This window comes from Citrobacter sp. Cpo065 (genome assembly GCF_030332805.1).
Classification (GTDB): domain Bacteria; phylum Pseudomonadota; class Gammaproteobacteria; order Enterobacterales; family Enterobacteriaceae; genus Citrobacter; species Citrobacter portucalensis.
Genome location: NZ_JAOWHC010000026.1, coordinates 1 through 54,111 on the forward strand (window position 1 = coordinate 1; position 54,111 = coordinate 54,111).

The following is a 54,111-nucleotide window of genomic DNA, read 5'->3' on the forward strand; positions in this document are numbered from 1 at the left end:
AATAAATATCCTCCGGCATAGCCGGAGGTTTTTCTGATGCGCCTATAAGGCTCTGTTACCAGCCGCGCCCTAACAGGCGCATACGATCTGACATTTGCATCAGACTTCGTTACTTACGGCCCGTAAACGGGCTACCCGGATAAGGGATCGATAACTGCTCGCCCATTTTATCCTCTGCAAGCTGGTGCTTTATGTATTCCTGTATCCTTGCTGTGTTCTTACCCACCGTATCTACGTAATACCCACGACACCAGAACTCCCTGTTCCTGTATTTAAACTTCATATCACCAAACTGCTCATACAACATCAGACTGCTTTTACCTTTCAGATAACCCATAAAACCGGATACGCTCATTTTGGGCGGGATTTCCACAAGCATATGGATATGATCTGCACAGCATTCCGCTTCCAGGATCCGCACGTTTTTCCACTCACACAGCTTTCTTAAGATGCTGCCTATCGCCCTACGTTTCTCCCCGTAGAATGCTTGTCTTCGGTATTTGGGCGCAAAAACTATGTGATATTTACAGTTCCATCGGGTGTGCGCTAAGCTCTTTTCGTCCCCCATTGGGACCCCCTTTTGATTTCTTGTTTAACCCTTGCAGTTGCCAGACCGCAAGGTGTTTTAACAAATCAAAAGGGGTTTTAATAACTGGCCCAAAGCTGAAAGCTTTCCGGAACCCCCAGCCTAGCTGGGGGTTTTCTGTGCACAATAAGCCTCTGAGTAGATATACTCAGAGGATGTATCGATAACCCATCACCCCGACCTTTAGTCGATGCAGAAAGAACGTTTCGCCACCTTCGATGTGGGATGACAGGTGTCCATGCAGTATCTGCCGATACATCCTTCCGGTTTGGGCGTCATACTCATGATTAGTTCGGCATTGGCTTAATCGATCGTGGTGCTCAGGTGTCTATGAGTGGGTGCGGTAGGGTTGAAGGGGATGTGGGGAATGCCATTACCGTTAATCCTGGTGAAGTCCATAATGGTTCCCCTTTGGGAACAGAAAGCAGGCCGGGGCGAATGCTTTATTTCGACCCCACCGTTTTGTCTGGAGCGATGTATGTTTTGACAGAAAGTCGCTCAGGCTGCGTTGAACTATCCAGTCCCGTATTTCGCAATCATGAGCCTGCGACCCATTTATCGACACTCTTTCGAATTCTGATGGATTCCCGCGGCGGAGACAGTGATAGCTGCTCGTTATCAGCAAGCGCTATGCGCTGCATAGTGGGAGGATATTGCTGGAATCTTTAGGCTCTTTCTAATTAGAATAACTCCCAATAGGTTGTAAACATCACAAACCACATCCTTTTTCGAGCAAGTTACGCTTTTTGTGATGAGTTGCTTTACGCAATACTGTATAATCATAAGATACATTTTCTATAATTTTACAACAGAGTATATATGTTTATTTTTAGTTTAATGTGCGCAATATCATCCATATTATTTTCCATCTTCCTGACAAGAGATGTTAAAGCAACGATATTTTCATTTATTGCCTCGACTCTCCTTTTATTTTGGTTTATATGCAATGCTATATCTGGTGATGGTTTTGGCTTCTCTGCCATTTATTTTTTCAAGACCAGTATGAGCGGTGTAAGTCTAGGGCAATTCTCCTCTTATTTTTCCTACATAGTAGTATATCTGGCTACATGGGGAGTTGCATTTTACATTCAACGTAAAATAAAAAGAAATATAAACTCAGCCACAACATATATTCTGTGCTTTCTATGTATTGTCTCCAACCCATTAATGAGTGACTTAAAAAACACATATAAGATATTACATACAAAAAGTGAAAATAACTACCAACATGCTAATAAAGAAATCAACAATAAAAAGAACGTTGTCCTTCTTTACATCGAAAGCTTTGAAAGAGCATATTCCAATGATTCCGCATTTCCAGGTATGACTCCCAATATCAATAAACTTAGAGAACATTCTGTAGACTTTTCTAATATAAAGACTATTACCGGAGGGAATTGGACGGTGGCAGGAATGGTGAGTTCACAATGTGGAACACCACTCATTGTAAACTATTCATTTAACGATAATGGTTTAAAAAGTGATCATGGAAAAGATTTTGCAGGATTGAACTTTATTCCAGGTGCTTATTGCCTTGGTGATTTATTGAAGGACAATGGGTACCAGGTAGTATATATGGGTGGCGCTGATTCAAAATTTGGAGGAAAAAGTGATTTTCTTCTAAGTCATGGCTATGCTGATATATATGACTATTCTTATTTTAATGATAAGTTTACATCTAATGATATGTCAGGCTGGGGAGTGAAAGACGATATATTATTAGACGAATTTTTTAAAAAATATATCAGTCTTTCAGAATCAGGTAAGCATTTTATGCTTTCAGGTTTAACTCTTGATACCCATGGTCCAGATGGTTCTTTATCCAACTCATGTTCTAATTTAGACTTCCCTCTGATGGCGTTAAAACATCCTTATCTTAAATCAGTATATTGTGATGATCATCTCATATCAAAACTGGCAAAAAAGATAATGGAAAGCAAGTACTATAAAGATACGATCTTGGTTATTATGTCTGATCACACAGCATTTATATCCAATGATATCAGTTCTTACTTAGAAAAAGTAAGCAGAGAAAATAATGTTATGTTTTTTAGCCCTGATTTAAACCCAGAGCAAATTGATACCTTAGGTTCAACTGTAGATATTGGTGCCACATTACTTCATTTGCTTGGCGGAGATGACACATTAGGATATGGTGTAAGTCTATTCAATAACAGTGAAAACAGATTAGTTAACTTCAGCAAAGATGAGATGTCCAGCGTCTTATCATCAGTTCAAGACCTCTGGTTTGAAAAAGATAATGATGTTATTTATTTCGATAAGGACTACTACAGCATATATGGGAATAGAATATCTATAAATAGCAACAAGAAAACACTTCTATCTAAAGAAGGAAATGTCAAATATATAGGAGATTTCTCTGCTGACTTTAGTTCAAGCACTACTGAAGGTGACAACATAATCTACATTAGCAAATGTAATTATTTTAGGGATTATCAAAATGATAATAACAACATGTTATGCTTATGGGTTGGTGATAATTCAAACGTTGGACATATTTATAAATTTAAAAGTGGAGAGAGCATTAAACTTAAAGACTTACAAATCAGTCACGGTGTGAAATCGAATCTTGATGAAGATATTGTGGTTAACTTGCTGCCATTAAACTCAATGCAAATGAAGGGCGCAACATTAAAAGCAGGCATGATAAAAATTAAAAAAAGCGAACCCACGGTAATATATGGTCCATACATCAACCTTCCTAAAGGGGAATATTGTATTAGTGCCAATGGTTCAATAAGCAGCAATTTTCACTTAGAAGTAACTTCAAACAATGGAACTAACAGATTCATTTCTAATGATATAAAAAATGCAGGTGATGGTGTCATTTTCCATGACCAGTGCTTTAACTCAAACACCCCGATTAATAACTTTGAAGTTGTATTTAACATTACACCTGGAGTAGATGGTTTCATATCTAATATATCGATAAAAGAAACCACGCCTGTGAATGATGATGAACATCAATCTAGTGGAAACGAAAAAAAAGCGAATAAGAATATTTTTTAATAGAGAAATGGAAAGTGGACATAAAGGATAAACCGTTTCCACTTCTATGAACCAATGAGGCGTAACATATTAGTTACGCCTCATAAACATTTAGTTGAAAACAAACTAAAGATAATACGCTCAGACGTCTATGTACTCAAAGCCCTGTTCTTTTCGAAATCCGTTAAAGCTATAATAGAAAATCTATATAAGTTATATGTTTATACAACCTTAATAAGATTAAAAAACTGTTAATGTTTCTACTCACAAAATATATAAAGCATTGGGAAGCAGATGGCCATTCAGTAGTAACATCTTCTGTAGCAACGTTTTCTCCTTCATATCAATATTCTACCTGGCCAACATACTACAACCCCTAATGGAGTCTTTTCATTCGAGGAGATAAGATACAAGTTACAAACCGCAGTGTACGGGCTTTGAGTTGATTTCGGTAAACTTGTAAAAATTTGAGATGGTGCGTTAATAGGAGTTAAACATAATTAATTTATACATCGAAAATATACATATTTATTATTTCCATCTAGATAAATGCCCCTTTTGTGCCCCCAGATGATTTTAGCTGCACATACTTTCGTGACGGCAATACATCATACCGGACATGAATACCTGCTTCTAACCAGGTCAGCGCTTTTAGTTTGCCATAAACAGTTTGTAATCCGGGTGAACTTTAAGATGTCCATGTTCAGGTTGCTGTGCATGACAGGCAATACAAAGCACGGCAAGATTTGAGCTTCTGTTGTCATTCTTCAGACCATTGCGATGGTGGACTTGCAAAAATCGGATATCATCCTGGCTGAAAGACTCCTCGCATTGTAAGTATCCCGCATAATCGTGCCATTCACATTTAGAGATCCGCCGGCATAATCACTCTGCCAACAAAGGAGATCGCTATGCGTAAAGCCCGTTTTACTGAGCATCAGATCATTGCCGTAATTAAATCGGTTGAAGCCGGACGAACCGTTAAAGATGTCTGCCGGGAGGCCGGTATCTCTGAAGCCACCTACTACAACTGGAAGTCCAGATACGGCGGCATGGAGGCTTCTGATATTAAAAAGATCAAGGATATTGAGGACGAGAATTGGCGTCTCAAACAGATGTTTGCCGACCTGAGCCTTGAGAACCGGGCGCTGAAAGACGTTATCGAAAAAAAGCTTTAAAACCAGCCTTTAAGCGTGAGCTGGTCACTCATCTGATAACGACATTTGGACTCAGTATCCGTCAGGCCTGCCGGAGTCTGAACCTGAGCAGAACAGTTTACCATTACCGTCCGGATATCACGCGGGACGAACCCGTTATTGTCGCGTTGCAGGCAGTGGCAGAGCGATACCCACGGTATGGTTTTCCAAAACTTTTCCAGGTTCTGCGGCGGCAGGGATACCCGTGGAATCACAAAAGGATCCATCGTATTTATTGTCTGCTGAAGCTGAATTTTCGCCGTAAAGGCAAACAACGGTTGCCGGTGCGTAATCCCTCGCCACTGGCCACACCGGAAGCGCTGAACCAGAGCTGGTCTGTCGATTTTATGCATGATGCTCTGGTCTGTGGCCGTCGTTTTCGCACGTTCAATGTCGTTGATGACTTTAACCGTGAGGCATTGTCGATTGAAATCGATCTGAATCTGCCAGCTTTGCGCGTGGTCCGTGTACTCGACAGGATCGCGGCAAATCGCGGCTATCCGGTCATGCTACGCATGGATAATGGTCCGGAATTTATCTCACTTGCACTGGCTGAATGGGCAGAGCAACATGCAGTAAAACTGGAATTTATTCAGCCGGGTAAGCCGACGCAGAACGCTTTTATTGAGCGCTTTAACCGAACATACCGTACAGAAATACTCGATTTTTATCTGTTCAGAACGCTGAATGAAGTGCGGGAAATCACGGAAAGATGGGTGTCAGAATATAACTGTGAATGCCCGCATGAATCACTGAACAATATGACGCCGGAGGAATATCGGCAACACAATCATTTGGCCGGGGTCTCAAAAAATGCCTGGAACTAAAACGGGTCTATTTACAGTTATACGTGCCACGAATCGCATTTTTATCAACGTGAGCCAGCTGGGTTTCAATCCACGCTGTATTGAACCCTTTCTCATGCAAAATCGTACTCATCGTGTGGCGAAAACCATGCCCTGTTACATTCCCCGTATACCCAATCCGCTTGAACACCTGATTTATACTCGCTTCGCTCATCGTTTTGCGGGGATCATTTCGCCCTGGGAATACCAGTGGATATTGCCCAGTCATCACTTTGAGCTGCTGTACGATTTCCAGCGCTTGGGTAGAAAGGGGGACAAGATGGGGCCGTTTCATCTTCATACGCTCGGCAGGTATTTCCCACACCGATTTTTCAAGATCAAACTCACTCCAGGAAGCTCCTCGGAGCTCGCCAGTGCGAACTCCCGTAAGGATCAGCAGACGTGCTGCAAGAACAACTAACGGGCTTCCTGTGTAGCCTGCGAGGGCTTTAAAGAAGTCTGGTAACTCCTCAACAGTCAGGAAGGGATAATGCTTTGATTCATGCCCTGACATCGCGCTGGTTAGATCTGCTGCAGGGTTGTAGTCCGCACGCCCAGTAACGATGGCGTAACGAAAAACTTCGCTGCAGCGCTGGCGAACCTTCTTAGCCTTCTCTGTCGCGCCACGGCTTTCCATTCGACGCAGCACATTAAGCAGAACCAGCGGTTTGATTTCATTCACCGGTTGTTGGCCGATATAGGGAAAAATATCTTTATTAAAGGCTTCGATAATGTCCGAGGCATAACCTTCTGACCATCGGCTCACCTTTGTTCCATGCCATTCAAGTGCCACAGCCTGAAACGTATTATTGAGCTGCACATCTCGAACCAGCTTTTCTTCTTTCTTGGCAAACGATGGATCGATACCCTCGGCCTGCTTTTTCTTGGCTTCATCACGTAGCGCCCTCGCTTGTGCGAGAGACACTGCTGGATAAACACCAAAAGCCATACGCTTCTCTTTTCCATTGAAGCGATATTTCATTCGCCAGTATCGAGAACCAGAGGGCACAACCTCAAGATACAAACCAGCACCATCTGCCAGCTTGTAGGCTTTCTCTCTGGGTTTAGCAGCGTCTACCTGTCGTGCATTTAGCTTCATTGGGGGCATCTCCCTGGACCGAACACAGAATGCCCCCACTTATGCCCCCAACTGCAACTTGATTTCGGTTGAGTTCAGTTGATAACAGGAGATAAGATACGAGCCAGAAACCGCAGTATACGGGCTTTTAGTTGATTTCGGTAGACTTGGGAAGAGTTTGAAATGGTGCCGATAATAGGAGTCGAACCTACGACCTTCGCATTACGAATGCGCTGCTCTACCAACTGAGCTATATCGGCCCTGATAAGGACATGCCCACGAATGTGAACACGGGGTAGAAGGTTAAAACTAACCGGGCGATGCGTCAATGGCCTTGCGAATCAAACGCCTATTTTTGCATCATCCGGATTCAATTACGCACGAATCGTGTCGTCACAGGCTTCCTTGTACGCGGCAAGGGTATTCTATAACCAGCGGCGAACACGCTGCTCATAGCGTATCCATTCCGGCCCGAAATGTTTTCGCAGTTGTTCCTCTTCAAAATCAATATGTAATCTGGCAACCACCAGTATAAACAGCGGTGCAGCCAATATTCCAATCAGGCTACCGACGTAGAGAGAAAAAGCTAACTGGAGTCCACTCATTCCAAGATAGATTGGATTGCGGCTCCAGGCATAACATCCGCCAGTAACAAGTGTGGTCGATTTCTCTGCATGCAGTGGGTTTAGCGTCGTACGTTTCTTCCGCATCTGCCACGCGGTATGCAGTATCATCGCCAGACTGACGCTAGCCAACAATGCACTTATTACGATAGTCACCGCGCCAAATGTGAAACGCGGGATCGCCGTCAACGCATCCGCGATGAGGAATAATACCAGGATGAGTGGTGGTGGAAGCCAGACTCTTAATTTTGTCAGGAAATGACGCATGGCTACGGGCACCTGTTTGATTAACGCTGATATCACTATAAATACCCCGTTTAAGATACATAAACAAACGGTGCACACCTCACTATAGGACTTTTTACTTAACCAGGCAGACAGGCAGCGATGCAAAGACGCCCATACCAGAGGCGTCTGCCCCTGGTGTTCAGGAAAAAATCATGCTACAGGCCATGTCAGCTCAGAGCACATACTCGTTTAAAGGTTTACCCTTCAAATGTAAAAACCGTGTCAAAAATGAATTACGTAGATAAAGGTGAATCCGACGCTGATTCAAACAAATCTACAGACTGCTGGTAATACCGGATAAAATCATTAAATGTCACTGGCGGTAGAAACTGATACCCCTGCAGATAGTCAACATTATTTTTTCCCAGCCATTGTTGCTGATAGTCATTTTCAACGCCCTCGGCCACCGTACGTAACCCCAGAAGTCCTGAAAGGTGAGTAATTGACTCGAGCATAGGGATATATTGATCAACCTCTTTAATTTCCTTAATGAAGCTTTTATCAATTTTGATTACATCCAGGTCTAACTCATTGAGATAGCAGAGATTAGCGTATCCAGTACCAAAATCATCCAAAGCGAACAAAACACCTTTATTTCGTAACGAACGAATAAGTTCTTTGATTGCAGGAGTGATCGTGAACGTCTGGTTCTCTGTTATCTCTATCATCAATTTTATCGGCAGACCTTGCGTTATCTCCATAAAATTAAGACATTCCCAATAGAATACGGGATTATTTAAACCTGACGGACTGACATTAAAAGAAACGAACAGTGTTTTATTAATGCTCGCGCCTCCAGAGACAAGATTGCTCGCAACAGCGGTCATTAAATAGCTAGTTAACTCATTGATTAAGCCACTTTTTTCAGCCAATGGAATAAACTCTCGCTGAGAAATAGCATAGTTATGTCCCTGTGGCCAACGAGCCAAGACCTCAACGCCACAAACATCGCCCCTGATATTCACGATGGGTTGAAAATAAGGAATGATCTCCTCATTCCTTATTGCCATACTCAGTCTACTAGTATCCGAAACATCATATGCGTCAGTGTAAACTGTATCCCCACTCACATTATTATTGATTATAGAACCTTCATTTAATAAATTATTTCGGGTTAAAAAGATAACAGTTTCATTAAAATTGGAAAAGCCGAGGCGAGCAGTAATTTTATCTCGATATCGATACACTGACTTAATTGTTAGTGAATTAGCAATACAGAAATCATGCAGTTTTTCTTTTGTGAATGATGAATACAGCATTTCTTCTTCAAATTCAGTCAAGTTAAAAGTAAACATCGGTGAGTCTTTATTGACTTCCACAACTTTGTTAGGTGCCAATAAACTCTCTTTTAATTGAGCGATCAACTGCTCCGACAATTCCCCCCCATTGATAAAGGAATATTCTTCATATCCCCGATTAACAGACAGGGTTTCGCACATCCGCAGAACAATACAGTGTATGTTGATGAACTGTGTACTGTTTCTCTGAAGCCATTTTTTGACCAATAATAATGGCAACCGGTTATCGATCACCAGCAAGCAGGACGGATATTGCGACATAACTGACTGCGTGCCAGAAATAAATGTCCGTGCATCGATCAATACCAGATTTGGTAACCATGCTTTTATTCCTGAAAAAAGGAATGTATCATAACTGAGCAGAAAAATTTTTTTCGTATTCATAGTTATCACCAACTTAAATTTATGGCATAGCAGGTCCCTCGCTCTATTCACGAGAGAATATACAACACCTTCGACCTCCAATAATCATAAGGCGATTCGTGATATAACTTTATCCATAAGCCATATCACGTAAATTCAGAATTTATAATCACAGTTATCCATATGAGTATTCTCATCACACCGTAAGTTCCATTTAAAAATTGAAAAAGAAAAAGCTCCATTTCTTAATCAGTACAAATCCCTTTACTCACTTTCACTTCATTACAAAACAAAAAACTATAAATACAAAATTTACAAAACATATAACTACAGTGACCAACAGAATAACATATTACCGTAGTTTATGCTGACCGACAAACTCAGAGAGGATGTCGTAGATCTTGTATTCATAAACATTTCCGGCAATATGCACGACATATTGTTTCATCGACTCTAAATTTATTGCTACATTTTCTATAGCGAGTGACAGTATAGGTTCAATATATAATCAGGGCATATTGGTTCAGACCCAACACCTCTAATGATTAATTTTTGAGCAACCCTGACCCACGGGTAGGTATTTCTGCAACGCTACGATAAATTTCCGGTTTTTTGTTTTCAACTCACTACTATGCCAGGTTTCCCCCGGTAACACATAACGCATGGTGGCTTCATCATCAGTTGAGTGACACCCCTGGTGTACGATAATTTTGAAAAAAGTATTCCCTGTGTTTTTCAACGTCCCGTTTATCTCATCAATGGTGTAGGCCAGGTTCATTTTCCTCGGACGAACGACCAATATGGTATCCATAGCGATCACCGGGAGAGCCTGTCCGCCTTTCCCTTGATTACGCTCGGTAAACAGCGTTATCGGCATTTCACGAAACAGTATTCGGTAATAGCGTTCTTTATCATCCTGCGGGCCACGATAGAAAATCTTAAAAAACTCACTTGCCTGCGGTGCCAGTGAAAAACGGAGCGGAGTAAACAAAAGTTCGCCTTCGGCAATAGCACTTCTGTTTTCACCTCCCGGTCCCGGTTTATCTATTTTAACTGCGCTAATACTGTACACGTTCTGTTTCTGGCTATCGTTATAGATTCGTTTACTGATAAATGATTTATCCGATGGCATCTCATAAATAGTCGACTCCAGATAGACTGCCTGTGCGGAGAACACCGCCAGCCCGGAAAGCAAGGCCAATATCCATCTTAGCGCCAAACGGCAGTGGCTCATGGCGTCACTCCCACCCAGTTCGCCGTCACTTTGATCTCTCCGCTGGCACTGACAACACCTTCCCAATCCGCCCCAGAAACGGTCAACATCGAACGCGAATCATTCATTGGGAAAAGCAATTTCAAATCAGTCGCAAAGTAGCTTCCATCATCTGTATTATTTGCGTCCCAGGGCGTCTGTTGCCATTGCGCATCTCTCATGCTGATTGCCGCTTCACTGCAGCTATTTCGTTTTTGCACCACGCCCCCCGACTCACTGTTGTATTGCAGAAAGGCGGGAATTGGGACGGACAACCCGCCTTGCGCAGACGTAAACAGGCAGTAAGGCACATTGTTTATCGTCGTACTTTCCCCAATAACTTGTGCGGTAATGCTATCAGCCTGACGAGGCCCCGAGACCGTCACGGTGTAATCCATTTCAATCGGAGCGGTCTCGCCAATTGTGCCGCTGCCGCTTGCCGAGGTGCTGTTATCCGATGAGATAATACTGATCCCATATTCCTTTGGCACAATATTGAGCTGTAGCGAAGGAGTAAACTGGTAATACCCCGACTCTGGCGTCACGCTATTTGTAAAAGCAAATGTAAATGGTTGGCTGTTGGTGATACTGACGCCACTGTCCACCATATTTTTCAGGAATGTTTTCGACAAAAAAACATAGACATACTCGCCACCATTACTAAAAACATTATAATAAATCGACGTCGAGCTAAAATTAGTCCAGGATTGACCATCACCAGAATATTTAATTGTGGCAGCTGCCGGTGTAAAACCAAGCAAACCGCTATCCGCATACATGCGAATACGTAGTGAAGCCGTCAAGTTGCTGGTTTGATTTAAATTGTATGAAATCATCTTACAGATAACGCCATCTTCACGACTGACCACACCCAGCTCACAATAACCACTGTCTTTAGTGATGCTCGGCGTACCATCACTGGCAACCCATAACTCCTGAAATGCATTGGTAGAAACCAAAGATAAATGACCTATTTTATTTAATGTATAAGGTCTGATATACCAATTACCGCTGCTCTGGTCTTTACAACGTTGCCCAGCCGCATAATCATAGTCAATCGTGGTTCGACAAAAATTAAGGTTATATGTCTCTGCGCTTCCGACCGACATATTGCGAAAGTATTCATACGCCGAGTCTGTCAGCGATGCAAAACCATAATATCCACCGGCTATCCCGGATCCGGTTGCTTTGGTGTGATAAAAACCAAATTGATCGGTTAGCTCGGCAGCAATATAGCCAGATGCAGGGCAATTAGCACCAGTGGTGCAACGAATACCCCGGAATGGTTCACTGATTGGCGAATTATCAATCCACATATCTTTATAATATGAGGTATTGGCTACCCAACCAACGATACCCATATATCCCAGGCTATCCTGGTCGTTTCCATATTTTACCCAGGTGTTCGACCCACTAATGCGAGGATCGAGAGAGGACGGGGTAATAAAGTATTCGTTATCAACATTGTTTTCTATAAACAAATAGTTGTTGTTGACCGCCGCCTGAGTGGAAGCCGAGAGCGCCCAGGCGGATGGAGATAACGCGGCAAAGACACAGCCGAGAATAAGGGAAAGAGATTTATTCATTATTAATACCTTATCGTTGTGCCATCGTGGTTTGCGTTGCACATTTCACATCGCCAACCCACGCAGCGCCGCGTGCTTTTTCCAGATCCAGATCGGCTTCACATACCCTGCCATTGGCAGAAATTAACGTAATAACCGGATACTTTTTATCAATATCGATAGCAAACTCACCTTTTGCATCCGTACGTGTTTTACCGATGTGGTTATGAATATCGGTATTTGCAGCCAACTGTCCATCGGGATAACGAATGCGACCGAATACGGTGACCATGCTTTTCACTTCAGGGTTGATAACTCCCACGTTACCCGGATATAGCGTCAGCTCCTGTTTGCGTCCTGAAACAATATCGAAGCTGTCCTCAGAGTTTTTATCATTAAGGATTTCCAGCTTGTACTGAGCATAGGGCGGCAGTGCAATGAAATTTGATTTACCGCTGAGAAGATAATTGCGGTTATTAATCTTCGCAGCCAGTTTCCCTTCGCCGGTCAAATCTGTTTTCACAATGATGCCAGACCGCTGCCGCTCTTTACTCAGGCCAAAATCTTTACCTGCCCACGCCAGAGAACCCTGGGAAGAGAAGTTCATATTGGTGGAGTTGTCAGCAGAACGCGTTACCGATACGGTGCCGGCGTTATATTTCGTGTCATAACTCAAATTGCCGTTTACCGAATAATTATTGTCGTAATACTGTTCGCCACTCAGACGCGTTGATGCCGACAATCCGACCGATTTAATCGGGCCCTCAGCATACTGCTTGCGCGCGCTGAGATTACCCTGAGTACTGCCATAGCGATCCCGGGAGACGCCCATGCTCAACCAGGATGCCAACGGCAACGATAAATCCAGACTGACATAACGTTCCTGCCGCCCATCGTCATTCCGGTTGTTGTAGTAATAACGCTGAATACCTGCACGCAACCCAACCGTGGCATACCTGCCTGAATAAAGGGTCGTGCTGTAGTCCAGATTACGATATTTATTTCCCGAGTAGCGATTCTCCGTCTGACTCACGGTGAGCGAGCCGCCATGAGGAATAAACTTTCCGAGGTTAAGAGTCCCGCCAATGGAATAATTATCACGCTCCTGCATGGGCAGACGATCGCCAATTTTACTGTCTTCACGAGATGCCCAAAGGGAACCGTATCCCTCAGGTATATTAAGGTTGATGTTACTGATATTTCGCCATGACGAATCGTTCGCCACCAGCGTCTGATTGCCAATGCTTACATATTCATTCACATTGAGCGTGACATCCGTTTCATTAACCGCATTGTTGTCAAAACCATAGAGCGTGGACTTCAGGCCCAGCCCCGACAATATCGCCAGCGTCACCGATGCGGCCCCCCCGGCAATCCAGGTCTGCTCGCTGCCCAAATCCTGATAATGATTTCGCTTATAACTCACACGGTCATAATCCAGTGAGCCCCCAAACAGTTGCCACGAGAGCTGATCAATCCCGGCAACTTGTTGGCGGGCAAAGATTTTATTAATCCTGCTGATACGACTATTAATTGTCCGGCCATTGACCACGATATCTACCGTGACGTCATAAACACCATACGGAAAACGACTGGTATCAATTTCATAACTGCCCATATTAAAGTTCTGGACGCTGAGCAAACGCCCATCACGGAAGACATGAACCTCGCCTGCGGCTGGCAAAAATACGGTAATCGGCGTAAGTGAAAGCGCGGTATTCTCAACAACCGTACTTCCTTTGTTTCCGTAGCTCACACCGTAAATTTTCCCGCCATTCAGCGCATTCAGGCTGGCGATAGACTGGACATTCCAGGTGTCGAGCATCCCGAGCGCCAGTCGATAACCGTCATAATCACGCTCATACATCGCACGATAGAGTTTACTGGTGCCGTTGCTGTCGCCGATGCCGTAAAACGAACCGTTAATGTTGATATGGTGCTCACGCAGCGATATTGTGTTGTCCACCGTCAGATAGCTGCGGGTACTGCTGCCATTATGATAATCGTTGTAGTAGGTACCAAAGTTATAGTTCAGGACGTTAGAGAGAGACTCCACGCTGGAAGGTCCAAGCAGGCTACTGCGTGCGACAATCGCCTCAGTTAACGCATCTTTGCTGACAATCATCTCCAGGTGAAATGAAGAAACGTTGAGCTGCAGGCGTGCATTGTCCGATAGCTCGATACTGGTGTTATCGTGAAATTTCACATCACGAATTTTTTCTACCAACGCACGAGTTTTTCCTGATAACACGGCATTATTGGGCAATTCAGCAAGAGTCAGTGCTTTAACTGTAATATTGCCATCAACAAGCGAAATCACCGCATCGGCAATTTTTTGCTGACTTTTCTCATCAGTCTCGTTGTAACGTATATATACCGGCACCGTCATTCCCTGCTCCAGTGAACGGGCGAAAGCGCTGGGAATAACGTAATTACCCACTTTTACTGGGGCTGCATGTGAAGTTCCTGGTGTCAGCGCAAGAAAAAGACAAATGCTACCGCCAACAATATATGTTGTTGTCATATGCATCCTTACAATCCGGTATTTTTATTTATCCCGTACAGATGGCTGCTATTGACCATCACTTCACTGTAATAAACTGCTTACCGTGCCAGATACCGATGCGTGAGCGGCTATTACTAATGTCGGTGAACTGCAGTTTTATTTTTGTACCTGGCATAATGTAATAACGTTCACGACAGCCCCGTCCCTGATCGCGAGCATTATCTTTGCAAGCTCCATAGGCGATTACTCGAAATGAAACATTGCCAGTATTGCTAATAACATCACCATTACGGTTATATTCAAAACGCTCTTTTCGCGGCGCAATGACCAAAATCGTGCCAATTTCTGCTGACGCTGTCGCAACAGCCAATTTATTGGCCCTGGTTTCCGCGCTCTCGGTGACCGGCTCATCTATCCATTGCAGACGATAATAACGCTCGATATCATCAATTGGCCCTTTATAAAAGAAGCGAAAAACATCCTTTGCCTGACCAGGCAGAATTAGATTGGCAGGCGTAGAGAGTAATTCCCCGGAATTAACGGGTTTTATTTCGACTCCGCCCGCTAAAGGTGATGACAGTTTTTTTACCGATACGCTGACATAACGAGCCGAATCTGTCGTATTAGTAATTTCTTTCGATAATGAACTCTCAGCAGAAGTCATTATCGACGTGATATCACCAACGTTAATTGCCCAGCTGGAAAAAGAGATTACCAACCCTACCAACATTGCTGCCGGTAAATATTTATTCATGACACCATTCCTGATAAATTCGGGAGAATTTCTCCTCCCGAAATTTTATTTCTTAGGCGGACGGAGTCGTCCAGGTTGCATTGAACTGTACTTTTACATCACCAGTCCAATAGCCGTCTGGCAGTGCAGAGTAATCCGTTACCGGCGTGCTACCATCAGAAGTCGCAGACGCAATGGTGAATTTGAAGTTGGATTGATCGCTGACGCGGTCAGCACCGTTGTAAGCGCCATCAGCCATCAGGCTTTCAAGACCAGAAGTCGAGCTGGAATTTACCAGGACAGTATCTGATGAATTAGTCAACGCGGTGCCATTCCATGCCACCCCTACGTTCAGGGTAGACGCATCGCCACTGGCGTTGGTCAGAGTATTGCTAATAATCTGAGCGGTCAGTTCAAAATCAGTTGCCGTTTCCTGGCCCTGAATAGTCACATCAAACGCGCCATCCTGGGAGTTGAAGCCATTCAGACCTTCCGCATACTGGAAAGTCAAAGAGTTCAGCGGAGTGACGACCAACATGCTGGTGGTATCTTTTGTTGCCGTCGCGTCCCACGAGGCCGTTGCAGAAGCAGTGACATCTGCCATTGCATTTGCCGCAACAAATACAGACGCCAGAGAGGTCACTAATAATAATTTTTTCATTTTTATCTTCTCCTAAGAACAAACTCACCACCGAGTCTTATTATTAAGTCACTCCAGCGGTTCCATTAATTGCGAGCCAGAATTGCCGCGCCCAAAAATTATCATTTGAATTAAGTAACATCTCAACAAACCCTGAAACGCAAAAATTACAAAAAGACTAAGAATTTTCCCACTAAAACGATAATCTAAGAAGTTTCCTAAGTTTAATTTACTTAAATAACACCATGAACCAGAACTATCACCCAAATAAATAAGACAAATCAAACAATTCATCTTTTTTATGTTTTTGATAAATATCAAAAAGATCATACAAATACCACGAGAGCAAAACCCTTACAAAACATAAAGATAATTAACACCTCCATAGTTTCTCTATAATGCTTATTATTTGTTGCAATTATGCTAAATTTTTAACGCCGCAAGAAAATTCTCATGATATATCCATTTGCGAGGGAATATTCTTATAAAAAAATCATTCACCTACAGAAACTACATTCTAATTGATAATTATTTGACAAAATTAAAACCAGGAATTTTCCATATAAAATGAATATTCCTGGCTTATCAGGAGAGATAATGATTATCGTTAAATAGAAAATTAGATAAAACGTTTTAAACCAAGATAACTATTAATAGTTACGGTACGTACCCTATGTAAGGTAATCAAATTCTGCTGTTCAAGTGATTTTAATGAGCGGCTAACGGTTTCAATTTTAAGATCGAGATAACTGGCAATTTCCTCCCGAGAAAATGGCAAGTGAAGCGTCGTTTCTGGCCTGCCAATACGTAAATGCATCTCGTAAAACTCTACCAGAAAAGCAGCGATCCTGGCCTCAGCATGTTTATTCGCATAGCGCCGCAGTTTTTCAACAATGAATCCATTGTCCCTGCAGAGAAACTTGATGACTGCGGCAGCAACCGATGGATCCTTTTCTGCTACTTTGAACAACCGCGCAATATCGATATGACATACCTCTGCAGCCGTTGCGGCCTGGATAGTTGTCAGGTACCTCCCCCCTTCGACAGCATCCAGCGCCATGATATCTCCCGGAACATAAAAGCGGCTGATAAAAACGTTATCGCCACATTCCACGCTGGACTTGCAGTACCCCTCATGGATAACAAAAAGCATATCCGCGGTTTCATCCTGCCGAGCGAGTATCTCCCCAGCTTTAAACCGCCTTCTTTTGTCTATTAATTTGTATTGATTATCACGGTCAATCGCCGCTCCCTTTGGGCACAGCGAACAATGGCGGGGGGGAAACGGGTTGCCGAGCGGCACAACAGGAATGCGATGTTTGTGAATATCCGATTTCACGCAACAACTCCTCATAAAAAATGAGACTGATTCTAATAGATCGAACCATAGGAACAATACGTGAACGGCAGACCAGGAAAATTCATGCTGGCAGGGAAAATTCTGTGATACGTCGCCTTTCGGGCGCTGGTGAGAGCATAGGTCAAAAACAGACTGATGCGGATGATGTTAAAACGCAGGATAGAAAAATAAATGCGGCAGCGAAGTGAAGGTTAGAATTAAGCGGGAGATGCCTTAATAGCTTTAAAATTAAGAGCGCTATTATGGCATCGCCCGTTTTCAATTACGCCCGGACCGTGTCGTCACCGAAGCCAATCCACTTATATGTGGTCAGTGCTTCCAGCCCCATTGGGCCACGCGCGTGCAGTTTTTGCGTGCTCACCGCCACTTCCGCACCCAATCCGAACTGGCCGCCATCGGTAAAACGAGTAGAGGCGTTTACATACACGGCAGAAGAGTCCACTTCATTCACGAAACGGTTGGCGTTGCTGAGCGTGCGCGTCAGTATGGCGTCCGAGTGCTGGGTACCGTGTTCGCGAATATGGGCGATAGCACCATCCATATTTTCGACCACCACAACGTTCAGATCCAGAGACAGAAACTCGTTATCCAGCTCTTCCGGTTTTAGTGGCACCAGTTTGGCAGGGCCATGCAGAACTTGCATCACGATTTCATCACCGTGCAGCGTAACACCGCTATCCGCCATCTTTTGGCTTAACGCAGGCAGGAAACGCTCAGCAATATCCTGATGCACCAGCAGAGTTTCTACAGTGTTACAGGTGCTTGGACGCTGGGTTTTGGCGTTAACGATAATCTTCAGGGCCGGGGCGATCTCCGCGGTATCATCAACATAAATATGGCATACGCCAATACCGCCGGTGATGACCGGGATCGTCGACTGCTCACGGCACAGCTTATGCAGACCCGCGCCACCGCGAGGGATCAGCATATCGATGTACTTATCCATTCGCAGCATTTCGGCGACCAGCGCGCGGTCCGGGTTATCAATTGACTGTACGGCAGCCGCGGGTAAACCGCAGGCTTCCAGCGCCTTTTGGATAACCGCCACGGTGGCGGCGTTGGTCCGGTAGGTCTCTTTCCCACCGCGCAGAATCACCGCATTGCCGGTTTTCAGGCACAGGGAGGCAACATCAACGGTGACGTTTGGACGCGCTTCATAAATCACGCCAATCACGCCCAGCGGGACGCGACGACGCTCCAGACGCAGACCGCTATCCAGCAGGCCGCCGTCAATCACCTGCCCTACCGGGTCGGCAAGATTACAGACCTGGCGCACATCGTCAGCAATCGCTTTCAGACGCGCCGGCGTCAGCGCCAGGCGGTCGAGCATCGCTTCGCTCAGGCCGTTGGCTCGCGCCTGCTCAACATCTTGTACGTTCGCGCTGAGGATGCTTTCCGTTTGCGCTTCCAGCTCATCAGCAATGGTTTCCAGTACGCGATTTTTTTCGCGACTGGAGAGCAGCGCCAGCTTGTATGACGCGGCTTTGGCAGCAATGCCCATTTGTTCCAGCATATGCCTGTTCCTTAACGGGTGATCATGTCGTCGCGATGGACAGCAACCGGACCGTATTCATAGCCCAGGATGGTGTCGATCTGTTGTGAGTGATGTCCGGCAATACGGCGCAGCGCGTCGCTGTTATAGCGGGTGACGCCATGGGCAATATCGCGCCCTTCGAGATTGCAGATGCGGATCACTTCACCACGAGAAAAGTTACCTGTCACGCTTTTAATGCCTTTTGGCAGTAATGAGCTGCCGCGTTCCAGAATTGCTGCGGTCGCGCCCTCATCGACGGTAATCTCCCCGGCAGGCGGCGCGCCAAAGATCCAGCGTTTACGGTTTTCCAGCGGAGAGGCCTGAGCATGAAAACGCGTCCCAACGGAAACGCCTTCCATCACGTCGCCAATCACGCCCGGCTTGCTGCCTGCGGCAATAATGGTGTCAATCCCGGCGCGGCATGCGACATCGGCGGCCTGCAGTTTTGTGCCCATGCCGCCGGTTCCCAGACCTGAGACGCTATCCCCGGCAATGGCGCGCAGCGCATCATCAATGCCGTGCACGTCTTTAATCAGCTCAGCCTGCGGGTTGGTGCGTGGATCGGCGGTGAACAGCCCCTGCTGATCGGTCAACAGCAGCAGCTTATCGGCTCCAGCCAGAATTGCCGCCAGCGCGGAGAGGTTGTCGTTATCGCCGACTTTAATCTCGGCGGTCGCTACGGCGTCATTCTCATTAATGACAGGAACAATGTTGTTATCCAGCAGCGCGCGGAGCGTATCGCGGGCGTTGAGGAAGCGCTCTCTGTCTTCCATATCTGCACGCGTCAGCAGCATCTGCCCGATATGAATACCGTAAATCGAGAACAGCTGTTCCCACAGTTGAATCAGTCGGCTCTGCCCGACCGCCGCCAACAGCTGTTTCGAAGCTATCGTTGCCGGGAGCTCCGGGTAACCAAGATGCTCACGTCCGGCGGCAATCGCACCAGAGGTAACGATAACAATACGATGCCCTGCGGCATGGAGCTGCGCGCACTGGCGAACCAGTTCTACGATGTGGGCGCGGTTCAGGCGGCGGGATCCGCCCGTTAACACACTGGTGCCAAGTTTTACCACCAGCGTCTGGCTGTCACTCATGATTCTCTGCCATTCAAAATTGGGGAAAATGATATCAAACGAACGTTTTAGCAGGACTGGCCCCGGTTGCCAACAACCAGCGCACAAAGCATGAAATTTTATTGCGCAGGATCAGCAAGCGTAGCGGCAGATTTTGACGCATTTATTACAGAAACAAAAAAACATCCTTTTTTAAAAATATTCTTACTTTGTCATAAAACGTTCATTGCCAGACGTTAAAAACCCTCCTGTCTTTTAACGGGGATCACACCCAGTGAATATTAGCGCGTACTTTTAATCAGGAATGAAAATGAAAAAGAGCACTCTGGCATTAGTGGTGATGGGAATTGTTGCATCAGCATCCGTACAGGCAGCGGAAGTGTATAACAAGAATGGTAATAAGCTGGACTTGTACGGCAAAGTAAAAGCCATGCATTACATGACGGATTATGACAGCAAAGATGGTGACCAAAGCTATATCCGTTTAGGTTTTAAAGGCGAAACGCAAATTAACGATCAACTAACCGGTTATGGTCGTTGGGAAGCAGAGTTTGCCGGCAATAAAGCTGAAAGCGACTCTAACCAACAAAAAACACGTCTGGCCTTCGCTGGTGTGAAATTAAAAGATTTTGGCTCGTTTGATTATGGTCGTAACCTGGGCGCGCTGTATGACGTGGAAGCCTGGACCGATATGTTCCCGGAATTTGGTGGCGACTCCTCCGCACAGACCGATAACTTTATGACCAAACGCGCCAGCGGTCTGGCAACTTACCGTAACACCGACTTTTTTGGCGTCGTGGATGGCCTGGATCTGACCCTGCAATACCAGGGTAAAAACCAGGATCGCGATGTGAAAAAACAGAACGGCGACGGTTTTGGTACTTCTGTTACCTATGACTTTGGCGGCAGCGATTTCGCGGTGAGCGGCGCTTATACCAACTCCGATCGAACCAACCAGCAGAATCTGCAAACTCGCGGTACGGGTGATAAAGCTGAAGCCTGGGCAACCGGCTTAAAATATGATGCTAACGATATTTATATTGCGACGTTCTATTCTGAAACACGCAATATGACGCCAATTTCCGGCGGCTTTGCCAATAAAACACAGAACTTCGAAGCGGTTGTTCAGTACCAGTTTGACTTTGGTCTGCGTCCGTCACTGGGTTATGTGCTTTCTAAAGGGAAAGATATTGAAGGCGTCGGCAATGAAGATCTGGTGAATTATATCGACGTGGGCGCAACGTATTATTTCAACAAAAATATGTCCGCGTTTGTTGATTATAAAATCAACCAGTTGGATAGCGATAATAAACTGGGCATCAACGATGATGACATCGTTGCTGTCGGTATGGTCTACCAGTTCTAATTATACCCGTCATATTTCAAGCTGCATGTGCGTTGGCTTTCCTCGCTCACCCCAGTCACGTACTTATGTACGCTCCTGGGGATTCGCTGCGTCGCCGCCTTCCTGCAACTCGAATTATTTAGGGTATAGCATAAAAAAATGCCGGATGGGGTTGCGCCGCCATCCGGCATTTTACTGTTCATTATGCCGTTAACTTAACCGGTTCATCCTTAAAGTCGTCAGCAGGTTCCAGCGCCAGATTCAGCGTCGTTAACAAGCCACGTAATTTTTCATGGAATTCACGTAAGGTGTATTCCAGTCGCTCTACCACTTCAGTCTCTTTCACCGGCACCGCCGTCCAGTTACCGTCTTTATCAAACAAACCAAACTGATAGCTGTACGTGAAGCGTTTTTCCTGCGCCTCCAGTTCCATCCACCAGCCCCAGAACTCGCGTTTCTCAGGGGCGGGTTTCACGTTGACGCAAACAGCCAGACAATCGAAAAAAAATCGATTATCTTCGCACTGCCCTTCCCGGATGTACGGGCCAAGCGCGGTGAATTTCTTGATCAATCTACTTTTCGGATGCCCACTCGGTAACGTCATTACGATCTCCTTAGGTGAAGCACCTGTTTTACCAAATCGCTAAAATTTAGCAAACTTTTAACACAATCTCTGATTGATCCAACCGGTTATTTCCTGCAGCCCTTTGTCAAAATTGCGATACACCGGGTTGAAGGGGATCTCCAGTAGCTTACCGTCTGAAGATGAAGATGTGATTAAACGTGACTCTTCTTCCGGGCTAAACGGATCGTTCTTCCAGAATCCCGAGAGCATTGGCGTCGGGCAGCGTCGCCCCAGTAGGCCCTGCACTTTTAATGAATAGCGATTAAGCTCAACGCGCAGCGCTTCATCGGAGGCGTCGTGCATCCCCAGGCGGCTGGCCAGAACGTCAAGATACATTTCCGGGACGCTCGCCTGACGCTGCGGGTCGCTAAGCAACGCATGAACCACTGGCCCCAGACAGGCCACCGCCTTCAGCCGTGATGATTCCAGATACGCCAGGCGTACCGCCACGTTAGCGCCAAAGCGGAAACCGAAGGCCGCCACGCGAGTGTGATCCACCCAGGGAACATTAGGCAGCGCTTTTAATACATGCTGATGCAGCAGGCTGGAATCCTGAGTCAGTTTCCATTTTGACGAGAACCCAACCGACGGCATATCCAGCGTCAGCATGGCTATACCCCGTGGGGCAAAATAGCGCTCATACAGGGTGTAGTAATCCGTTTGCATGGAATCGAGACCACCACACATCAGCACCGTCGGGAACGGACCGTCACCTTTTGGCATATGTAAGAAGCCGGTGATCGGCGCACCGCCAGCGATGGGAAACTCCATCTCACGCAGCGTGCCCGGCAATCGCTGTGCGGCCTCTTCATAGGCGCGATTCGCCAAAGCCTGTGCCTGCTCTGCCAGCTCATCGCCTTTCAGGTGTGGGTAAGCGGCAATGTTGTACAACGTAGACGCATGCAGCCAGTGGCGTCCGCTCACCTGCGGATCCTCTTCCATAGACGCTTTCTGTTGCCAGTCCATCGCCTGCTTCGCCCACTCATAGATCCAGTTCCCACCGCGATAGCCGATAACCGTATCGTAGAGTTCTTTATCTGTACGCTCGGCTTCGCTCATCACGATACGTGCCTGCACCTCAAGGATTTCGCGCGGGTCGACGCCGCGCCAGATCCACATCAGGCGATTCACCATGCGATACCAGTGCGGAATGGTTTTGCCATCCAGGGCAGATTGTACGGACGGCTGCGCGCCGTGATTAAAACGACGAACCAGTGTTGACGTTTCAGGGTGTTTGAAGCGGGGTTTAAACAGGACTTCGCTGAGGTTAGCCTGTGACATGATTGCAGCCTCCATGAGTACTCACTAAGGCATAGTGTAACCTGACACAGCACAAAAAGAACAACGCCCGGCAGTTGCCAGGCGTTGAAAACTTTTTAGATTAGCGACCAGAGATCGGCGGGACGAACACTACGCCCATATCCCACGGCTGCTCAATCCAGGTATCCTGAGGGATATCAACAACATAATCATTCACCAGCGGGCGACCAGCCGGCTTAGCGAAGATAGTGACGAAATGCGCTTTAGGATACATTTCGCGGATCGCAACGGCGGTACCACCGGTGTCAACCAGGTCATCGATTACGATGAAACCTTCACCGTCGCCTTCGGCACGCTTCAGCACTTTCAGTTCGCGCTGGTTGTCGTGATCGTAGCTGGAGATGCATACGGTATCGACATGACGAATACCCAATTCACGCGCCAGCAATGCGCCCGGCACCAGACCACCACGGCTAACGGCAATAATGCCTTTCCATTGTTCAGAAGGCATCAGGCGGCTTGCCAGTTTACGTGCATGGATCTGCAACATGTCCCAGGTGACGACGTATTTTTCGCTCATGTGAAGTGTCCCAGCCTGTTTATCTACGGCTTAAAAAGTGTTCGAGGGGGAAATAGGTTGCGCGAGATTATAGAGATCTGACGCACTAAAAACCAGTGTTTCGCGGAATCCGCGCCTCTTTTTGCATGCTTTATGCTAGCCGTCAGCGGAGAAAGTGGTATTCTCAATCGCATCGCGCAAGCCTGACTTGTGGTGTTTTTAATTCTGCTAACCCCGTGGCCTGCAAGCAAGTTTTGTAGGACATCGCCAAGGAGACTCAACGTGTCTGAACTGTCTCAATTATCCCCGCAACCGCTATGGGATATTTTTGCCAAAATCTGTTCTATTCCTCATCCGTCCTATCATGAAGAGCAGCTCGCTGAACACATTCTGAGCTGGGCCCAAGAGAAAGGTTTCCACGTCGAGCGCGATCAAGTCGGTAATATCCTGATTCGCAAACCCGCTACCGCAGGCATGGAAAACCGCAAGCCGGTCGTTCTGCAGGCGCACCTGGATATGGTCCCGCAGAAAAACAACGACACCGTGCATGACTTCACTAAAGATCCTATCCAGCCTTATATTGACGGCGAATGGGTGAAAGCCCGTGGCACCACGCTGGGTGCGGATAACGGCATCGGTATGGCGTCTGCGCTGGCCGTTCTGGCTGATGACAGCGTAGTACACGGTCCGCTGGAAGTGCTGCTGACCATGACCGAAGAAGCGGGTATGGATGGCGCGTTTGGTCTGCAGGCTAACTGGCTGCAGGCAGATATCCTGATCAACACCGACTCAGAAGAAGAAGGTGAGATCTACATGGGTTGCGCAGGCGGTATCGACTTTACCTCTAACCTGCCGCTGTCCCGTGAAGCAATCCCGGCTGGATTCCAGAGCTTTAAGCTGACGTTAAAAGGCCTGAAAGGCGGTCACTCCGGCGGCGAAATCCACGTGGGTCTCGGTAACGCGAACAAACTGCTGGTACGCTTCCTGGCGGGCCACGCTGAAGAGCTGGATCTGCGTCTGGTTGATTTCAACGGCGGTACGCTGCGTAACGCGATTCCGCGTGAAGCCTTTGCTACCCTGGCCGTGGCTGCAGATAAAGTTGATGCGTTAAAAGCGCTGGTCAACACCTATCAGGAAATCCTGAAAAACGAACTGGAAGCCAAAGAGAAGAACCTGGCTCTGCTGCTGGATGCCGTAACTCAAGACAAAGCCGCGCTGACCGCTCAGTCTCGCGACAGCTTTGTGCGTCTGCTGAACGCCACCCCGAACGGTGTAATCCGCAACTCTGACGTCGCCAAAGGCGTGGTAGAGACCTCTCTGAACGTCGGCGTTGTCACCATGACTGACGACAACGTTGAAATTCACTGCCTGATCCGTTCCCTGATCGACAGCGGTAAAGACTACGTGGTGAGCATGCTGGATTCACTGGGTAAACTGGCTGGCGCGAAAACCCAGGCAAAAGGCGGATACCCAGGCTGGCAGCCGGATGCTAACTCTCCGGTTATGCACCTGGTTCGTGAAACCTATCAGCGTCTGTTCAATAAAACGCCGAATATCCAGATCATCCACGCTGGTCTGGAATGTGGTCTGTTCAAGAAACCGTATCCAGATATGGATATGGTTTCCATCGGGCCAACTATCACCGGTCCGCACTCCCCGGATGAGCAGGTTCATATCGAAAGCGTCGGCCATTACTGGACGCTGCTGACTGAACTGCTGAAGTCTATTCCGGCGAAGTAAGATTCTGCGCTAATTGCCGGATGGCGCTGCGCTTATCCGGCCTACACGCTGGTTTGTAGGCTGGATAAAGTTTTTACGCTGCCATCCGGCATGCACGCTGATTTGAAGGTTGGATAAAGTTTTTACGCTGCCATCAGGCATGCTCGCTGGTTTGTAGGCCGGATAAGGCGTTTACGCCGACATCCGGCAATTGTTCTGAATCACAGCCCCAATAGCAGTTGTCTTTCCATTTGTGGATCCAGCAGCGTGACGTGTAATCCCACCAGCCTGACACCTCGCCCTCCCCTACGCTCGTCCCAGGTCTTACGCGCTGTCGTAATTAAGTCATCTTTATTTAAGCGCGGCCAGACGTGCTCCTGCGTAGTCTGCTGAAAATCATTAAACTTGAGTTTTATCCCCTGGCGAGCGATCAGCAGATCCGGCTTTACCTTTGCCAGACGCCGTTCCAGTTCAGGATAGAGCCGTTCAATTATCGCCTCACACTCCGACCACTCGTGAATATCTTCTGCCAGCGTACGTTCCACGCCGACGGATTTACGCAGCCTGTCGTTGTTGACGTCCCGCTCGTCAATCCCCTGACAGCGCTCCCACAGCACGCGACCAAACTTGCCGAAGCGTTTGAGCAGCATTGCCAGGTCGTATTTTTGAACATCTTCGCAGGTACGTAATCCCATTGATTCCAGCTTAGCGGCGGAGACTTTGCCAACGCCGGGAATTTTGCCTAACGGCAATGTTCTGAGAAATTCAGGAACATCGGCAGGGGTAATCACATATTGCCCGTTGGGTTTGTTGAGATCGGAGGCTATTTTTGCCAGAAATTTTACCGGCGCAATTCCGGCAGAGGCGGTTAACTGTAACTCGTTAAAAATTGTCTGACGGATTTCCTGAGCGATCAGCGTAGCTGAGCCGTGGCAGTGGGTGCTGTCGGTCACATCCAGATAGGCTTCATCCAGCGAAAGGGGTTCTATCAGCGAGGTATAGCGAGAGAAAATAGCCTGAATCTGGCGGGAGGCTTCTTTATAGGCCTCGTAACGACCAGGTAATAAAGTGAGATGCGGACACAGCTTTAATGCCATTCCCGTTGGCATTGCGCTACGCACGCCAAATTTGCGCGCCGGGTAATTGGCCGTGCTGATGACCCCCCGACGTTCACGACTGCCGCCAATAGCAATGGGAATGTCGCGCAGGGCGGGGTTGTCGCGCATTTCCACTGCCGCGAAAAAGCAGTCCATATCGACATGTATGATTTTACGCATCGTTTGTCTCCCACATCACTGTTTAAGTATACAGTATTTTTATGTTGTGAGAAGTCTGGTTGTACCTAATGCTGGGCCGTTCCAGACCCATTATCCATCCAGCACGAATAAGACCCAATGAAGCGCAGTAACCAGCAAAATACGCCAGTGTCTGACTGCCTTTAAGCGCAATTTTCCGTATAAAGAAAAACTAAAGTGTAAACGCCGCACGAGAGACTTGCGAAAAACTCTCTTGGTGCTAATGTGAGCGCTCCAGATCCAGATTTATCCGATTTGGGGATTCTTTTTGCCGTCCTGGCGTGTGTGATCGTTTTATCAAGGAATAAGCAGTATGCGTAAAATCGCATTTTTTCTTGCGATGCTTTTATTGCCGTGCGTTTCATTTGCCGGTTTGCTGAGCAGTAGCAGCCCGACTACGCCTGTCAGCAAAGAATATAAGCAGCAATTAATGGGCTCCCCCGTTTATATCCAGATCTTCAAAGAAGAGCGAACCTTGGATCTGTACGTCAAGATGGGCGAACAGTATCAATTGCTCGACAGTTATAAGATCTGTAATTATTCCGGTGGCTTAGGTCCGAAGCAGCGTCAGGGTGATTTCAAAAGTCCGGAAGGGTTTTACAGCGTTCAGCGTGGACAGCTGAAACCAGATAGTCGCTTCTATAAAGCGATTAACATTGGTTTCCCTAATGCCTATGACCGCGCACACGGTTATGAAGGTAAGTACCTGATGATCCACGGTGCCTGTGTTTCCGTCGGCTGCTACGCAATGACCGACAACGGCATTGATGAGATTTTCCAGTTTGTGACCGGTGCTCTGGTGTTCGGGCAGTCCAGCGTACAGGTTAGCATTTACCCGTTCCGCATGACCGATGCCAACATGCAACGCCATAAGTTCTCGTATTACAAAGATTTCTGGGCCCAGTTAAAGCCGGGATACGATTACTTTGAACAAACACGTAAACCACCGACCGTTTCTGTCGTCAATGGTCGTTACGTCGTCAGCAAGCCGTTGAGTCACGAAGTGGTTCAGCCGCAACTGGCATCAAACTACACGCTCCCCGAGACAAAATAATGCCCACTCGCCTGGCATAATCTTTTGCCAGGTTTCATTGCCGGTTAACGGTTGAGTGGCAATCACGGTGACCACATCATTGGGTGTGGTCTCTGAGCTAAAATCGATTTCCACGTCCTGATCCAGCAATGTCGCCACGCCAAACGGCGCACGACGCGTGATCCAAAACAGGTTGGTCGAACAGAAGGCCATCACATAGCGTCCGTCAGACAACAGCATGTTGAAGACGCCTTTCTCCCGCAGCTCTCCTGCCAGCATTGCGATGTATTTAAACACTGCCGTCATATTGCCCGGCGTGCGCGGATAACGCTCCGTCAGCTTATGGAGCAGCCAGCAGAAAGCTTTTTCGCTGTCGGTTTCCCCGACCGGACGGAAATTTCCGGTTTCCAGCGATTTATAGCCACTGAGCTGTCCATTATGAGCATAGGTCCAGTTGCGTCCCCACAATTCGCGGGTAAAGGGATGGGTATTTTCCAACGCCACTTCGCCACGGTTCGCCTGACGAATATGGGCAATCACGGAACAGGATTTGATGGGGTAGTCTTGTACCAGTTTGGCGATAGGCGAATTAAAGCTGGGTTGCGGATCTTTAAACGTACGGCAGCCCTTACCTTCATAAAACGTAATACCCCAGCCGTCTTTGTGCGGCCCGGTCCCTCCGCCGCGCTGAACCAGCCCGGTGAAGCTAAAGCAGATATCGGTTGGCACATTGGCGCTCATCCCGAGCAGTTCGCACATACATCACCTACCTTAAAACCGTGAACTGCCTGATGGCGCTGCGCTTATCAGGCCTACGTGGCGCTCATGTAGGCCGGATAAGGCTTCAGCCACCATCCGGCAATCGTCTTCTTATGGTTTAACCATCTCTTTTTCGATCAGCTGGATCAGGATATGGATCACTTTGATATGAATTTCCTGAATACGGTCAGCGTAGCCAAAGTGCGGCACGCGAATTTCGATATCCGCGCTGCCCGCCATTTTTCCGCCATCTTTACCGGTCAGGGTGATCACTTTCATCCCTTTCTCACGCGCTGCGGCAATCGCTTTAATGACGTTACCGGAATTACCCGAAGTCGAGATACCTAACAGGACATCACCTTCACGACCCACGGCTTCTACGTAGCGAGAGAACACATAATCGTAACCGAAATCGTTGCTGACGCAGGAGATATGGCTGACGTCAGAGATAGCGATCGCCGGATAACCAGGACGGTTTTCACGATAGCGTCCGGTCAGCTCTTCGGCAAAGTGCATCGCGTCACAATGGGAACCGCCGTTACCGCAAGAAAGCACCTTACCGCCCGCTTTAAAGCTGTCTGCCAACAGAACCGCCGCGCGCTGAATGGCGTGAATATTGGCGTCATCTTTAAGAAAATTAGCCAGCGTTTCCGCCGCTTCGCTCAGTTCGTTACGAATAAGATCCTGGTACATGAGGATATCCTTCAGCATGAATGTAAATGACAAGACGCAGTGTACCGGATAGCGCTACCAGCGAGAAGTCCAAGCCACAGGAATGGCTGTCGCTTTTGATTTTTTGTGCCGGTTAAAACAGCAACAATGTGAGCTTTGTTGTAATTATTTTGTAAACACATTGCTAAAAGAATTTACATCCACTACAAACATATCATCACAAGTGGTCAGACCTCCTACAAGCAAGGGAGCTTTTCGTTATGATGATTTTGAGTATTATCGCTACGGTTGTTTTGCTCAGCGTTCTGTTTTATCACCGCGTGAGCTTATTCCTCAGCAGTTTAATTTTGCTCGCCTGGACGGCTGCGCTTGGCGTGGCTGGCCTGTGGTCAGTCTGGCTGCTGGTTCCTCTGGCCATTATCCTCGTGCCGTTTAACTTTACGCCGATGCGCAAATCCATGATCTCTGCGCCGGTGTTCCGCGGTTTCCGTAAAGTCATGCCACCGATGTCGCGTACTGAGAAAGAAGCGATTGATGCCGGTACAACCTGGTGGGAAGGTGACCTGTTCCAGGGCAAGCCTGACTGGAAAAAACTGCATAACTATCCTCAACCGCATCTGACCGCTGAAGAACAAGCGTTTATTGATGGTCCAGTGGAAGAAGCGTGCCGCATGGCGAACGACTTCCAGATCACTCACGAACTCGCGGATCTGCCGCCGGAACTGTGGGCATATCTGAAAGAACATCGCTTTTTCGCGATGATCATTAAGAAAGAGTACGGCGGGCTGGAATTCTCAGCATATGCTCAGGCTCGCGTTCTGCAGAAACTCTCCGGCGTTTCCGGGATCCTGGCGATCACCGTTGGCGTACCTAACTCATTAGGCCCAGGCGAACTGCTGCAACATTACGGCACCGAAGAGCAGAAAAATCATTACCTGCCGCGTCTGGCTCGCGGTCAGGAGATCCCATGCTTTGCTCTGACCAGCCCGGAAGCAGGCTCCGACGCAGGGGCGATCCCTGATACCGGCGTGGTTTGTATGGGTGACTGGCAGGGCCAACAGGTGCTGGGTATGCGCCTGACCTGGAACAAACGTTATATTACGCTGGCCCCTATCGCCACGGTACTGGGTCTGGCATTTAAACTCTCTGATCCGGAAAAACTGCTGGGTGGTGAAGAAGATCTCGGTATTACCTGTGCGCTGATCCCAACCTCAACGCCGGGTGTACAAATTGGGCGTCGTCACTTCCCGCTGAACGTGCCGTTCCAGAACGGTCCGACCCTCGGTAAAGATGTGTTTGTACCGATTGATTACATCATCGGTGGTCCGAAAATGGCCGGTCAGGGCTGGCGCATGCTGGTGGAATGTCTGTCTGTAGGACGTGGTATTACCCTGCCGTCTAACTCGACGGGCGGCGTGAAATCGGTCGCAATGGCCACCGGCGCGTATGCGCACATTCGTCGCCAGTTCAAAATCTCCATCGGCAAGATGGAAGGTATTGAAGAGCCGTTGGCACGTATTGCCGGTAACGCATACGTGATGGACGCTGCGGCATCACTGATTACCTACGGCATTATGCTGGGTGAAAAACCGGCGGTGCTGTCGGCTATCGTGAAATATCACTGTACCCACCGCGGGCAGCAGTCAATCATCGATGCTATGGATATCACTGGCGGTAAAGGCATTATGCTTGGCGAAAGCAACTTCCTCGCCCGCGCTTATCAAGGTGCGCCAATCGCCATTACCGTTGAAGGTGCCAACATTCTGACCCGTAGCATGATGATCTTCGGTCAGGGTGCGATTCGCTGCCATCCGTATGTTCTGGAAGAGATGGCTGCGGCACAGAGTAACGATGTGAATGCGTTCGACAAGCTGCTGTTCAAACACATCGGTCACGTTGGCAGTAACAAAGTGCGCAGCTTCTGGCTTGGTCTGACGCGTGGCTTAACCAGCAGCACGCCAACCGGCGATGCGACCAAACGTTACTACCAGCACCTGAACCGCTTGAGCGCCAACCTGGCCCTGCTTTCAGATGTGTCCATGGCCGTACTGGGCGGTAGCCTGAAGCGCCGCGAACGTATCTCCGCGCGTCTGGGCGATGTGTTAAGTCAGCTGTATCTGGCCTCTGCGGTACTGAAACGTTATGACGATGAAGGCCGTAATGAAGCGGACCTGCCGTTGGTTCACTGGGGAGTTCAGGATGCGTTGTACAAAGCGGAACAGGCGATGGACGATCTGCTGAAAAACTTCCCGAACCGTCTGGTCGCGGGCTTGCTGAACGTGGTTATCTTCCCGACCGGTCGCCACTACGACGCACCGTCTGACAAGCTGGACCATAAAGTCGCGAAGATTTTGCAGGTTCCAAGTGCTACTCGTTCTCGTATTGGTCGCGGTCAATATCTGACGCCAAGCGAGCATAACCCGGTTGGTTTGCTGGAAGAGGCGCTGCTGGATGTCATTGCAGCCGACCCTATCCACCAGCGGATCTGTAAAGAGTTGGGTAAAAACCTGCCATTTACCCGTCTCGACGAACTGGCGCACAATGCGCTGGCGAAAGGGCTGATTGATAAAGATGAAGCCGCGATTCTGGTGAAAGCCGAAGCGAGCCGCCTGCGCAGTATCAACGTGGATGACTTTGAACCCGAGGAGCTGGCGACTCAGCCGGTAAAGCTGCCAGAGAAAGTGCGTAAAGTCGAAGCTGCATAACGATATACGCACAACGTTTAGCCCCGCTTAATGCGGGGCTTTTTATTGCCACATTTTCATTAATGCTCATGCTACAGTGTCAAAATGTTGTTCAACGAGGAGCCTCGATCGTGCCTGGTTTAAAAATTACTCTGCTGCAACAACCCTTGATCTGGATGGATGGCCCGGCCAACCTGCGCCATTTTGACCGACAACTGGAAACCGTCGCCGGACGTGATGTCATCGTGTTGCCCGAGATGTTTACCAGCGGATTTGCCATGGAAGCGGCAAATAAATCGTTGCCGCAAGAAGAAGTCGTAAGCTGGATGCGCGTCAAGGCGCAACAGACCAACGCCCTGATCGCGGGCAGCGCTGCTATCCAGTCTGAACGCGGCCCGGTAAACCGCTTTTTTCTGGTTGAGCCAGAAGGTAATGTGCATTTCTACGACAAGCGCCATCTGTTCCGCATGGCGGACGAGCATCAGCATTACCGTGCAGGTGACGCGCGCGTTATTGTTGAATGGCGCGGCTGGCGCATTCTGCCGTTGGTCTGTTATGACCTGCGTTTTCCGGTATGGTCGCGTAATCGCAACGATTACGACCTGGCGTTGTATGTTGCCAATTGGCCTGCGCCGCGTTCGCTGCACTGGCAGCTTCTGCTTGCCGCTCGGGCGATTGAGAACCAGGCTTATGTAGCAGGATGTAACCGCGTGGGCACAGACAGTAACGGCCATCATTATCGCGGTGACAGCCGGGTGATTAATCCGCAGGGTGAGATTATTGCCACCGCCGAGCCGCATCAGGCCACACGCATTGACGCCGAGCTGTCACTCTCAGCGCTGCGCGAGTATCGCGAGAAGTTTCCCGCCTGGCAGGACGCCGACCCGTTCACGCTATAACTATCGCCTTCACTCCCGCTGCACTACGTTTCTTGTGGCGGGATTGTTTCACTCCGTAACCAACCGCAAAACAAATTCGCGTGGCGACATGCGGTGAGCATCGTATTCTGCAAAGGATAATCACTCGTAACCAGCGAGTGGCAGACAATGTCGATAATTTCCTTATCAGGATTTCAATAATGAAGAACTTCTTACGCATGACTTTGCTGGCGGCTACCTTAGCGGGCGCTTCTTTTAGTACGCTTGCAGCAAACGTATCCAATGTTCCTGCTCCAGCTCAGGACCCGGTCGTTCAGCATCTTAAGCTGACCAACGACCAGGTGGCGCAGATTAAAAAACTGCACCAGCAGCTTGAAACCAACGTAAGCCAGATTTCGGTGAAAGATGTTAAAGACGGCGCGTTGATTGACGTCATCAAGTCCGGGAAATGGGATGAAGCTGCCGTTCAGAAACAGCTTTCAGCGTTCAGCAACATCGAACAGCAGGCGCGTTATTATCGCGTAAAATACTATTTTGACCTGAACAAAGTGCTGACCCCAGAACAGCGCCAGCAGGTGCAAAAAGATATCGCACAGACGCTGAGCGAGTAATTGTCAGAGCCTGAGTCAGCAATGATTCAGGCTTTTCGGTAAAATTTCCTGCTCAAACAGAAAGCCCTGTACAGCATCTGCGCCGCTCATACGGCAAATGGCATAATCCTGTGGCGTTTCTACTCCCTCAATGACAACCCGTTCACCCAGCCCACGAAATTGATTGACCAGAACCCTCAACTGCCACTCCGATGTTCTGAACTGATGAAACATTCCACTTTCAATTTTGATGGCATCGAAACGGATGCCCGACAGCCGCCAGACAAAAAATAGCTCAGGCGAAACATCATCCAGCCACACGCGAAACCCGTGACGTACCAGCGTTTTTACGGCAATGCATACGGCCTGCTGCTCTGCCTTATCCAGGCGCATCATGGAGCCCGGATCCTGAATTTCAATAACAATCCTCCCCTGATGCACCTGCTTTGTGAGACGTGTGATCCATGACAGACTGGTCAGCATCCTGACGGATAAATTCAGCGAATAGCTTCCAGAGAGGGCCAGCACCCGCTGCATTTGCCATAGAAAAAGCTGCTGTTTTGCCGCAATGGAAAGGTGCTTGAAAAACAGATCCAGTGGGAGCGGTGTGCGTACCTGGCTTAACACCTCACAGACATCCAGCGATGCGTCATCAAAAAAATGAATGCGCTGCAAACGGATCCCGGTGATCCGCAGCAGCTCGGCGTTGCGGGGAAGTTCTGGCACATAACGGGCCTGTTCACTGAATCTGTTCATATCATTCCATTATTTTATTAAAAGGACGTCGTGCATCCTGCAGCCACGGGATACGGCGATCGTTTGGGTATATCAGGCAAAAGCGCGTCGCCAGACGATGCGCCTCGACCAGGTCGCGCTGTTGCAACGCCAGTAAGATTTGCGTGAAGGAGACATTAGGGTCTGGGTGAACGCGCACATAATCAGGTGCCCAGCGGCGAACCGCTTCCAGCCAACGTGCGTCCCGGGTGCGCTGATACCGTTGCAGATATCCCATATGGACATCAAACCGATAGCGACTTGTAAGAAGCCAGCCTCCTACAGGGAGCGGTTCGGCAAGATGCCACTGCGTTGACTGCCTCTCCGCCAGCGTCAATTGCTGTTGCGTGTGCAGCGTGAGAAGCAGCAATGGCGCGACGGTCAGTAACGAGATAAACCCTGCCGCGCGAATCAGCGACGTTGACGTAAGCGCCAGGCGTATTCCCGTTCGCGCGCTGTCTGCACATCGAAGCAGCAGGATCAACAGCAGCCAGTGTGGCGTTGACTGCCTGACGGGGTATTCCGTCAACATATGAATAACCACCGGCAGTGCCGCCACCAGGCAGGCGCGACGCCAGCAATTACCGTGCAGCCAGAGCCATAAACCACCCGCTATAAAACAGAGTGCCCCCGCCTGCCCAACCAGACCGCCCTCCACCAACCACAGCACCAGTTCGTTGTGCGGATGCGAAATGCTGCCCAGCCCCAATGGCCCCGCGCGTTCGAGAAACACGGCAGCAAAACTGCCCACGCCCCACCCCATCCACGGACGTTCGGCAAATAATGCCAGCGACGTTTTCAACACCGTCCAGCGCACTTGAGAAGTCGTCAGATGATCGACCGTGACCACAGACAAAAAATGGCGGGCCGTGGCCCCTATCGCTACGCCTAACGCCAGCGGCAGTAGAAGCAGCAGCAGCGTGCGCCGTTGCGCCGGGAAAACCGCCAGCAGCAGCACTTCACCGATTACCAGAGACAGGTAGCCGGTTTGCGACTGAGATTCATGCAGCACAAATCCCATCATTACCATGCCTATCCCAATGGCAATTCGATACCCGCGGTGCAGACGTAAAAAGAGCGGTGCTGACAGCAGCACACCGCATGCCGTGAAGCTGGCTATCAGGTTGACCTGCTGAAATATCCCGTAGGGTCGCGTACCGCGCCGCCAGGCAAACTCCCAGTATTCAACGCCCGGCAAATGCCAGTACTGATAGACAAACGCCAGACATTCAATGACGCACGCTCCCCATAGTAGAGCCAGCAGTGCCGTTAGGGTGTTTGCCGTGAGCGGAATTTGTAATGTGACCAGATAGACGCTCACACCGCCCAGTAACGCCCCCGCCACCAGCAGTGCCTCGGCCTGCCAGACATCAGGCGTTAGCAGGCAAAGCAACGTCAGGATGAACGCCCCGACTGTAAAACCCGCAGCGGGCACAGTGATGCGCCAGCGTTGACGAGGCACCAGCATCAATACGCTTGCAGCCAGTACAACAGCGTAGATCCAGCTCGTAATATTAAGCGGCAACGACAGACCGCTGCCGCCGTTGTTCGGCCAGTAGAGATGCATGGCCCCACACCAGAAAAACAGACTAATACCGAGCAATAATTTCTGCGCAGGCAGCGGCGCAATGCGATTCAGTACGTTCATCATGCTACTGGTAGTTCAACGTCCAGGTCCCGCTGGCGCTGAACGGACCGTATTCGAGAGACTGATTTTTTATCGCCGATGGCTCCGCTGCGACCCACGCCAAGAAATTCAGCGTCATCGAGCCTTCTGTTATCTCTTTGACTGACGTGCTCTCATCAAGGCGGATTGCCGTGCCGTCCTCTTCGCTCATCCCAATCCCGATCCCTGACGCACCGCCTTGTTCACTGCTATCCAGCGCCAGATGATCGGTCAGCTCCGCATCCTCACGACCGCTGAAGGTAACCGAGATCCCACGGAAAACCTCAGGGTTGCAGTCGCGTAACTGGATGCTGAATTTTTCCGGCTTACTGCGCCCCGAGAGATAGAGCTCCTGTGTCGCGATTTGCTTGAAATCGACCTCGATTTTGTCGCCTCCCGGTGCAAGGCTGCAGGCCAGGGCTCTGATGGTGCCGTGAAAATACATATCGCCGCCGACCAGTTTGGTGTCGGCCTGCGCCATGCCACCTAGCAGTAACATACTGGTCGCGAATAACGCCGAGAATCTCATGACATCCCCCTACTGAAACTGCGCGACAACGGTGGCAGAGGCTTCAAATTCACCTTCTTTCACGCTTCCCACGCCCGGCTTTGCCACCGGCGCGGCGGTGAGATTCCAGTCGCCCTGATTCTGGTAAAATCCCTTCACGTTGTAGAATTGATTGGGCACGACGGTGCCACCACTCTCGTCTTTAAGCATAATGCCGAGATCGTCGCGCTTTTGTCCGCCGCTCAGCGTGCCAAGGAGATTACCGTTAAACCCCGCCGTGCCTGACGCCGTGGTCGTTTGTATACCAAGATTAATGTTCAGCGCGCCCTGATCGAAACTCCCGCCTTCACAGACCACATGTATAGGGACTGACTTGCTGTAGTTAGTGCCGTTGAGCCGGGCAGCGGATCCAGGCAGATCGCCAAACTCAATGCTGATTTTGTCTCCCCGGTTGAAGGTGCATTTGTCCGGGACGGTAATTAGCCCGGATTTAATCACCACGCGAGAAATCGCCGTGGTTGGCGTAGGTCCCGCGCTTCCCATGCGCCCGGCCACCTCCACCAGCGACTGGGAAGTGATATTGATGCCATTGATAATGGGTTTAGTGACAATAAACGTCACTTTCCCTTTTGAACCACTTTCAACGTTAGTCGCTCGCGTGTAGCCCTTACGCTTTTTACAGCTGTTGTTGCTGTTGCGGTTTGAAACGTTGGTAAAAGGCGCCTGCACATATTTTTTATAGCCCCCGGCAACCCACACCTGAACTTCCACATCCAGATACTCGTTTAGCCGAAAACGGTTCGCCCCCTGATTTGAAGGCGGCATCGTGGTTGTGGTGGTGTAGTAAATTGGTGCTCGGGAGATGTCAGCCTGTTCGCAATAGAAATTCACCACATACCAGCCGCCCAGATTCCATGGGAACGGCTCCGTTCTGCCACCCACGTGGTTTTTACTGACATCCAGCGAGCTCAGTTCAATATCGTACTGATGCGGCGACCCACCTTCCGGCTCACCTTCTCCCTGTGTAAATGCCTGCCCGGCCAACGGACAACCTGCCAGCACCAACCACAACAGCGTTTTACGTAATACGCTCATAGATACTCCAGCTTAAGTATGACCAGACCGTTAAATTCTCCGGCGGTCACCTCTCGCCCAAAAGATTCCAGCGCGGCAAGAAAATGAATGGCGTTATCGCCCGGTTTGAGGATCCACATGCGTTGCGGTTGGTTCAGGTGGATTAACTGATTACGTTCAGTCAGTAGCCGGATGCCCGCGCCGCGAACATCACCACGAATGCGCCCCAAATCGCTGTTTTCCGGTGCGCCTTCAGCCATTAGCGTCATCGAAACACCACGCTCCACCGTGCTGTGCGCCAGCTCAGGCATCTCACTGGTCTGCCCGGGGAAATCCCTTAAGGTATGACCGGAGCCCTTTAAACAGCCATTCAGATACAGCGTGACCAATACCGGATCGCTGCGATCGCCGCCCTGGCGAAATCGGCCGGCGGAAATATCACCAAGATCGATAGTCTGATCGCGGGAGGCCATATCCAGCACGCATGGCGAAACGAACACCCGACCATGAAAGCGGACGTTGCCATACTCGCCGGACACATTGCTCATATCCTGGCGACCGCTTGTGGCCTGAACCGAGCAGGCCATGCCCGCCATCAGCAGAGCGCAAAGCATCTTTTTCATTTACGAATCCTGTTACCGGGGCTGTTGCTCCATCGGCAATGCTTTACACACATTGCCTGTGCAGCTGAATTTCAATTCGGGATGACCGCCAAAATCGTTCACATACATCATGCTGAACTGGCTAACGCTGCCGTCGGCCACGCTGAAATCGAGAGAGGACTTTGGTGAAACCATAATCCCAGGGAAGTCAGTCAGCCTGTCGCCGCCCTGCGCTTCAGGCTTGCGGCTTAAGCCGATTAAGGTAACGAAGTACGGCGTTGGGTTATCCACACTCCAGCGCTGCCCCTGCTTATGAAAGACCAGTTGGTTTTGCCACACGGCGCCCGGTGTTTCCGGCACGATTGCGGTCGGACGGTAGAACAGTTTGATGCGCGACTGCATCGCCAGTTGCAGCACGTTCGGCTTATCCGGCTTGGGTGGAATTTCACGCACGTTCAGGTAGAACAGACTTTCGCGATCCTGCGGCAAAGCGTTAATACCGCTGGTTTTTGTCACACGCGCAATGCCCTTTTGCCCGCCGTTAATCCGTTGTAGCGGCGGTAAAACCATCAACGGCGAGGTAATTTTTGTTCCATTGGCGTCTTCCACCCACGACTGAGCCAGAAACGGAATGCTCGGACTGGTGTTGGTTAAGTTCGCACTGACAGATCGCGCATCACCGGTGATAATCAGACGGGTACGGTCAAGTGCAATGCCCGCCCATGAGGCGTTGATCTCTGCAATAAAAAGCAGACCGCAGACCACGGGTTTGAGCCAACGCTGCACGGAGTAAAATGCTTGATTTTTCATGACAAAATTCATTCAGGTTATTGATATTATTCACAAGGCAACAGCACGTTACCTTCCGGGTTGATTTGTTGCGGCACCTGTAAGTGACACTGCGCGCGACCGCCCCAGGCAACAGAAAGACGCTCGGCTGGATTCACACCCGCAATCCAGGCCATGCCGTTTTCCATCACCATGGCGACGCTGACACCGTTGGCGTTAAACACTTCGGCACCAAACGGCGGTACCGAACCATCTTTCAGGCGCAGCAGCGCCATCATTTTTTGCCCCTGCACCACGGCGAAGCGCTGATAACCAATCGCGCCTTCCGTCAGGGTGTTGGTGACGATGGCTTTGGTCGCGGAAATGTCCTCGTCCATTGCGTCCACATCAATACGGGTATCAAAGCTGTGATAGCTGACGACGTCCGGTACGACGGCAATACCGAAGCGGTTTGAGTGCGCCTGTTCGCCGTTCAGCGGTACATTCGCCACACCGTCGGTATCAACCATCACCCTGGCGGTATTCATCGACGCCTGGCTGTTGTGTAGCGCCGCGCCATGACGCGTTGCGGTAAAGCCGCCGCGCATCGTGCCGCCAACGGAGAAATAGCGTGATTGCTGCCAGCTGACGTTAGATTCCAATTCCGCCATCATGCTGCGATGCTTGTAGTAGCCATCAAACGCGGTGTGCCCTTCACCGGAAACCCCTGCGCGCAGTCGCCATGGATTGTTACGGTCGCGGTTATCGGAATACGAAACCATCTGACTGGTCTGGCTGCCGCTGTTTTGCACTTCATAATCCATTGAGCGGCCATCGCTCCATGGCACCGAAATGGACAGCGAAAGGCTGTCGTCCCGTTTGCCCTGATACTCAGAGCGGTAAGCGGCAAGGTTGGCGCTGATCCCCTGAATGCCTGCGAACGAAAAGCTGTGCCCCATCGACACCCCGTAACGATCCTGAGAGCCACGATCCCAGTAATTCTGGTGGGTATAGGTCAGGTACAGCGTGGTCGCTAATTGCGGGTCGTCAGCAAAAAAGGTCTTGTTACCGGTGATGGTGTACATCTCTTTTTCGTTGCCGGCGCTGTTGTTATTTTCATACTGCTCGTCGAGGAACTGCGAGAAGGTGCGGAAGTTACGCTGTGAAAAACGGTAACCGGCAAAAGTGATGGCGCTGTTGTATTCATCAAAGGTTTTGGCATAGCTGAGCTTAAAGGACATCCCTTTTTGTTCAGCCTGATGCTTTACCCGGCTCACGGATTGCGTCGCATCAGCCGACAGCGCGCCCAGCCAGCTCAAATCCCGCCCAATCCCCATCGACCAGGCGTTATAGCGATCGCCAGTCAGTAACGCGCCACCGTACAGTGACCACGCATTGCTGACCCCCCATGAAAAATCACCGCTATAAAATGCAGGTCCCTGGACGTCGTGGTTATAACGCGATGGCTTACCGACGGCGGCGTTATAACGAACATAGCCCGGGCGCGTCAGGTAAGGGATATCGGCCGTATTGACCTGAAAGGTTTGTACGCTGCCATCCTGCTCTTCGACGCGAACATCCAGCGTGCCGCGTACCGAGCCGTGTAGATCCTGAATATTAAATGGCCCCGCAGGAACGGTGGTTTGATAGATAACACGCCCCTGCTGACTGACGGTGACCTTCGCATTACTGCGGGCGATGCCGTGCACTTCGGGCGCGTAGCCCTGCAAATTCGGTGGTAGCATGCGCTCGTCGCTGGCGAGGTTAGCCCCGGTAAATCGGACTGAATCAAACACCTGGGAATTCAGATATATTTCACCGACCGTCAGTTTTGCAGCCTGCATCGGTAACGGGCGATAGGCATAGATCTGATCCCAGTCGATACGCCCACGATTTTCATCCGAAGCATAATTGGCCTGATACTGGCCACGAAAGCGCCACGCGCCGAGGTTAAAGCCCGTCTGTCCATAACCAGACAGTGAGCGGTAATGATCGCCACCTTGTTCGTAATGTGTGGCCTGGCCCGAAACGCTGTAGTCGAAAATCAGTCCCGCGACGCCGTTATCCCAGCGCTCCGGCGGCGTCCAGTCTGGATCGGTATATTTCATCCATGCCTGAGGCACGGTAATGTCCAGTACGCCTGCGCTATTATTCAGCACCACACCCGGCAGGCGGGAAATGTCATAGCAGGTCGCGCTAATCGGATGAATATAGGTCAGCGCCTCTTCTTTGAGCGCCAGTAATTCGAGCTGTTGCGGCGTCAGGCACGCCATGGATTTATGCGAGTTGGCAGGATCAACGATATAACGGATCGACTGCTGAGGGATCTCCTGGCTGTTAATACGAACATCCAACAGATATTCTCCGGGAGTCACAAAGTTGCCTTCGGAAAAACGCTGTAAATCGACATTTTGTCTGTCACTGGCATCCAGGACGTCAGTATTAAATTCAATAGACTCATCCGCTTCAGCCCATGAAGAGGCACAGACCAGAGCAATTAAAAGCGCCAGACGTTTTTTATCTGTTTTCAGCGTGATCATTTTCGTTCGCAAACCTTCAGATACCCGAATTGCTGTGCAGCTCAGAGATAATTCACAACAAAATGCGTGACTGCAGTAAATTCACCAGACGTCATTCTTCCGTCGCGGGAGATCAAATAAGCCGTAAAATTGAGCGTGTTTTTCCCGGGGTTAAGCGCATAATCCGGTGATGGCTCACCTAAATGAATTTGCTTGCCTTTGCCGTCATATATTTCTATCGCTAAATTTTCAGTTTCCGATTGCACGCTCAGATAATCAGGATTGTCACTATCCGGTGCGCCGGAAAAGGTAATATTGGCGCGTTGGAACAGATTCCCAGGGTGTTGAGAATCCCCTAATGAACATCCCAGCAAATGAATGCTGAAATCATGCGCAGATACTTTTTCAGGTTTTCCGGAAATATCTCTGGCTGAGAGGTCATCAAATTCAACCAGCAGCGACCGGTCGCGTGGATCGACATAACAGGCAGCCTCAATAATATTTCCCCGCATGCGCATTTTGCCGGGCGTACTGACAAGACGATGGGTGTCAGCCAAAACCCATGCAGGCGATATGAAGATAAAAAGCAGTAAAATACGCCATCCAGGCATCACCGCATTTCCTTTCAGTTATTCGCAGGAAGGGTTAAGCAGGCGCATAATTGCGCCCGCAGCAGATCGTTACTGATAATCGATCTGGAAATTAACGGTAGATTCGAAGTCACCCGGGGTTACGGCTGCGGATGCGTTGTTGGCCTGCAGGTAAGCAACGAAATCAATGTCGGTTTCGCCATCGGTAATGTTGACCTGAGATGCGGCTTCGCCCCATTTCACATCCTGATTACCACTGTCAATCATACCGATGCCCGCGCCCTTTGCTGTACCCGAGGTAAATGCAGCCAGCGCATTGTTGTCGGTATCAATCGTTGCCGGGGTGTAGGTTACTGTGGCGGTTTTCGCAACAGTTGTATCGCAGCCCTGCAGAACGATTTTGGCATGCTTAACACCAGCACGTTGGTTGTCTTTTAACTGAGAAGTTGGGATCTCACCAAAATTAACCTGCACCGGGCTGGATTCTGGGGCCAGACCGCATGCGGAATTAACCAGAGAACCAGTGAAGTGAATTTTACCGTTAGTCGGTTCAACATTTTTTGCAGCGAAAGCAGAAGATGCAGTAAAAGTCATTCCCGCCATCAGCGCACAAGCCACAGCCACGTTTTTCATTTTCATATTACTACTTAACCTTATATCTGTTTTTTGGTTATTCCGACGATCTATTTCCACAGACAATTTATGCAAGGGAACCCCTGATCTGCAGGTGGCGGAAGTGCATTTCCTTGCAAACAATCCATCTCAAGCCACCCTGTATTTTGAACTTCATTGGTATTCCATCCGAAATACCGCCCACAGTTGTTTACGCTGTTTCGGGGCTTATATTAAGTCGACGAAAAAATGACACAATGCAAAAATCCGGTATTAATCAAACTCAGGGAATCGTGTTGTAACACTGTCTTTAGAGCGATCGTTTACCTAAAAAATAGCCAAAAAACACGCCAATACCAGTGTTAATGTCTATTATTTATAATTTTTATAGAGTTTTTATCTATCAACTATTTTTTTATTTAGCCAGAAGAACAGGCAAAATGTATTTATGAATGTTTTGTAAAAATGAAATTGGGCATCAAAAGCGAGTAATGACAATAAGATAGTGAAAGAGAGGAAGGAGATTGGAGGATTCTATTAGATATATTAAGAGATTGTTATATAAATATTAATAAAGCGTTCTATGGTGCAATCATTTTTTATAAATGAATTATGTTATGCTATTGCTTCCCCCACTCGAATGCGAGATATCCTGCTTTAAAGGAGACATCAGTGATTTCTCATATACCAATAAACAAAATTAAATCCGTAATTATTGGTGAAGGCTTAGTTTTCAGACCACATAAAAATACCCTAAAAGACCTGGCATCTGGTGAAATGGCCACATTGAATAATGTGGCAACACAATTACTGCTCTATCTGTTGCAAAATGGTAAAGAGATATCCTCGCGCGATGAAATTCTGCGGAATGTTTTCCAGCATAATGGCGCCAGAGCGACGGATGCTAATCTCAATCAGCACATTTCATTTCTGCGCAAAGCAATAACGTCTACGGGCCATCCTGCAGAACTGATCGTCACCATTCCGCGAATAGGATTTCGGATGAGCGACGCCAGTATCAATATTCAGCAACTGGAGGAATCGCAAGCGCCCACCAGAATAGTCAATGTTGCATTGACGCCCAGGAAAAAGAAACGAAACCTGTGGCCTGTCACGATGACAACGTTAATTACCGGCATCGCCGTGCTGGCGACAGCGTGGTTAACATGGATACCCAATGAAATCGCGATGACGGACGCGGCGATCCTGCGAACTATCGACTACGAGCAATGCCGTGTGCATATATTAGGAAACGCCCTCACCGACACCATAACCGAAAAAAAAGCGCTGGATATTTTCAAGTCCGTGGGTATTAACCCCAACTGTTCGTACCCAAAAGATCTGTATCTCAATACCTGGGCAAGCAACCATAATCTGGTTGAGTGGTCGTTTGCCGCTGAATGCGGGCTAAACCTCGGCTATTACCATTGCATCAGCCAGTATCGCCATCATGAGGAATGATATGAAGCAGGAAAGCGATCACTCTCCTTTACTATGGTCAGTCGTGATTGCCATTTTTGGGCTAGCGGCTATCGCTTTTTTTATTATCGCCGGGAATGCGAAAAAACAAGAAATCAGTTTTTCCTGCTCCTCGGAATTCACGTCGATACTCGACATCCAGAATACAAAAAAGGAACTCCACGGAATAATGCTGATAACCAGCTACAACTCCGGACACCTTTCATTGTCAGTCCAGGGGAAACTCAAAAGTGACGACGGCGAGTTCGCTGTTAACCGAAAACTGTTCTTTCGCTATGCCCGTCCACTCGGCCATACCGCAGGCGTTTTTATGCTCACTCCCGATGGTCGGGAAAAATCCCCCGATGATGACGCAACGGACGCTGTCGACTATCTCTTCTTCGACGCTTACGAACGTGCCGACAAGCTGTATATGCTAAAGCACCTGAATGAGGAAACGGTTCTTATTGGCGATAACTTCTCACCCCGCTTCGCCTGCGTGATGAATCACTTCGCGAGTTAATCGCCTTCTGGATATGCGTCGGGTTAAGGATGACCTGATGTGTTGCCCACCCGAAAGCTCGGGCGCGGTCGATAAAGTATGGTAATGAGATTATTATTTTTGGCGGGCTAAAACGACGAAAGCCTGAATCATTTCTGATTCAGGCTTTCTGAATAGTGGCGGAATGGACGGGACTCGAACCCGCGACCCCCTGCGTGACAGGCAGGTATTCTAACCAACTGAACTACCACTCCGCGTTGTGTTCCGCTTGGGAACGAAGCGAATATTACGGATTGCCTCGCGCCTCGTCAACGCTTTTTCTCACGTTTTTAATCGTTTGCTGCAAAAATCACCCGAATGGCCATTTTCATACGGTAAACGTACAAACTATGCCCGCCAGAGGCAACTTCCGCCTTTCTTCTGCACCAGGTCAAGGCGTGACTCATGGGCCGCTAACTCTTCATCAGTAGCGAAAACAACGCGTAGTTTGCTGGACTGTCGCACAATACGCTGGATCCCCGTGTCATTCTGCTGCTGGCTGTCGCCTTCTATTAAGAACGCCATCGTGGTCTGCCCGCCGGTCATCATCAGATAAACGTCGGCCAGAATCTGGGCATCGAGCAATGCGCCGTGCAGGGTTCGTTTACTGTTGTCTATCTCATAGCGCGAGCATAACGCATCAAGGCTGTTTCGCTTGCCAGGAAACATTTTCCTCGCCAGCGCCAGGCTATCGGTTATTTTGCAAAATTCATTCGTCTTCGGAATATCACGCTTGAGCTTCGCGAATTCGTAATCCATAAAGCCGATATCGAACGATGCGTTATGGATGACCAGCTCCGCGCCGCGAATGTAGTCGAGAAACTCGTCGGCTACATCGGCAAACGTAGGTTTATCGAGCAGGAATTCGTCTGCGATTCCGTGTACGCCGAACGCTTCCGGGTCCACCAGCCGATCCGGCTTCAGGTAAACGTGGAAGTTATTGCCGGTCAGGCGGCGGTTCACCACTTCAACCGCACCGATCTCAATGATCTTGTGGCCTTCATAGTGGGCGCCAATCTGGTTCATACCGGTGGTTTCGGTATCGAGGACGATCTGTCGTGTAATTCCAGTGCTCATAACGGTCATTTATGTCAGACTTATCGTTTGATTTCGATTTGCTAAAACAGGAAGTCTACCAGAGATGCTTAAACAGGTAGAAATTTTCACCGATGGTTCTTGCCTGGGAAATCCAGGGCCTGGTGGTTATGGGGCGATTTTACGCTATCGCGGGCGCGAAAAAACCTTTAGCGAGGGCTACAACCTCACCACTAATAATCGCATGGAGCTGATGGCGGCAATCGTTGCGCTGGAAGCCCTGAAAGAACAGTGTGAAGTAATACTCAGCACGGACAGCCAGTATGTGCGCCAGGGCATTACGCAGTGGATCCACTACTGGAAGAAGCGCGGCTGGAAAACAGCAGATAAAAAACCGGTGAAGAACGTCGATCTGTGGAAACGTCTCGATGCCGCGCTGGGGCCGCATCAAATCAAATGGGAATGGGTTAAAGGCCATGCGGGCCATCCGGAAAACGAACGCTGCGATGAGCTTGCGCGCACCGCGGCCATGAGCCCGACTCAGGATGATATTGGGTATCAGACTGAGGCTTAAGCGTCCGGTTTACGGTATTGCCGGGTCGCGCCAACGGCATGACGGATAGGCGTTTTGCTTTTATTTTGTTTCATCGGGTTGAGCGTAAGCGGAATGGTTCGCTTGCGCGCAACCACCAACTGTAAACAGCCCAGCGCGGGAATATGGGCGCTTAACATTTTCCCGCCCTTCTTGTTCCAGGGCAGAACATGAAAACGACTATAGTGCAGCACTTCAAAATTCAGTAATGATAGCCAGTCCAGTTGACGCATGAGGGTAAACATCCGACTGTTATAGGGCGATGTCTTGCGCAATACGGGCACCAGTTTACGCAATCCCATCAAGCTTACCGGGTTAAAGCCGCTCAGAATCAACCAGCCGTCATCAATCAACACGCGATCGGCTTCACGCAGTAGGCGATGCGGATCAGAGCACCACGGCAACGTATGGGCCAATAAACAGACATCCACGGACTTATCGGCAAAGGGAAGATGCAAAGGATCGGCCGTCACCTGCATGGGAGATCCCTGCAAAGAAACATTTACCTGATGAGAAACCGCGCACGCTTCAGAATCGATTTCTGCGCTTAAATTACCAACCTTAAGCAGATGAAAACCGTACATTTTTGCAAACCACGGGTTAAGCTGATGCTCCAGCGCCTCACGATAGTGTTCGCCCCAGGGCAAATCATCCCAGCTAACGGGCACTACGACAGTTTGAGGGATCCTTGCCGGTTTCATCACAACCTTCCGTTACGCATTGAGAGGTAATATATGAATCTTAACAGTATTCCTGCATTTCAGGACAATTACATCTGGGTCCTGTCAAATAATGACCAGCATTGTCTGATTGTGGACCCGGGTGAAGCGGCTCCTGTTTTGAAAGCCATTGCAGAGCATAACTGGGTGCCGGAAGCCATTCTGCTAACCCACCATCATCAGGATCACGTGGGCGGTGTGAAAGAACTCCTGCAACATTTCCCACAAATAGTGGTATACGGACCGGCTGAAACGCAAGATAAGGGAACGACACACGTAGTCGAAGATGGCGATATTGCACTCGTTTTGGGGCATGAATTTAGGGTAATTGCTACTCCTGGTCACACTTTAGGACATATCTGTTACTTTAGCCATCCTTACTTATTTTGTGGTGACACGCTCTTTTCTGGCGGTTGCGGTCGACTTTTCGAAGGTACAGCAACTCAAATGTATCAATCACTTAATAAAATAAACGAACTTCCTGACGATACATTAATTTGTTGCGCACATGAGTACACATTAGCAAACATGAAGTTTGCCTTAAGCATTCTCCCGCACGATTCGTTCATAAATGAATATTATCGTAAAGTTAATGAGTTACGCGTAAAAAAACAAATGACACTACCCGTAATTCTGAAAAATGAGCGGCGAAATAATCTTTTTTTGAGAACGGAAGATATTGATTTAATTAATGAAATCAACAAAGAAACAATATTGCAACAACCTGAAGAGCGTTTTGCCTGGTTAAGGTCAAAGAAAGATACGTTCTGACAATTCCGGGTTGCCTTTTGAAAACTTCGCCGTTATGATCGGTCGTCTTTTAAGCAACTATTGACACACACATGAAGGCAAAAGCGATATTACTCGCCTCTGTCCTGCTTGTTGGGTGCCAGAATACTGGTAACGTCCAACAACACGCACAGAGCCTTTCTGCAGCTGGTCAAGGGGAAGCAGGAAAGTTTACAAGTCAGGCGCGATGGATGGACGACGGAACATCTATCGCTGCTGATCAAGATTTGTGGGCTTTCATTGGTGACGAGCTAAAGATGGGAATTCCGGAAAACAGCCGGATTCGCGAACAGAAACAGAAGTATTTACGCAATAAGAGCTATCTCCACGATGTAACTTTACGGGCAGAGCCGTATATGTACTGGATAGCCGGGCAGGTTAAGAAACGTAACATGCCTATGGAACTGGTACTACTACCCATAGTGGAGAGCGCTTTTGATCCTCACGCAACGTCTGGCGCCAATGCCGCAGGTATTTGGCAGATCATTCCGAGCACGGGGCGCAATTATGGTTTAAAACAGACCCGCAGTTATGATGCACGTCGCGACGTTGTGGCTTCCACCACCGCCGCGCTGGACATGATGCAGCGTCTGAACAAGATGTTTGATGGCGACTGGCTGCTGACCGTTGCTGCTTATAATAGCGGTGAAGGTCGTGTCATGAAGGCAATCAAAACGAACAAAGCTCGTGGTAAACCCACTGACTTCTGGTCGTTGCCATTGCCTCAGGAAACGAAGCTATACGTGCCTAAAATGCTGGCATTGAGCGATATACTCAAAAACAGCAAACGCTATGGCGTACGTCTGCCAACAACAGACGAAAGCCGCGCGTTGGCACGTGTTCGCCTGAGTAGCCCGGTTGAGATGGCTCAGGTTGCTGATATGGCGGGTATTTCCGTCAGCAAGCTGAAGACCTTCAATGCAGGCGTGAAAGGCTCCACATTGGGTGCCAGCGGCCCGCAATATGTGATGGTGCCAAAGAAGCATGCAGAGAAGCTGCGTGAGTCTCTGGCTTCAGGCGAAATTGCAGCCGTGCAGTCAACGCTGGTCGCGGATAACACGCCGCTGAACAGTCGTAGCTACAAAGTTCGCTCTGGCGATACGCTTTCTGGCGTCGCGTCACGCCTTGGCGTGAGCACCAATGACCTTAAGCAGTGGAATAACCTGCGCGGGTCATCCCTGAAAGTGGGTCAAAACCTGACGGTGGGTGCGGGTACCAGCGCACAGCGTCTGGCGAACAACAGCGATAGCATCACCTATCGTGTGCGTAAAGGCGACTCGCTGTCGAGCATTGCCAAACGTCACGGGGTTAACATCAAAGATGTCATGCGCTGGAACAGCGATACGGACAATCTACAGCCAGGCGATCAGCTCACGTTGTTTGTGAAAAACAACGGTATGCCGGACTCCTGATAGCATTGTAGAAATGAAGGCACTGGATTCCCCCCAGTGCCTTTTTTATTTATCCCGCTTTATGTGCCTCAACCATTATCGTGTCGCTGGTAAACGAGCCATCTTCCTGTAACGCAAAGTAGGCTTTCACATCTGCAGAAGCACTTTGTTGGTATGCACGAATCGCGTCGCTCAACGCCGCGGGCGTGCGCATCCTCGCGACCCACGAACTGAACTCCAGTGGCAGGCGATCGGTTAACAAAGTATCGGCAATCAAATTGGCATCGTTGATCAACGACAGCCACTCTCCACTGGAATAGTTACGAACGTGCGAGGTATCGCGTAACGCCTCCACGGTTTGCAACCAGATATCACGTACTGGGTGGCCTGGCGACATCACATCCATCACAATTAATACACCACCGGGCTTCAGAACGCGGTTCACTTCCCGCAGCGCGCGTCCGACATCATGCCAGTGATGCGCAGAATAGCGGCTAATCACCACGTCAAATTCGCTATCTTCAAATGGCAGACTTTCGGCATAACCCTGGCGTGTGGCGACATTCTCCAGGCCTCTGTCATTTGCCGCCTCAGCGACCACCTCAAGCATCTGCGACGATAAATCATAAGCCACAACCTGCTTTACGTGTTGCGCGGCTACAAAGCTGGCATGCCCCGCTCCACATCCCATATCCAACACACGGGCCTGCGGAAATGCCGACAACCTTTCCCCCAGACGCAGCAAGTCACGGCCAGAGGCGTGCACCGCACTGGTTAAATAGGCATTAGCCTGAGAGCCAAACTGTTTTTCGACGTTGTCATGGTGAGAGCGTGTTGTCATTGTGTTGTCCTTCGGTTGTTGTGAAATAGGAAGGGCAACCATCACAGGCCTGCCCTACGGCAGACCTGACACACCGTTATTGTTCAGGTTTGCCGGGACTGAATTCAACGAGTAGCGGGTTGTGATCGGATGCACGGGTGACCAGCACAGAGGCTTCACTCACGTTCAGACCACGATAGAACACAAAATCGAGAGGGCGACCAAACGCGCGCCGGCGCTGATCGTCAGTAAAACGTACCTGGCGCAGCGACATTTCTCGCGCAAAGCGGTACAGCGCATTCATCCGTCGACGGCTCCAGGCATTGAAATCGCCGGCCATAATAACCGGACCGCTGTGATGAGCAATCTGATCGCCAATGGGAAGTAACTGCTTACTATAAACATCGACGCCGAGGCTAAAGTTAACCGCGTGGATATTCACCACCATTAATAATCGAGAGTCAGGCAGCGGATACACCGTTACCAGAGCCGATTTCGCCAGCCGTAAAATAGGCTCACGCTCGCGCAATGGACAACAGTAAACAGGATGAGCAGCAGAGAGCGTCATGACGCCAGAGGGATGCTGAGGCAGCACAAAGGCAGGAACCTGATCGGCAGCAAGGTAGTTAGCGGTCGCAAACTGCACCAGTTCAGGCGTGGTTTGCGCTTCCTGTAATAATACCAGATGCGCATCTTTGCCAAAATTCTTCAGCACCGACTGCCATTCTGCGCGCTGCTGTTTAAAAATATTCCATACCAGCACGCGAATGCGGTCTTCACTGCTTAACGGAACGCCTGCGGGTAATGCCTGGCCAATATGCGCAAACGACCCCGGCGGTAAAATCCGCTCGGCGGGTTGTCCGGCAACATAACGCATGGCATAGGTGTTTTTTCGCACTTTAGACTTTCAAACCTCTGTAACGTCAACCAGTCCGCAGCCGGACTGGTTCTTCTGTTATAGGGATTTTAGCACTCACTTTCAACGAACAATTGCAGTTTGTTTTGTAAGTGGGCGCTTACATCAATGATTTACCCCAGAGCAACACGCACGGGTTTATCAAGACGACCGCTGACACCCATCAGCAGGAAAGCTACCAGAACAATGAGGGCGCCAATCCACGGCGTCTGTGCTAAACCATAATGCTCGACCGTTTGCCCGCCAATCACTGACCCCAGCGCAATCCCAATGTTAAACGCCGCAATGTTTAACCCTGACGCCACATCTACAGCATTTGGCGTAAATTGCTCAGCTTTCTGTACCACGTAGACCTGCAATCCCGGTACGTTACCAAAGGCAAAGATCCCCATCACCAGAATAGTAGCCAGCGCGGCGTACTGCGTGGAGGCCGTCAGTTGGAAGACCATCAGCAGAACAAACAGCGCGGCGAAAATGAATTTCAGCGCAGGAACCGCACCATGTTTATCCGCCAGCTTACCGCCCCAGATATTACCGATAGCCACTGAAACACCGTAACCCAATAAGATCCAGCTTACTGCTGCCGGGGAGAACCCCGCCAGATCCTGCATCATCGGTGCAAGGAAGGTGAATGCCGTGAATACACCGCCGTAGCCCAGTGCCGTAACGGCGTAAATCAGCAACAGACGGGGATGAGTCAGCACCTTCACCTGGTCGCGAATGCTGGCGGCAGCACGACCGGGAATGTTGGCAGGGATCAGTAACTGGCTACTGATCAGTGCAATCACGCCTAACATTGATACCGCGAGGAAAGTCTCACGCCAGCCAAAGTGCTGACCGATAAATGTTCCCAGCGGCACGCCGGTGACCAGCGCCACCGTTAAGCCACCAAACATAATGGCAATGGCGGAAGCCGCTTTCTCTTTTGGCACCAGACTTGTCGCGATGGTAGAACCAATCGAGAAGAATACGCCATGTGCCAGCCCAGTCAGCAGACGAGCAACAATGAGTGTCATATACCCGGGTGCCTGCCATGCCAGCAAATTCCCCGCCGTAAACAGAACCATCAGCGCAACCAGTAACTGTTTACGTGGCAGGCGTCCGGTCAGAGCGGTCAGTACCGGTGCGCCAATTGCCACACCCAGCGCATAGATTGAAACCAGCATCCCGGCGGAAGGTAACGAGATCGCCAGCTGTTGAGCGATGGTCGGCACCAGACCAACAATCACAAACTCGGTAGTGCCTATAGCGAAGGCACTTATTGTTAGTGCAAATAAAGCGAGAGGCATAATAACTCCGTAACATCAGTAATCAGATGACACGCAGTATGCCTGGATGTTTTAATGACAAAAATATTCAAAATATCAATATAATTTTGCGTCAGGTGCAAAAATGAAAGCAACCTCCGAAGAACTTGCAATTTTTGTGGCGGTAGTGGAAAGCGGCAGCTTTAGCCGGGCGGCAGAACAGCTTGGACAAGCCAATTCTGCGGTCAGCCGGGCAGTAAAAAAGCTGGAGATGAAACTGGGCGTCAGTTTGCTTAATCGCACGACCCGACAGCTAAGCCTGACCGAAGAAGGAGAGCGCTACTTCAGGCGGGTGCAGCAGATACTGCAAGAGATGGCTGCAGCAGAAACTGAAATCATGGAGTCGCGTAATACTCCGCGCGGCCTGCTGCGCATCGACGCAGCAACACCGGTGATGTTGCATTTCCTGATGCCGCTAATCAAGCCGTTCCGGGAGCGGTATCCTGAGATGACGTTGTCTCTCGTCTCCTCAGAAACGTTCATCAATCTTATTGAACGAAAAGTGGATGTTGCTATACGAGCGGGTACACTGACTGACTCGAGTCTACGTGCGCGTCCGTTATTTACCAGCTATCGTAAGATTATTGCCTCACCGGACTACATTGCCCGTTTTGGCAAGCCAGAGAGCGTCGAGGAGTTAAACCAGCATCTGTGTCTGGGGTTTTCCGAACCAGTTTCACTCAATACCTGGCCGATTGCCTGTAGCGACGGACAGCTGCATGAGGTCGAGTGCGGAATTTCTTCCAACAGTGGAGAAACGCTAAAACAGCTTTGCCTGAATGGCAACGGCATCGCATGTCTTTCAGATTATATGATAGATAAAGAGATCGCGCGGGGTGAACTGGTGGAGTTATTGGCAGATAAACGTCTGCCGGTAGAGATGCCTTTTAGCGCAGTTTATTACAGCGATCGTGCCGTCAGTACGCGCATCCGGGCATTTATCGACTTTTTAAGTGAATATATAAGAACAGCTCCCGAAGGAGCTGTGAAAGAGGGTTAATGGGTACAGAGGGTCAGGCAATTAATCCCAATCAGGGGCCAGGCCTTCCGGGCTGACCAGACGATCGTTGCAGTCCAGTGCCGCGATCGCTTTTTTATCTTCGGCATCCAGATGCAGTTCCAGCGCCAGCAGGTTGCTTGCCAGGTTTTCACGTTTGGTAGAAGAAGGAATTACGGAGTAACCTTCCCCCATTGCCCATGCCAGAATAACCTGCGCCGGGGTCGCGTTATGTTTAGCGGCAATGTGCGCAATCACTTCATCTTTCAGCGCTTTACCATAAGCCAGCGTCATGTAAGAGGTGATGTGGATACCGTGTGCTTTCGCCCAGTCAACCACCTTACGGCTCTGCAGATACGGAGACAGCTCAATCTGATTGGTGGCAATGTTCTCTGCACCTACTGCGGCAATGGCTTTTTCCATCAGCGGAATGGTGAAGTTTGAGATACCAATTTCGCGAGTCAGCCCCTGCTGTTTTGCTTCGAGCAGCGCCTGCATGAATTCCTCAACAGATACCGCATCACCTGGAGATGGCCAGTGGATCAGCGTCAGATCGACATAATCTGTACGCAGCTTCTTCAGGCTCTCTTTCAGACTTGGGATCAGTTTTTCTTTGCTGAGATTTTCAATCCAAATCTTGGTGGTGATATACAGCTCGTTACGCGGTACGCCGCTTTCGGCAATCGCCTGACCAACAGCCGCTTCATTATCATAGATTTGCGCAGTGTCGACAGCACGGTAGCCTAGCTCAAGCGCCGTTTTAACAGAAGCGATAACCACGTCGTCTTTCAGGCGGAAAGTACCTAAACCGAATGCAGGGATCGTCATAGAATTCCTCTTTTTAATCACTATGTTCGTTAACTGAGAGGATTATGAGCTTAAGCTCTTTATAGAAAAAGAGTGAAAAATGCAGAGGATTTTTGCGGATTCAGCAATAATTAAATTGCAGACAAAGAAAAAGCCCTGAGCGTTAGCTCAGGGCTCTTAATAAGTGGCGGAACGGACGGGACTCGAACCCGCGACCCCCTGCGTGACAGGCAGGTATTCTAACCAACTGAACTACCG

48 protein-coding genes and 2 tRNA genes are annotated in these 54,111 nt (G+C 49.1%); 15 read left to right on the top strand and 35 right to left on the bottom strand.

The annotated features are described in order from the left end of the window. Positions 1-109: 109 nt before the first annotated feature. Positions 110-568, bottom strand: a complete 459-nt coding sequence (gene tnpA, locus OGY68_RS05615) for an IS200/IS605 family transposase (RefSeq protein ID WP_057069660.1) — start codon at positions 566-568, stop codon at positions 110-112. A gap of 315 nt (positions 569-883) precedes the next feature. Between tnpA and OGY68_RS05620 the strand changes: the two genes are divergently transcribed. From OGY68_RS05620 to OGY68_RS05630, 3 genes are all read left to right on the top strand, one after another. Next, complete coding sequence (locus OGY68_RS05620; RefSeq protein ID WP_286566635.1) at positions 884-1,255, top strand: AraC family ligand binding domain-containing protein; 372 nt, start codon at positions 884-886, stop codon at positions 1,253-1,255. Between the two features lie 150 nt (positions 1,256-1,405). Continuing rightward, positions 1,406-3,616 carry a sulfatase-like hydrolase/transferase gene (locus OGY68_RS05625; RefSeq protein ID WP_065772046.1) on the top strand — a complete coding sequence of 737 codons (2,211 nt, stop codon included), beginning with the start codon at positions 1,406-1,408 and terminating at the stop codon, positions 3,614-3,616. Between the two features lie 890 nt (positions 3,617-4,506). Then, positions 4,507-5,618, top strand: a protein-coding gene (locus tag OGY68_RS05630) for an IS3 family transposase (protein WP_100247277.1) whose coding sequence is annotated in 2 segments (ribosomal slippage) — positions 4,507-4,768 and positions 4,768-5,618 — 1,113 coding nt in all. Because the reading frame shifts where the segments join, the coding sequence is not laid out codon by codon here. Positions 5,619-5,625: 7 nt separating this feature from the next. On the opposite strand, the gene OGY68_RS05635 is transcribed toward OGY68_RS05630, so the two are convergent. From OGY68_RS05635 to proB, 12 genes are all read right to left on the bottom strand, one after another. Next, positions 5,626-6,735, bottom strand: coding sequence for a tyrosine-type recombinase/integrase (locus OGY68_RS05635; protein ID WP_057069123.1), 1,110 nt, complete (start codon positions 6,733-6,735; stop codon positions 5,626-5,628). Between the two features lie 163 nt (positions 6,736-6,898). Beyond that, positions 6,899-6,974 (bottom strand) — tRNA-Thr (locus OGY68_RS05640). 165 nt (positions 6,975-7,139) lie between these two features. Continuing rightward, positions 7,140-7,604: a methyltransferase family protein gene (locus OGY68_RS05645; RefSeq protein ID WP_057068508.1), complete on the bottom strand. Its 465-nt coding sequence runs from the start codon at positions 7,602-7,604 to the stop codon at positions 7,140-7,142. A gap of 254 nt (positions 7,605-7,858) precedes the next feature. Then, positions 7,859-9,307, bottom strand: coding sequence for an EAL domain-containing protein (locus tag OGY68_RS05650; protein WP_057068506.1), 1,449 nt, complete (start codon positions 9,305-9,307; stop codon positions 7,859-7,861). A 517-nt stretch (positions 9,308-9,824) separates the two neighbouring features. Continuing rightward, on the bottom strand, positions 9,825-10,520 hold the full coding sequence (locus tag OGY68_RS05655; protein ID WP_057068504.1) for a fimbrial biogenesis chaperone: 696 nt from the start codon (positions 10,518-10,520) through the stop codon (positions 9,825-9,827). Continuing rightward, positions 10,517-12,124, bottom strand: a complete 1,608-nt coding sequence (locus tag OGY68_RS05660) for a fimbrial adhesin EcpD family protein (protein WP_057068502.1) — start codon at positions 12,122-12,124, stop codon at positions 10,517-10,519. The genes OGY68_RS05655 and OGY68_RS05660 overlap by 4 nt, the downstream gene beginning before the upstream one ends. A gap of 10 nt (positions 12,125-12,134) precedes the next feature. Further along, positions 12,135-14,627: a CS1-pili formation C-terminal domain-containing protein gene (locus OGY68_RS05665; RefSeq protein ID WP_286616882.1), complete on the bottom strand. Its 2,493-nt coding sequence runs from the start codon at positions 14,625-14,627 to the stop codon at positions 12,135-12,137. Between the two features lie 58 nt (positions 14,628-14,685). Further along, on the bottom strand, positions 14,686-15,363 hold the full coding sequence (locus OGY68_RS05670) for an EcpB family pilus assembly chaperone (protein ID WP_057068498.1): 678 nt from the start codon (positions 15,361-15,363) through the stop codon (positions 14,686-14,688). Positions 15,364-15,415: 52 nt separating this feature from the next. Beyond that, the gene (gene ecpA, locus OGY68_RS05675; protein ID WP_003830835.1) at positions 15,416-16,003 is read right to left on the bottom strand and encodes a common pilus major fimbrillin subunit EcpA; all 588 of its coding nucleotides are present in this window, start codon (positions 16,001-16,003) and stop codon (positions 15,416-15,418) included. 598 nt (positions 16,004-16,601) lie between these two features. Continuing rightward, complete coding sequence (locus OGY68_RS05680; RefSeq protein WP_149617990.1) at positions 16,602-17,321, bottom strand: Crp/Fnr family transcriptional regulator; 720 nt, start codon at positions 17,319-17,321, stop codon at positions 16,602-16,604. Positions 17,322-17,604: 283 nt separating this feature from the next. After that, positions 17,605-18,855 (bottom strand): glutamate-5-semialdehyde dehydrogenase, encoded by a 1,251-nt coding sequence (gene proA / locus OGY68_RS05685; RefSeq protein ID WP_032942426.1) that lies wholly within the window; start codon positions 18,853-18,855, stop codon positions 17,605-17,607. Positions 18,856-18,866: 11 nt separating this feature from the next. Continuing rightward, on the bottom strand, positions 18,867-19,970 hold the full coding sequence (gene proB, locus OGY68_RS05690; RefSeq protein ID WP_003031373.1) for a glutamate 5-kinase: 1,104 nt from the start codon (positions 19,968-19,970) through the stop codon (positions 18,867-18,869). 289 nt (positions 19,971-20,259) lie between these two features. Here proB and phoE point away from each other — a divergent pair, with 289 nt between their 5' ends. Beyond that, positions 20,260-21,315 carry a phosphoporin PhoE gene (gene phoE, locus OGY68_RS05695; protein WP_003830831.1) on the top strand — a complete coding sequence of 352 codons (1,056 nt, stop codon included), beginning with the start codon at positions 20,260-20,262 and terminating at the stop codon, positions 21,313-21,315. A 181-nt stretch (positions 21,316-21,496) separates the two neighbouring features. On the opposite strand, the gene crl is transcribed toward phoE, so the two are convergent. From crl to gpt, 3 genes are all read right to left on the bottom strand, one after another. Further along, positions 21,497-21,898, bottom strand: coding sequence for a sigma factor-binding protein Crl (gene crl / locus OGY68_RS05700; RefSeq protein ID WP_008783790.1), 402 nt, complete (start codon positions 21,896-21,898; stop codon positions 21,497-21,499). A 57-nt stretch (positions 21,899-21,955) separates the two neighbouring features. Further along, complete coding sequence (gene frsA / locus OGY68_RS05705; protein WP_020996608.1) at positions 21,956-23,200, bottom strand: esterase FrsA; 1,245 nt, start codon at positions 23,198-23,200, stop codon at positions 21,956-21,958. Positions 23,201-23,300: 100 nt separating this feature from the next. After that, positions 23,301-23,759, bottom strand: a complete 459-nt coding sequence (gpt, locus tag OGY68_RS05710; RefSeq protein WP_003031380.1) for a xanthine phosphoribosyltransferase — start codon at positions 23,757-23,759, stop codon at positions 23,301-23,303. A gap of 261 nt (positions 23,760-24,020) precedes the next feature. Here gpt and pepD point away from each other — a divergent pair, with 261 nt between their 5' ends. Next, complete coding sequence (pepD, locus tag OGY68_RS05715; RefSeq protein WP_008783788.1) at positions 24,021-25,478, top strand: cytosol nonspecific dipeptidase; 1,458 nt, start codon at positions 24,021-24,023, stop codon at positions 25,476-25,478. 200 nt (positions 25,479-25,678) lie between these two features. Here pepD and dinB read toward each other — a convergent pair whose 3' ends face one another. After that, positions 25,679-26,734: a DNA polymerase IV gene (gene dinB / locus OGY68_RS05720; protein WP_032942425.1), complete on the bottom strand. Its 1,056-nt coding sequence runs from the start codon at positions 26,732-26,734 to the stop codon at positions 25,679-25,681. A gap of 331 nt (positions 26,735-27,065) precedes the next feature. Here dinB and dpaA point away from each other — a divergent pair, with 331 nt between their 5' ends. Then, the gene (gene dpaA, locus OGY68_RS05725) at positions 27,066-27,806 is read left to right on the top strand and encodes a peptidoglycan meso-diaminopimelic acid protein amidase (protein ID WP_008783787.1); all 741 of its coding nucleotides are present in this window, start codon (positions 27,066-27,068) and stop codon (positions 27,804-27,806) included. Here dpaA and OGY68_RS05730 read toward each other — a convergent pair. Both OGY68_RS05730 and lpcA read right to left on the bottom strand, forming a co-directional pair. Beyond that, positions 27,777-28,544, bottom strand: coding sequence for a class II glutamine amidotransferase (locus OGY68_RS05730; RefSeq protein WP_003031388.1), 768 nt, complete (start codon positions 28,542-28,544; stop codon positions 27,777-27,779). The two genes, dpaA and OGY68_RS05730, sit on opposite strands and share 30 nt — an antisense overlap. Before the next feature lie 111 nt (positions 28,545-28,655). After that, positions 28,656-29,237 (bottom strand): D-sedoheptulose 7-phosphate isomerase, encoded by a 582-nt coding sequence (gene lpcA / locus OGY68_RS05735; RefSeq protein WP_003031390.1) that lies wholly within the window; start codon positions 29,235-29,237, stop codon positions 28,656-28,658. A gap of 239 nt (positions 29,238-29,476) precedes the next feature. Here lpcA and fadE point away from each other — a divergent pair, with 239 nt between their 5' ends. The 3 genes from fadE (at position 29,477) to OGY68_RS05750 (ending at position 33,389) form a co-directional block, all read left to right on the top strand. Beyond that, positions 29,477-31,921, top strand: a complete 2,445-nt coding sequence (gene fadE / locus OGY68_RS05740; RefSeq protein WP_003830821.1) for an acyl-CoA dehydrogenase FadE — start codon at positions 29,477-29,479, stop codon at positions 31,919-31,921. Between the two features lie 110 nt (positions 31,922-32,031). Beyond that, positions 32,032-32,799 carry an amidohydrolase gene (locus OGY68_RS05745; protein WP_057068870.1) on the top strand — a complete coding sequence of 256 codons (768 nt, stop codon included), beginning with the start codon at positions 32,032-32,034 and terminating at the stop codon, positions 32,797-32,799. Between the two features lie 179 nt (positions 32,800-32,978). Further along, positions 32,979-33,389, top strand: a complete 411-nt coding sequence (locus OGY68_RS05750; protein WP_003830819.1) for a Spy/CpxP family protein refolding chaperone — start codon at positions 32,979-32,981, stop codon at positions 33,387-33,389. A gap of 15 nt (positions 33,390-33,404) precedes the next feature. Here OGY68_RS05750 and OGY68_RS05755 read toward each other — a convergent pair whose 3' ends face one another. The 9 genes from OGY68_RS05755 to OGY68_RS05795 form a co-directional block, all read right to left on the bottom strand. Further along, positions 33,405-34,124, bottom strand: coding sequence for an EAL domain-containing protein (locus OGY68_RS05755; RefSeq protein ID WP_032942423.1), 720 nt, complete (start codon positions 34,122-34,124; stop codon positions 33,405-33,407). A 1-nt stretch (position 34,125) separates the two neighbouring features. Then, the gene (locus tag OGY68_RS05760) at positions 34,126-35,793 is read right to left on the bottom strand and encodes an O-antigen ligase family protein (protein WP_057068868.1); all 1,668 of its coding nucleotides are present in this window, start codon (positions 35,791-35,793) and stop codon (positions 34,126-34,128) included. A gap of 1 nt (position 35,794) precedes the next feature. After that, positions 35,795-36,337, bottom strand: coding sequence for a fimbrial protein (locus tag OGY68_RS05765; protein WP_057068866.1), 543 nt, complete (start codon positions 36,335-36,337; stop codon positions 35,795-35,797). A 9-nt stretch (positions 36,338-36,346) separates the two neighbouring features. Beyond that, positions 36,347-37,411, bottom strand: coding sequence for a fimbrial protein (locus OGY68_RS05770; protein ID WP_057068865.1), 1,065 nt, complete (start codon positions 37,409-37,411; stop codon positions 36,347-36,349). After that, a complete protein-coding gene (locus OGY68_RS05775; RefSeq protein WP_057068862.1) occupies positions 37,408-38,013 on the bottom strand; it encodes a fimbrial protein in 606 nt (201 codons plus the stop codon). Before OGY68_RS05775 ends, OGY68_RS05770 begins: the two co-directional genes overlap by 4 nt. A gap of 12 nt (positions 38,014-38,025) precedes the next feature. Next, on the bottom strand, positions 38,026-38,802 hold the full coding sequence (locus OGY68_RS05780) for a fimbrial biogenesis chaperone (protein WP_100247262.1): 777 nt from the start codon (positions 38,800-38,802) through the stop codon (positions 38,026-38,028). A gap of 26 nt (positions 38,803-38,828) precedes the next feature. Next, positions 38,829-41,300 (bottom strand): fimbria/pilus outer membrane usher protein, encoded by a 2,472-nt coding sequence (locus tag OGY68_RS05785; RefSeq protein ID WP_057068860.1) that lies wholly within the window; start codon positions 41,298-41,300, stop codon positions 38,829-38,831. A 41-nt stretch (positions 41,301-41,341) separates the two neighbouring features. Continuing rightward, positions 41,342-41,890, bottom strand: coding sequence for a fimbrial protein (locus tag OGY68_RS05790; RefSeq protein ID WP_020996612.1), 549 nt, complete (start codon positions 41,888-41,890; stop codon positions 41,342-41,344). 69 nt (positions 41,891-41,959) lie between these two features. Continuing rightward, positions 41,960-42,508 carry a fimbrial protein gene (locus OGY68_RS05795; RefSeq protein ID WP_003830808.1) on the bottom strand — a complete coding sequence of 183 codons (549 nt, stop codon included), beginning with the start codon at positions 42,506-42,508 and terminating at the stop codon, positions 41,960-41,962. Between the two features lie 645 nt (positions 42,509-43,153). Here OGY68_RS05795 and OGY68_RS05800 point away from each other — a divergent pair. Together OGY68_RS05800 and OGY68_RS05805 are read left to right on the top strand one after the other, a co-directional pair. Continuing rightward, a complete protein-coding gene (locus OGY68_RS05800; RefSeq protein ID WP_057068756.1) occupies positions 43,154-43,942 on the top strand; it encodes a winged helix-turn-helix domain-containing protein in 789 nt (262 codons plus the stop codon). A 1-nt stretch (position 43,943) separates the two neighbouring features. Continuing rightward, positions 43,944-44,462: a FidL-like protein gene (locus OGY68_RS05805; protein ID WP_003830806.1), complete on the top strand. Its 519-nt coding sequence runs from the start codon at positions 43,944-43,946 to the stop codon at positions 44,460-44,462. Between the two features lie 156 nt (positions 44,463-44,618). Here the strand turns inward: OGY68_RS05805 and OGY68_RS05810 are convergent. Both OGY68_RS05810 and dnaQ read right to left on the bottom strand, forming a co-directional pair. After that, a tRNA-Asp gene (locus OGY68_RS05810) sits at positions 44,619-44,695 on the bottom strand. Between the two features lie 133 nt (positions 44,696-44,828). Beyond that, a complete protein-coding gene (gene dnaQ / locus OGY68_RS05815; protein ID WP_286616885.1) occupies positions 44,829-45,557 on the bottom strand; it encodes a DNA polymerase III subunit epsilon in 729 nt (242 codons plus the stop codon). A gap of 64 nt (positions 45,558-45,621) precedes the next feature. On the opposite strand from dnaQ, the gene rnhA reads away from it, so the two are divergent. Next, positions 45,622-46,089, top strand: a complete 468-nt coding sequence (gene rnhA, locus OGY68_RS05820; RefSeq protein WP_057068755.1) for a ribonuclease HI — start codon at positions 45,622-45,624, stop codon at positions 46,087-46,089. Here the strand turns inward: rnhA and OGY68_RS05825 are convergent. Further along, on the bottom strand, positions 46,086-46,808 hold the full coding sequence (locus OGY68_RS05825; RefSeq protein WP_286616887.1) for a class I SAM-dependent methyltransferase: 723 nt from the start codon (positions 46,806-46,808) through the stop codon (positions 46,086-46,088). The genes rnhA and OGY68_RS05825 overlap by 4 nt on opposite strands. Before the next feature lie 33 nt (positions 46,809-46,841). Between OGY68_RS05825 and gloB the strand changes: the two genes are divergently transcribed. Both gloB and mltD read left to right on the top strand, forming a co-directional pair. Beyond that, positions 46,842-47,597 (top strand): hydroxyacylglutathione hydrolase, encoded by a 756-nt coding sequence (gloB, locus tag OGY68_RS05830; protein WP_057068753.1) that lies wholly within the window; start codon positions 46,842-46,844, stop codon positions 47,595-47,597. Between the two features lie 71 nt (positions 47,598-47,668). Next, positions 47,669-49,027, top strand: a complete 1,359-nt coding sequence (gene mltD / locus OGY68_RS05835; protein WP_032942416.1) for a murein transglycosylase D — start codon at positions 47,669-47,671, stop codon at positions 49,025-49,027. A gap of 49 nt (positions 49,028-49,076) precedes the next feature. Here the strand turns inward: mltD and OGY68_RS05840 are convergent, their stop codons facing one another. The 3 genes from OGY68_RS05840 to OGY68_RS05850 form a co-directional block, all read right to left on the bottom strand. After that, positions 49,077-49,847, bottom strand: a complete 771-nt coding sequence (locus tag OGY68_RS05840; RefSeq protein ID WP_032942414.1) for a class I SAM-dependent methyltransferase — start codon at positions 49,845-49,847, stop codon at positions 49,077-49,079. Between the two features lie 76 nt (positions 49,848-49,923). Further along, entirely contained in the window at positions 49,924-50,724 is an 801-nt protein-coding gene (locus tag OGY68_RS05845; protein ID WP_008783770.1) for an endonuclease/exonuclease/phosphatase family protein, read from the bottom strand. A 131-nt stretch (positions 50,725-50,855) separates the two neighbouring features. Further along, a complete protein-coding gene (locus OGY68_RS05850; protein WP_003830796.1) occupies positions 50,856-52,031 on the bottom strand; it encodes an MFS transporter in 1,176 nt (391 codons plus the stop codon). Between the two features lie 103 nt (positions 52,032-52,134). On the opposite strand from OGY68_RS05850, the gene yafC reads away from it, so the two are divergent. Then, the gene (gene yafC, locus OGY68_RS05855) at positions 52,135-53,049 is read left to right on the top strand and encodes a DNA-binding transcriptional regulator YafC (protein WP_008783768.1); all 915 of its coding nucleotides are present in this window, start codon (positions 52,135-52,137) and stop codon (positions 53,047-53,049) included. A gap of 21 nt (positions 53,050-53,070) precedes the next feature. Here yafC and dkgB read toward each other — a convergent pair whose 3' ends face one another. After that, positions 53,071-53,874: a 2,5-didehydrogluconate reductase DkgB gene (gene dkgB / locus OGY68_RS05860; RefSeq protein ID WP_003830794.1), complete on the bottom strand. Its 804-nt coding sequence runs from the start codon at positions 53,872-53,874 to the stop codon at positions 53,071-53,073. Between the last annotated feature and the right edge of the window lie 237 nt (positions 53,875-54,111).

Bases quoted from the DNA above. Each gene is read 5' to 3' on its own strand.
- OGY68_RS05755 (WP_032942423.1), bottom strand. From the start codon at position 34,124: ATGAACAGATTCAGTGAACAGGCCCGTTATGTGCCAGAACTTCCCCGC.
- rnhA (WP_057068755.1), top strand. From the start codon at position 45,622: ATGCTTAAACAGGTAGAAATTTTCACCGATGGTTCTTGCCTGGGAAAT.
- OGY68_RS05795 (WP_003830808.1), bottom strand. From the start codon at position 42,508: ATGAAAATGAAAAACGTGGCTGTGGCTTGTGCGCTGATGGCGGGAATG.
- dpaA (WP_008783787.1), top strand. From the start codon at position 27,066: ATGCGTAAAATCGCATTTTTTCTTGCGATGCTTTTATTGCCGTGCGTT.
- OGY68_RS05665 (WP_286616882.1), bottom strand. From the start codon at position 14,627: ATGACAACAACATATATTGTTGGCGGTAGCATTTGTCTTTTTCTTGCG.
- OGY68_RS05750 (WP_003830819.1), top strand. From the start codon at position 32,979: ATGAAGAACTTCTTACGCATGACTTTGCTGGCGGCTACCTTAGCGGGC.
- OGY68_RS05765 (WP_057068866.1), bottom strand. From the start codon at position 36,337: ATGAGATTCTCGGCGTTATTCGCGACCAGTATGTTACTGCTAGGTGGC.
- dkgB (WP_003830794.1), bottom strand. From the start codon at position 53,874: ATGACGATCCCTGCATTCGGTTTAGGTACTTTCCGCCTGAAAGACGAC.
- dinB (WP_032942425.1), bottom strand. From the start codon at position 26,734: ATGCGTAAAATCATACATGTCGATATGGACTGCTTTTTCGCGGCAGTG.
- OGY68_RS05850 (WP_003830796.1), bottom strand. From the start codon at position 52,031: ATGCCTCTCGCTTTATTTGCACTAACAATAAGTGCCTTCGCTATAGGC.
- OGY68_RS05780 (WP_100247262.1), bottom strand. From the start codon at position 38,802: ATGAAAAATCAAGCATTTTACTCCGTGCAGCGTTGGCTCAAACCCGTG.
- mltD (WP_032942416.1), top strand. From the start codon at position 47,669: ATGAAGGCAAAAGCGATATTACTCGCCTCTGTCCTGCTTGTTGGGTGC.
- OGY68_RS05805 (WP_003830806.1), top strand. From the start codon at position 43,944: ATGAAGCAGGAAAGCGATCACTCTCCTTTACTATGGTCAGTCGTGATT.
- OGY68_RS05775 (WP_057068862.1), bottom strand. From the start codon at position 38,013: ATGAAAAAGATGCTTTGCGCTCTGCTGATGGCGGGCATGGCCTGCTCG.
- OGY68_RS05840 (WP_032942414.1), bottom strand. From the start codon at position 49,847: ATGACAACACGCTCTCACCATGACAACGTCGAAAAACAGTTTGGCTCT.
- OGY68_RS05660 (WP_057068502.1), bottom strand. From the start codon at position 12,124: ATGAATAAATCTCTTTCCCTTATTCTCGGCTGTGTCTTTGCCGCGTTA.
- frsA (WP_020996608.1), bottom strand. From the start codon at position 23,200: ATGTCACAGGCTAACCTCAGCGAAGTCCTGTTTAAACCCCGCTTCAAA.
- OGY68_RS05635 (WP_057069123.1), bottom strand. From the start codon at position 6,735: ATGAAGCTAAATGCACGACAGGTAGACGCTGCTAAACCCAGAGAGAAA.
- OGY68_RS05625 (WP_065772046.1), top strand. From the start codon at position 1,406: ATGTTTATTTTTAGTTTAATGTGCGCAATATCATCCATATTATTTTCC.
- crl (WP_008783790.1), bottom strand. From the start codon at position 21,898: ATGACGTTACCGAGTGGGCATCCGAAAAGTAGATTGATCAAGAAATTC.
- OGY68_RS05825 (WP_286616887.1), bottom strand. From the start codon at position 46,808: ATGAAACCGGCAAGGATCCCTCAAACTGTCGTAGTGCCCGTTAGCTGG.
- OGY68_RS05655 (WP_057068504.1), bottom strand. From the start codon at position 10,520: ATGAGCCACTGCCGTTTGGCGCTAAGATGGATATTGGCCTTGCTTTCC.
- OGY68_RS05790 (WP_020996612.1), bottom strand. From the start codon at position 41,890: ATGCCTGGATGGCGTATTTTACTGCTTTTTATCTTCATATCGCCTGCA.
- tnpA (WP_057069660.1), bottom strand. From the start codon at position 568: ATGGGGGACGAAAAGAGCTTAGCGCACACCCGATGGAACTGTAAATAT.
- proA (WP_032942426.1), bottom strand. From the start codon at position 18,855: ATGCTGGAACAAATGGGCATTGCTGCCAAAGCCGCGTCATACAAGCTG.
- yafC (WP_008783768.1), top strand. From the start codon at position 52,135: ATGAAAGCAACCTCCGAAGAACTTGCAATTTTTGTGGCGGTAGTGGAA.
- proB (WP_003031373.1), bottom strand. From the start codon at position 19,970: ATGAGTGACAGCCAGACGCTGGTGGTAAAACTTGGCACCAGTGTGTTA.
- OGY68_RS05785 (WP_057068860.1), bottom strand. From the start codon at position 41,300: ATGATCACGCTGAAAACAGATAAAAAACGTCTGGCGCTTTTAATTGCT.
- OGY68_RS05730 (WP_003031388.1), bottom strand. From the start codon at position 28,544: ATGTGCGAACTGCTCGGGATGAGCGCCAATGTGCCAACCGATATCTGC.
- lpcA (WP_003031390.1), bottom strand. From the start codon at position 29,237: ATGTACCAGGATCTTATTCGTAACGAACTGAGCGAAGCGGCGGAAACG.
- OGY68_RS05645 (WP_057068508.1), bottom strand. From the start codon at position 7,604: ATGCGTCATTTCCTGACAAAATTAAGAGTCTGGCTTCCACCACCACTC.
- OGY68_RS05670 (WP_057068498.1), bottom strand. From the start codon at position 15,363: ATGAATAAATATTTACCGGCAGCAATGTTGGTAGGGTTGGTAATCTCT.
- OGY68_RS05770 (WP_057068865.1), bottom strand. From the start codon at position 37,411: ATGAGCGTATTACGTAAAACGCTGTTGTGGTTGGTGCTGGCAGGTTGT.
- dnaQ (WP_286616885.1), bottom strand. From the start codon at position 45,557: ATGAGCACTGGAATTACACGACAGATCGTCCTCGATACCGAAACCACC.
- phoE (WP_003830831.1), top strand. From the start codon at position 20,260: ATGAAAAAGAGCACTCTGGCATTAGTGGTGATGGGAATTGTTGCATCA.
- fadE (WP_003830821.1), top strand. From the start codon at position 29,477: ATGATGATTTTGAGTATTATCGCTACGGTTGTTTTGCTCAGCGTTCTG.
- gloB (WP_057068753.1), top strand. From the start codon at position 46,842: ATGAATCTTAACAGTATTCCTGCATTTCAGGACAATTACATCTGGGTC.
- OGY68_RS05760 (WP_057068868.1), bottom strand. From the start codon at position 35,793: ATGATGAACGTACTGAATCGCATTGCGCCGCTGCCTGCGCAGAAATTA.
- gpt (WP_003031380.1), bottom strand. From the start codon at position 23,759: ATGAGCGAAAAATACGTCGTCACCTGGGACATGTTGCAGATCCATGCA.
- OGY68_RS05650 (WP_057068506.1), bottom strand. From the start codon at position 9,307: ATGAATACGAAAAAAATTTTTCTGCTCAGTTATGATACATTCCTTTTT.
- ecpA (WP_003830835.1), bottom strand. From the start codon at position 16,003: ATGAAAAAATTATTATTAGTGACCTCTCTGGCGTCTGTATTTGTTGCG.